General features: G+C 49.7%; 53 protein-coding genes and 3 riboswitches (1 of these 56 running past the window's edge). Of the genes, 13 read left to right on the top strand and 40 right to left on the bottom strand.

The window, feature by feature from the left end; all coding sequences use genetic code 11:
• The 6 genes from HI950_RS00265 to HI950_RS00240 all read right to left on the bottom strand — a co-directional run.
• Positions 1–718 carry the 5' portion of an MFS transporter gene (locus HI950_RS00265; RefSeq protein WP_223285056.1) on the bottom strand. Its footprint begins 479 nt before the window's first position, so 718 of the gene's 1,197 nt are visible here — the first part of the coding sequence; its start codon is at positions 716–718; its stop codon lies beyond the left edge, outside the window.
• 124 nt (positions 719–842) lie between these two features.
• On the bottom strand, positions 843–1,316 hold the full coding sequence (locus HI950_RS00260) for a GNAT family N-acetyltransferase (RefSeq protein WP_169082122.1): 474 nt from the start codon (positions 1,314–1,316) through the stop codon (positions 843–845).
• A gap of 39 nt (positions 1,317–1,355) precedes the next feature.
• Entirely contained in the window at positions 1,356–1,931 is a 576-nt protein-coding gene (locus HI950_RS00255; protein ID WP_169082123.1) for a DJ-1/PfpI family protein, read from the bottom strand.
• Positions 1,932–1,992: 61 nt separating this feature from the next.
• Positions 1,993–2,072: riboswitch (ZMP/ZTP riboswitch) on the bottom strand.
• 116 nt (positions 2,073–2,188) lie between these two features.
• Entirely contained in the window at positions 2,189–3,091 is a 903-nt protein-coding gene (locus HI950_RS00250; protein ID WP_169082124.1) for a phosphotransferase, read from the bottom strand.
• A gap of 98 nt (positions 3,092–3,189) precedes the next feature.
• On the bottom strand, positions 3,190–3,795 hold the full coding sequence (locus tag HI950_RS00245) for a DUF2087 domain-containing protein (protein WP_169082125.1): 606 nt from the start codon (positions 3,793–3,795) through the stop codon (positions 3,190–3,192).
• 120 nt (positions 3,796–3,915) lie between these two features.
• Positions 3,916–4,473 (bottom strand): SLOG family protein, encoded by a 558-nt coding sequence (locus tag HI950_RS00240; RefSeq protein ID WP_169082126.1) that lies wholly within the window; start codon positions 4,471–4,473, stop codon positions 3,916–3,918.
• Positions 4,474–4,562: 89 nt separating this feature from the next.
• Positions 4,563–4,665, top strand: a riboswitch (TPP riboswitch).
• Positions 4,666–4,753: 88 nt separating this feature from the next.
• Between HI950_RS00240 and HI950_RS00235 the strand changes: the two genes are divergently transcribed.
• From HI950_RS00235 to thiD, 4 genes are all read left to right on the top strand, one after another.
• Positions 4,754–5,524, top strand: a complete 771-nt coding sequence (locus tag HI950_RS00235) for an ABC transporter ATP-binding protein (protein WP_169082127.1) — start codon at positions 4,754–4,756, stop codon at positions 5,522–5,524.
• Positions 5,505–6,281, top strand: coding sequence for an ABC transporter permease (locus tag HI950_RS00230; RefSeq protein ID WP_223285055.1), 777 nt, complete (start codon positions 5,505–5,507; stop codon positions 6,279–6,281). Before HI950_RS00235 ends, HI950_RS00230 begins: the two co-directional genes overlap by 20 nt.
• Positions 6,278–7,318, top strand: a complete 1,041-nt coding sequence (locus HI950_RS00225) for an ABC transporter substrate-binding protein (RefSeq protein ID WP_411268048.1) — start codon at positions 6,278–6,280, stop codon at positions 7,316–7,318. The genes HI950_RS00230 and HI950_RS00225 overlap by 4 nt, the downstream gene beginning before the upstream one ends.
• Positions 7,319–7,393: 75 nt before the next feature.
• Positions 7,394–8,206 carry a bifunctional hydroxymethylpyrimidine kinase/phosphomethylpyrimidine kinase gene (gene thiD, locus HI950_RS00220; RefSeq protein WP_169082128.1) on the top strand — a complete coding sequence of 271 codons (813 nt, stop codon included), beginning with the start codon at positions 7,394–7,396 and terminating at the stop codon, positions 8,204–8,206.
• Positions 8,207–8,259: 53 nt separating this feature from the next.
• Here thiD and HI950_RS00215 read toward each other — a convergent pair whose 3' ends face one another.
• The 7 genes from HI950_RS00215 to HI950_RS00185 all read right to left on the bottom strand — a co-directional run bounded on the left by HI950_RS00215 (position 8,260) and on the right by HI950_RS00185 (position 14,446).
• Positions 8,260–9,744: a serine hydrolase domain-containing protein gene (locus tag HI950_RS00215; protein ID WP_169082129.1), complete on the bottom strand. Its 1,485-nt coding sequence runs from the start codon at positions 9,742–9,744 to the stop codon at positions 8,260–8,262.
• Positions 9,745–9,971: 227 nt separating this feature from the next.
• Positions 9,972–10,469: a preQ(1) synthase gene (queF, locus tag HI950_RS00210; protein ID WP_169082268.1), complete on the bottom strand. Its 498-nt coding sequence runs from the start codon at positions 10,467–10,469 to the stop codon at positions 9,972–9,974.
• A gap of 26 nt (positions 10,470–10,495) precedes the next feature.
• On the bottom strand, positions 10,496–11,227 hold the full coding sequence (gene queE / locus HI950_RS00205; RefSeq protein WP_169082130.1) for a 7-carboxy-7-deazaguanine synthase QueE: 732 nt from the start codon (positions 11,225–11,227) through the stop codon (positions 10,496–10,498).
• Complete coding sequence (gene queD / locus HI950_RS00200) at positions 11,214–11,666, bottom strand: 6-carboxytetrahydropterin synthase QueD (protein WP_169082269.1); 453 nt, start codon at positions 11,664–11,666, stop codon at positions 11,214–11,216. The genes queE and queD overlap by 14 nt, the downstream gene beginning before the upstream one ends.
• Entirely contained in the window at positions 11,666–12,331 is a 666-nt protein-coding gene (gene queC, locus HI950_RS00195; RefSeq protein ID WP_169082131.1) for a 7-cyano-7-deazaguanine synthase QueC, read from the bottom strand. Before queC ends, queD begins: the two co-directional genes overlap by 1 nt.
• 145 nt (positions 12,332–12,476) lie before the next feature.
• Positions 12,477–12,520: riboswitch (PreQ1 riboswitch) on the bottom strand.
• 139 nt (positions 12,521–12,659) lie between these two features.
• On the bottom strand, positions 12,660–13,181 hold the full coding sequence (locus HI950_RS00190) for a hypothetical protein (RefSeq protein WP_169082132.1): 522 nt from the start codon (positions 13,179–13,181) through the stop codon (positions 12,660–12,662).
• 158 nt (positions 13,182–13,339) lie between these two features.
• Positions 13,340–14,446: a rhamnogalacturonan acetylesterase gene (locus tag HI950_RS00185; protein WP_169082133.1), complete on the bottom strand. Its 1,107-nt coding sequence runs from the start codon at positions 14,444–14,446 to the stop codon at positions 13,340–13,342.
• A gap of 326 nt (positions 14,447–14,772) precedes the next feature.
• Here HI950_RS00185 and HI950_RS00180 point away from each other — a divergent pair, with 326 nt between their 5' ends.
• Positions 14,773–15,675, top strand: coding sequence for a J domain-containing protein (locus HI950_RS00180; protein ID WP_169082134.1), 903 nt, complete (start codon positions 14,773–14,775; stop codon positions 15,673–15,675).
• 517 nt (positions 15,676–16,192) lie between these two features.
• Here HI950_RS00180 and HI950_RS00175 read toward each other — a convergent pair.
• The 10 genes from HI950_RS00175 to HI950_RS00130 all read right to left on the bottom strand — a co-directional run bounded on the left by HI950_RS00175 (position 16,193) and on the right by HI950_RS00130 (position 27,901).
• On the bottom strand, positions 16,193–16,918 hold the full coding sequence (locus HI950_RS00175) for a FadR/GntR family transcriptional regulator (RefSeq protein ID WP_169082135.1): 726 nt from the start codon (positions 16,916–16,918) through the stop codon (positions 16,193–16,195).
• A gap of 77 nt (positions 16,919–16,995) precedes the next feature.
• Entirely contained in the window at positions 16,996–17,721 is a 726-nt protein-coding gene (locus tag HI950_RS00170) for a LutC/YkgG family protein (protein WP_169082136.1), read from the bottom strand.
• Positions 17,714–19,243, bottom strand: a complete 1,530-nt coding sequence (locus tag HI950_RS00165; protein WP_169082137.1) for a LutB/LldF family L-lactate oxidation iron-sulfur protein — start codon at positions 19,241–19,243, stop codon at positions 17,714–17,716. Before HI950_RS00165 ends, HI950_RS00170 begins: the two co-directional genes overlap by 8 nt.
• 2 nt (positions 19,244–19,245) lie before the next feature.
• Positions 19,246–19,968 carry a (Fe-S)-binding protein gene (locus HI950_RS00160; RefSeq protein ID WP_169082138.1) on the bottom strand — a complete coding sequence of 241 codons (723 nt, stop codon included), beginning with the start codon at positions 19,966–19,968 and terminating at the stop codon, positions 19,246–19,248.
• Between the two features lie 322 nt (positions 19,969–20,290).
• On the bottom strand, positions 20,291–21,049 hold the full coding sequence (locus HI950_RS00155; protein ID WP_169082139.1) for a DeoR/GlpR family DNA-binding transcription regulator: 759 nt from the start codon (positions 21,047–21,049) through the stop codon (positions 20,291–20,293).
• Positions 21,050–21,086: 37 nt separating this feature from the next.
• On the bottom strand, positions 21,087–22,556 hold the full coding sequence (locus HI950_RS00150; RefSeq protein ID WP_169082140.1) for a rhamnulokinase: 1,470 nt from the start codon (positions 22,554–22,556) through the stop codon (positions 21,087–21,089).
• A complete protein-coding gene (gene rhaI, locus HI950_RS00145; RefSeq protein WP_169082141.1) occupies positions 22,553–23,773 on the bottom strand; it encodes an L-rhamnose isomerase in 1,221 nt (406 codons plus the stop codon). The genes HI950_RS00150 and rhaI overlap by 4 nt, the downstream gene beginning before the upstream one ends.
• Positions 23,774–23,801: 28 nt before the next feature.
• Complete coding sequence (locus HI950_RS00140) at positions 23,802–24,173, bottom strand: sensory rhodopsin transducer (protein ID WP_169082142.1); 372 nt, start codon at positions 24,171–24,173, stop codon at positions 23,802–23,804.
• Between the two features lie 15 nt (positions 24,174–24,188).
• Positions 24,189–26,258, bottom strand: coding sequence for a bifunctional aldolase/short-chain dehydrogenase (locus HI950_RS00135; RefSeq protein ID WP_169082143.1), 2,070 nt, complete (start codon positions 26,256–26,258; stop codon positions 24,189–24,191).
• Positions 26,259–26,995: 737 nt separating this feature from the next.
• Positions 26,996–27,901 (bottom strand): ArsR/SmtB family transcription factor, encoded by a 906-nt coding sequence (locus HI950_RS00130; RefSeq protein WP_169082144.1) that lies wholly within the window; start codon positions 27,899–27,901, stop codon positions 26,996–26,998.
• A 187-nt stretch (positions 27,902–28,088) separates the two neighbouring features.
• Between HI950_RS00130 and HI950_RS00125 the strand changes: the two genes are divergently transcribed.
• Positions 28,089–29,255, top strand: a complete 1,167-nt coding sequence (locus HI950_RS00125; RefSeq protein WP_169082145.1) for an iron-containing alcohol dehydrogenase — start codon at positions 28,089–28,091, stop codon at positions 29,253–29,255.
• An 18-nt stretch (positions 29,256–29,273) separates the two neighbouring features.
• Positions 29,274–30,101: an aldo/keto reductase gene (locus HI950_RS00120; protein WP_169082146.1), complete on the top strand. Its 828-nt coding sequence runs from the start codon at positions 29,274–29,276 to the stop codon at positions 30,099–30,101.
• 75 nt (positions 30,102–30,176) lie between these two features.
• On the opposite strand, the gene HI950_RS00115 is transcribed toward HI950_RS00120, so the two are convergent.
• Positions 30,177–30,545 (bottom strand): VOC family protein, encoded by a 369-nt coding sequence (locus HI950_RS00115; protein ID WP_169082147.1) that lies wholly within the window; start codon positions 30,543–30,545, stop codon positions 30,177–30,179.
• Between the two features lie 107 nt (positions 30,546–30,652).
• Here HI950_RS00115 and HI950_RS00110 point away from each other — a divergent pair, with 107 nt between their 5' ends.
• A complete protein-coding gene (locus tag HI950_RS00110; protein ID WP_169082148.1) occupies positions 30,653–31,372 on the top strand; it encodes a TetR/AcrR family transcriptional regulator C-terminal domain-containing protein in 720 nt (239 codons plus the stop codon).
• A 67-nt stretch (positions 31,373–31,439) separates the two neighbouring features.
• On the opposite strand, the gene HI950_RS00105 is transcribed toward HI950_RS00110, so the two are convergent.
• The 10 genes from HI950_RS00105 to HI950_RS00060 all read right to left on the bottom strand — a co-directional run bounded on the left by HI950_RS00105 (position 31,440) and on the right by HI950_RS00060 (position 44,577).
• On the bottom strand, positions 31,440–32,600 hold the full coding sequence (locus tag HI950_RS00105; protein ID WP_169082149.1) for a sn-glycerol-1-phosphate dehydrogenase: 1,161 nt from the start codon (positions 32,598–32,600) through the stop codon (positions 31,440–31,442).
• Between the two features lie 96 nt (positions 32,601–32,696).
• A complete protein-coding gene (locus tag HI950_RS00100; protein WP_169082150.1) occupies positions 32,697–34,577 on the bottom strand; it encodes a substrate-binding domain-containing protein in 1,881 nt (626 codons plus the stop codon).
• On the bottom strand, positions 34,574–35,785 hold the full coding sequence (locus HI950_RS00095; RefSeq protein WP_169082151.1) for a response regulator transcription factor: 1,212 nt from the start codon (positions 35,783–35,785) through the stop codon (positions 34,574–34,576). The genes HI950_RS00100 and HI950_RS00095 overlap by 4 nt, the downstream gene beginning before the upstream one ends.
• Positions 35,786–35,810: 25 nt before the next feature.
• Complete coding sequence (locus HI950_RS00090; RefSeq protein ID WP_223285054.1) at positions 35,811–37,598, bottom strand: cache domain-containing sensor histidine kinase; 1,788 nt, start codon at positions 37,596–37,598, stop codon at positions 35,811–35,813.
• Between the two features lie 104 nt (positions 37,599–37,702).
• Positions 37,703–38,752, bottom strand: a complete 1,050-nt coding sequence (locus tag HI950_RS00085; protein WP_169082153.1) for an ABC transporter substrate-binding protein — start codon at positions 38,750–38,752, stop codon at positions 37,703–37,705.
• A 70-nt stretch (positions 38,753–38,822) separates the two neighbouring features.
• Positions 38,823–39,851 (bottom strand): galactofuranose ABC transporter, permease protein YjfF, encoded by a 1,029-nt coding sequence (yjfF, locus tag HI950_RS00080; RefSeq protein ID WP_169082154.1) that lies wholly within the window; start codon positions 39,849–39,851, stop codon positions 38,823–38,825.
• Positions 39,851–40,858 (bottom strand): ABC transporter permease, encoded by a 1,008-nt coding sequence (locus HI950_RS00075; RefSeq protein ID WP_169082155.1) that lies wholly within the window; start codon positions 40,856–40,858, stop codon positions 39,851–39,853. Before HI950_RS00075 ends, yjfF begins: the two co-directional genes overlap by 1 nt.
• On the bottom strand, positions 40,830–42,365 hold the full coding sequence (locus HI950_RS00070) for a sugar ABC transporter ATP-binding protein (RefSeq protein WP_169082156.1): 1,536 nt from the start codon (positions 42,363–42,365) through the stop codon (positions 40,830–40,832). The genes HI950_RS00075 and HI950_RS00070 overlap by 29 nt, the downstream gene beginning before the upstream one ends.
• Positions 42,366–42,605: 240 nt before the next feature.
• Complete coding sequence (locus HI950_RS00065; RefSeq protein ID WP_169082157.1) at positions 42,606–43,658, bottom strand: Gfo/Idh/MocA family protein; 1,053 nt, start codon at positions 43,656–43,658, stop codon at positions 42,606–42,608.
• Between the two features lie 31 nt (positions 43,659–43,689).
• Positions 43,690–44,577: a sugar phosphate isomerase/epimerase family protein gene (locus HI950_RS00060; RefSeq protein ID WP_169082158.1), complete on the bottom strand. Its 888-nt coding sequence runs from the start codon at positions 44,575–44,577 to the stop codon at positions 43,690–43,692.
• A 114-nt stretch (positions 44,578–44,691) separates the two neighbouring features.
• Here HI950_RS00060 and HI950_RS00055 point away from each other — a divergent pair, with 114 nt between their 5' ends.
• Together HI950_RS00055 and HI950_RS00050 are read left to right on the top strand one after the other, a co-directional pair.
• Complete coding sequence (locus tag HI950_RS00055) at positions 44,692–45,588, top strand: helix-turn-helix transcriptional regulator (RefSeq protein WP_411268059.1); 897 nt, start codon at positions 44,692–44,694, stop codon at positions 45,586–45,588.
• 179 nt (positions 45,589–45,767) lie between these two features.
• Positions 45,768–46,736 carry a DUF4358 domain-containing protein gene (locus HI950_RS00050; protein WP_169082160.1) on the top strand — a complete coding sequence of 323 codons (969 nt, stop codon included), beginning with the start codon at positions 45,768–45,770 and terminating at the stop codon, positions 46,734–46,736.
• 76 nt (positions 46,737–46,812) lie between these two features.
• On the opposite strand, the gene HI950_RS00045 is transcribed toward HI950_RS00050, so the two are convergent.
• Entirely contained in the window at positions 46,813–48,717 is a 1,905-nt protein-coding gene (locus tag HI950_RS00045; protein ID WP_169082161.1) for a beta-L-arabinofuranosidase domain-containing protein, read from the bottom strand.
• Between the two features lie 190 nt (positions 48,718–48,907).
• Here HI950_RS00045 and HI950_RS00040 point away from each other — a divergent pair, with 190 nt between their 5' ends.
• Complete coding sequence (locus tag HI950_RS00040) at positions 48,908–49,765, top strand: helix-turn-helix transcriptional regulator (RefSeq protein WP_169082162.1); 858 nt, start codon at positions 48,908–48,910, stop codon at positions 49,763–49,765.
• Positions 49,766–49,845: 80 nt separating this feature from the next.
• Positions 49,846–50,391: a GNAT family N-acetyltransferase gene (locus HI950_RS00035; RefSeq protein WP_169082270.1), complete on the top strand. Its 546-nt coding sequence runs from the start codon at positions 49,846–49,848 to the stop codon at positions 50,389–50,391.
• 55 nt (positions 50,392–50,446) lie between these two features.
• Here HI950_RS00035 and HI950_RS00030 read toward each other — a convergent pair whose 3' ends face one another.
• From HI950_RS00030 to HI950_RS00010, 5 genes are all read right to left on the bottom strand, one after another.
• Positions 50,447–51,322 carry a hypothetical protein gene (locus tag HI950_RS00030; protein ID WP_169082163.1) on the bottom strand — a complete coding sequence of 292 codons (876 nt, stop codon included), beginning with the start codon at positions 51,320–51,322 and terminating at the stop codon, positions 50,447–50,449.
• Positions 51,323–51,488: 166 nt separating this feature from the next.
• On the bottom strand, positions 51,489–51,923 hold the full coding sequence (gene fucU, locus HI950_RS00025) for an L-fucose mutarotase (protein ID WP_169082164.1): 435 nt from the start codon (positions 51,921–51,923) through the stop codon (positions 51,489–51,491).
• Positions 51,924–51,970: 47 nt separating this feature from the next.
• Entirely contained in the window at positions 51,971–53,476 is a 1,506-nt protein-coding gene (locus tag HI950_RS00020) for a rhamnulokinase (protein WP_169082165.1), read from the bottom strand.
• A 51-nt stretch (positions 53,477–53,527) separates the two neighbouring features.
• Positions 53,528–54,187 carry a class II aldolase/adducin family protein gene (locus tag HI950_RS00015; protein ID WP_169082166.1) on the bottom strand — a complete coding sequence of 220 codons (660 nt, stop codon included), beginning with the start codon at positions 54,185–54,187 and terminating at the stop codon, positions 53,528–53,530.
• 15 nt (positions 54,188–54,202) lie between these two features.
• The gene (locus tag HI950_RS00010; protein ID WP_169082167.1) at positions 54,203–55,993 is read right to left on the bottom strand and encodes an L-fucose isomerase; all 1,791 of its coding nucleotides are present in this window, start codon (positions 55,991–55,993) and stop codon (positions 54,203–54,205) included.
• Positions 55,994–56,120: 127 nt separating this feature from the next.
• Between HI950_RS00010 and HI950_RS00005 the strand changes: the two genes are divergently transcribed.
• Positions 56,121–57,143 carry a LacI family DNA-binding transcriptional regulator gene (locus HI950_RS00005; protein ID WP_169082168.1) on the top strand — a complete coding sequence of 341 codons (1,023 nt, stop codon included), beginning with the start codon at positions 56,121–56,123 and terminating at the stop codon, positions 57,141–57,143.
• Positions 57,144–57,671 lie beyond the last annotated feature (528 nt).

Raw genomic sequence — 57,671 nt, 5'->3', positions numbered from 1 at the left:
TACGCAAGCCGTACAGCGGGAAGCTGCTGTTCATGGAAGCTTCCATCAAGCCATACAGGAAGCCCGGTATAAGCACAAACCACGCCATGCGATAGGTTCTGACGAACCGATTTTCGGCCGCAGCGCCTCTTGCAGCTCGCTCTGGCATCTCATTTTTCATCCGCAGAACTAGCAGAAGAACCGTGGCAAAAAATAGGCAGGAAACAACAAACGGAACCGCTCTCCCAAGCGGAAGAAGATTAATGCCTAGCGGCCCTATGCTGAAGCCAAGACCGTATGCCATACCGTATAGAGAAATAAATCTCCCTCTCCGATCGGCAGGGCTTGAGCTCACGATCCATAGCTGGGTCGCATAATGCAGCGAGCTGTCGCCTACGCCGACAAGCAAACGCAGGACGAACCATATAGCTAGCGACTCTGTAAATGGGAAGAGCAGGCTTGCAAGCGTTACTAGCGCGATCCCTGCTACGATAACTTTTTTGTAACCAAACCGCATGACCGGCTTCTCCACAAAAAACATCGTACAAAAAATTCCGATATACATGGCAGCCGAGTTAATACCGTTCATATCCGTTGAGATGCCGGAATCCTCCAGCATGATAGACAGCAGCGGCAGCAGCAGCCCTTGACTCATGCCTGCGACTACGACGACCAGAAGCAAAGTAATTAAACGAAAACGAAAAGAAACGGATTCTTTAGAAATAACACTTGATGACAAACCTTTTGCACTCTCCTTGAATAATCATTGTCCTATTTTCCCCCTTACACATTGTATACTTGGCGGCAATGGCTGACAACCGCCTTTCATTGCCAGATTGCTCGCAAAGCCCCAGTACTGCCGTTTATAACGCTTTGACGAAAGTAACCCTATGGAAATCCGTTCTAAAGAAATCGTTCTCAAAATTCATCATTTCAAAGCCAATGCCGCGATAAAAAGAAAGCGTCTCTTCATTCCCAGCATGGCCCAATGTATAGAGAATCACTTGGTTCATGCCCAGCTCGCTTATTTTGCTGCAAATATGATCGATCAACACTCTTCCGATCCCTTGCCGCTGATTTTTTTGAGACACCGCCACTCCAACAATCTCATATAGCGCCAGCTCTTCGTTCAATAAATATCCAGCATGCCCCACTACATCACCCGAATTTGCTAAAGCGACGTAGTAGCCGCACTGCTTGTTATTTTGTACCGTCAAAAAAGCTTGCCAACGCTCGGGATACTTTTCAATAATAAAAGGGGGAAACTGCAGCGGATGCCCCGCCATCATATGTTCGACATGAAGTTGGTCGTGTTTCTCCAATAAACGGATATGCATTGAATAACCCCCAGCAACATTATTTTCGCAAAAATCGTATCAGCTTCTCGCAGCAGTATAGTAGGGATAATCCATCTTCTCTTGTATTTTTCTTGCTATCTCACTGCTCGTAAGCGTTTCTACGACATACAGGCCCAGATCAATGGAAGCCGATACTCCTCCGCCCGTAAACACATTCCCGTCCCTCACGTAACGCGCCTTCACTACTTCCGAGCAATAAGGTGCGAGCAATTCGTAAGCCGAAGGATTTGTTGTCGCTTTCCGCTCATGCAAATAACCCGCAGCACCCAAAATCAATGCTCCAGTACAAACAGACACCTTATACTCCACATTTTGCGCAGTATGAATCCATGCCATAAATTCCGTATCATATCGAAGCTGCCTTGTCGAAAAGCCGCCCGGGATAAATAGTAAATCATAGTCTGACAGGTCAGGAAGAACCCGGTCTATCTTCATAGTCAGTCCACGATCATCCGTAATCTGCTCTTTGTTCGAGCAGAAATCCCATGACATCTTTTCTTTCGCATTCAATATCCCCATCCACGTTACCGCTTCATAAAAACCGGCAAAATCCAGCGTAGTCATCTGATCAAACAAAATAAATGCGATCCTCATACCTGAACACCTGACCCTTCACCATCGTTAAAATAAAAAAAAGCACTTGATCGAAGATCAAATACTTTGCCCAGGCGTACGGCGATATGAATATGCGCTCCCTCGTGGTTGTCCACGTTTACGCCAGTTGCGCATACCAGATATTCACTTTATTGTATGAGGAATACGTGGATAAAGCAACGTTTTTTTGCTATTTTAATGGTTTTATCATAAGCGGCTGCCGGGACATTGGCACAAGCCATCGATTGTTATTCGTTTTAGGGCTTTAAGCTTCGTTTAATCTGGCTTAGGAAGGGTTCCGCAAGCTCCAGCTGCTTGAACGCAAATGCCAAATCCCCATCACCTGCCAGCGCCAAATCCAGGTTGGATACGGTTGCCACAAGAGTCCGTGCCGTTAGAGCGAACACAAACGCTGGTTGATCGGCAATGATTTCCGAACGGCTCATCAAATAAGCGTAGGTCGGCTCCTGAAATCCGCCAAATAAAACAAGGTTCCCGACATAAGAGGCCAGATCCCAATAAGCCGGCATGTAAGATACATCCTCAAAATCGTTCCATTTCCAGCCTTCTGGACTCGGAAGCAAGTTTCGGGCATGCGCATCTCCATGAACGGGAATCAAGCATTCTCGTTTAAGCATTCGCATTTGGTTGTCTGTCTCCCAAAAAATGTCCAACAATGATTGGATGCGAGGATCTGTCTGTTCAATCAGCCTCGCCGCCGCCTCATAGGCCCTTTCCCATATACCGAGAACTGGGATGGTACATGCCGTGAAGTCGCTCATCGCTAAAGTAAGGCCATTAACGAGTTCGACTGCCTCTCTTGGCTTGAGCGGCTCCATTGGTGCAGGAGGAGCATATTGCCAAAATGTCGCCCACTTGCGCCCGACACGATGAGGTCCTGCATTCAGGATTGGCAGCAGTACCGGTACGCCATGATTGTGCAAATGACCGGCCACCTGCAGCTCTCGCTCGAGAATTTCATGCGCAAGCTTTGCGTCTTTCTCAGAAAGAACAACGGCTACTCGAGCAGTAATCGCATGAGGAGCCAAATGAATGATCAAATTTCCGCCTTCACTTAAAATAACGGGATCAATATCCGTTAACCCAAGCCGCTCCGCAGTAAACAGCACCTGTGAAACAAGTTCTCCTCTATCTGACAATCGAACAGCTCCCTTAATGGATGGAATATGTTCATCTTATCCCGATTGCTCCGAACTTTACAGGCACAAAACAGGTATAACTAATTTTTCTGCCGGCTTTAAGCTAACGTCTCCCACTTTGCCCACATTTCTTGCGGGTTCAATTCGTAAATGTCGTTTTCTCTAAACATGAACTGATGCATAATAAATTCCCGCCGTATCGTTGCGAAATCGTCATGGAAGCCTTTAATAAACATGTTTATTTCCTTTTCCGTATACTTCTGCCCTCTCGTCAGTTGCGACACGATATGCTGAAGCGCGATCAGTTTTTTCTTATGCTGAGCGGGAATATGCTTCAGCTTTCCCTCCGCGGTAAAAAAATTTCGGATAACCGAATCCTTTAGACGCTTGCTGCTTTCCTCCATACTCTCCACTTCCTTCTCTGTTCCTGCATTCCGATAAATGAGCTGCTCCGCGGCACTGGCGCTGCTCTTAATAAAATAATGGTTCAGCGAAAAATAAATCGTATTCTTTTCTCTGCGCTCATTAATTAAGCTGGCCTCCCTCAGCTTAGTCGCATGATGTGTGACCGTTGCTGGCGTCACGCCTAGCTTCTCTGCAAGCTCCTGCCCGTTAAGCTCGCCTTCAGCCAGCATAATCAATAGCTTAATTCTCGTAGCATCTGCCAGCGCCTTATGATAAGCCACAACCTTATCCAACTGCATATGATTACGCTCCCCTCGATATCTAATTTAACTTTTATCTAATTAGACAATTATCTAATCAGATAATAACGGAGAACCTATGATTTGTCAAATCATAAGTGTCGCATTTTTTTGTAACCATCATGAATGCTCGGAATATAAATTGTCATCATCCGCGATGCTTTGGATGTCCTCCGAGCTGATGCTAATATATTCGTAGCCTTCTGCCTGCTTCTTCAGCGCCCTTTCTTTAAAAAACTTCGGACTGCCCTCGCCTGCATCCTCGTCGTAAACGAGCAAAATGCCGTCCGTTCTGCGAAACAGCAGCTCGTCCCGCGCCGTAAATTGCCAAATCCCGTTATAGGGCTGGTTGCTGACTGAGGCGTAATAATCGACCCCTTTTAGCACCTGCTGATAAAATTCCTTTTTATCATCCTTCCACTTTTCTTCCGGATTAGCGTAAGCCGAAATAATCGATAGCCGCAGTTGAGGATATATTTCCTTGAGCGCGATCACGACCTCGCAAGCCCAGAGATCAACGCCGTACTGGCCAGGCGTAATAACCCATTCAAGTCCGTCCTCTATGAGTGGAACCAGCTTGCTTGTCAACGCTTTTTTAATATAAACGATGCCTTCATGCTTCTGGCTAAAAATATTAAGCTCATGCGCACGATAGCCCGTAACGAGTAAATTTTTCATTTTTGTTCAACGCCTTTTCGAATAATTATGGTTTACATCTCTCCAGTGTATGCTATAGTAGAAAAAATACAAATTGAATATGGACCTATTTATTTCACTAGGGGAGTCTAACGGCTGAGATGGAGCGCATGCTCCGGACCCTTTGAACCTGATCTGGATCATTCCAGCGGAGGGAAGTGGAGCAGAAACAGCCTTCAATCACGCGCGCAAGCCTTGTTTGATCGTTAGACCCGCTCATTTCCCTACGGAAATGGGTGGGTCTTTATTTGTTTACGGGGGGATGCGTATTACCGCTTTACTATCGCTTCGCCATTTAAGCTACTCCTATCCTTCAACTAGCAGCAAGCCTATCTTTTCCAATCTGTCGCTGGAGGCTCATGCCGGCGAATTCGTATCGATTATCGGAGCGAGCGGCTCCGGCAAGAGTACGCTCTTTAAGCTGATGGCCGGGCTTCTTCAGCCTGACGAGGGAGAAATCAGGCTGCGCGGCGAGCTTGCAGCTAATCGACTAGGCAAGGTCGCCTACATGCCGCAAAAGGATCTGCTCCTCCCATGGAGAAGCGTGCTCGATAATTGCATGCTTCCGCTTGAGCTGGCGCGAGGAGATATGCCGCATGGCATCGCCCAAATACGGGAGCTGCTTCAACGCTTTGGACTCGCAGGCTATGAGCACGCTTATCCGGACGAGTTATCGGGAGGCATGCGGCAGCGCGTCGCTTTTTTAAGAACGCTCATGACCGGGCAAGAGCTTCTGCTGCTCGATGAGCCATTCGGCGCGCTTGATGCGATGACCAAGCGGGGCATGCACAAATGGCTGCTTGAGCTATGGGGCGATCTTTGCAAAACGGTCCTATTCATCACGCATGATCTGGAAGAGGCTATTTTACTAAGCGACCGCATTTATGTGATGTCAGAGAGCAGCTCGCAGGGCGTGCAGGAAATTATCGTTCAGCTGCCGCGTCCAAGGCACTATGAGCTGAATTACGAGGCTGAGTTTGTACAGCTGAGACAAGATTTGGAGCGACGACTGCATGCGCAAACCTCTTTTTAACAAATGGCTGCACGATTACGGACTTTTTATCCTGCTGCTTATGCTCCTCCTTATCGGTTGGCAATGGATCGTACACCTCGGGTTTGTTCCCGCCTTTATTCTGCCGGCTCCGACTGCCATTGGCGGTGCATTGATCGAGGACAGCCATCTCCTGCTAGGCCAGCATCTGCTTGCCACGCTGCGGGAGGCCTTGCTTGGCTTCCTCCTCTCCGTCGTCGGCGGGGCCGCCCTCGCTGCGGCCATGCACACATTCCGCGTGCTTGAGAAGGCGCTCTACCCGTTTATCGTCATAAGCCAGACCATCCCGCTCATCGCGTTGTCGCCGATCTTTATCCTGTGGTTTGGCTATTCGATCTGGAGTAAGGTCGCCGTCGTTTTTCTGACCGCCTTCTTCCCAATCGTCGTCAGCACCTACGACGGGCTTAGCAAGGGAGAACGCGAGTACCGGGAGCTGCTGCTGACGATGGGCGCGACGCGTTGGGACATTTTCCGCAAAATACAAATACCTGTCGCCCTGCCCTCCTTTTTCTCAGGACTTAAGCTGTCCGTCGTCTACTCGGTCGTTGGCGCAACGATTGGCGAATGGCTTGGCGGCAGCGAGGGCCTTGGCTACTACAGCAGGCGGATGTCCGGCAATTTGAACACCGATTCCATGTTCGCATCCGTTTTTCTGCTATCACTGATTGGCATCAGCTTATTTGCTGCTGTCATGCTGCTTGAAAAAATGATTCTAAAGAGAAGAGGAACTAAGAAATGATGAAGAAAGCTAAAACAAACTGGACGACAAAGGTCGTACTGGCAGCCTTGCTGCTTGTGACAAGCGGATGCGGCAGCGGCAGCGACGGCGCGGACCATAACGAGCCCGCAGCGACCGATGCTTCAGCCGCCGAGCAGAAGCTTGAGAAAATCTCCATCATGCTCGACTGGTATCCCAATGCTGTACATTCCTTCCTTTACGCCGCTCAGAAAAACGGCTATTTCGAGAAGCAGGGCTTAGAGGTTGATATTCAGATGCCCGCAGATACGAACGATGCCTTGAAGCTGGTAGCCGCCGGCAAAATCGATTTGGCGCTCAGCTACCAGCCACAGGTTCTAATGGCTCGCGGCGAGAACATTCCCGTAAAATCCATTGCCGCCATCGTCAGGCACCCGCTTAACCACTTGATGGTGCCTGAAGGCGGAACGATCAAGTCACCCAAGGACCTGGTCGGCAAGAAGGTTGGCTACTCCTCCATTCCGCTTTATGAAGCGATGATGCGTACGATGATTAAGGAAGACGGCGGAAACTCGCAGGCAGTTGAGATGATCGATGTGGGCTTCTCCTTTATTCCGGCTATCTCAACAAAAAAGGTAGATGCCATCATTGGCGGATTCATCAATCATGAGCAGCTGCTGCTTGCCAAAGAAGGCCATCCGATGACCGCGATCAACCCTGCCGATTATGGCGTTCCCGACTATTACGAGCTTGTGCTTGTAGCCAGCGACCAAGGTCTGAGCAAGAAACAAGCGATTTTGGCCAAATTTGTAGCAGCTATGACGGAAGGCCAGCAATTCGTTTCGGAAAATACCGAGCAAGCGCTGTCGATTCTGTTCGAGCATGAGGATCAAACCTCGCCGCTTGATAAGGAGATCGAGACGAAGAGCTTGGCTATCCTGCTGCCGCTTATGGATGCGGGAGAGCAAGCCTTTGGCTATCAGGATCCGGCTTCCTGGACGAGCGTAAGAGAGTGGCTGCTGGCCAATGAGCTGCTTCCTTCTACTATTAAGGCAGAGGATGCTTTCTCCAATTTGTAGGACAGCGTTCTTATGCTGGCCGCAAAGTCCAATAGCTGTTAGTATAGCGTAACGATACGATCGGGGGACAAATCGATGAATATTTATAAAGCGTTAACGATTGCAGGCTCGGATAGCGGCGGCGGCGCAGGCATTCAAGCTGATCTAAAAACCTTTCAAGAGCTTGGCGCCTACGGCATGTCGGTCATAACCGCGGTTACTGCCCAAAACACGCTCGGTGTCCAAGGCTTATATGCGATGGAGGCTGCAGCCGTCAGAAGACAGCTTGATTCGATTGGCGAGGATCTAACGCCTGCCGCGCTCAAGACGGGCATGCTGTTCAGCAGCGAAATCATTGAAATTGTAGCCGCCAAAATAAAGCAGTATCATTGGCAAAACTTGATCATTGATCCGGTTATGGTTGCCAAAGGCGGCTCTTCCCTGCTGCAGCAGGAAGCTATTCAAGCTCTCATCAAGCATTTGCTGCCGCTTGCGCTCGTGACGACACCGAACATTCCCGAGGCAGAGCTGCTTGCACGGATGGCTATCCGCACGCTCAGCGAACGGGAGGAAGCGGCGAAAATCTTGTTCCAGCAAGGCTCCCGTTATGTCGTCATCAAAGGCGGCCACGATTCGGGCAGCTCACAGCTCGTCGACCTCGTTTATGATGGTGAACGTTTCGACTATTTGGAGAGCCGACGAATCGATACTCGTCATACTCATGGTACAGGGTGTACATTCTCGGCAGCAATTACCGCCGGAATTGCGCAAGGAAAAACAGTGCCCGATGCGATTAGAATGGCCAAAGCCTTTATTCAAGCAGCTATTGAGGATCAGCTTGGGTTCGGCGGCGGCCACGGGCCAACGAATCATTTTGCCTATCAGCGCAGACTTCAGAGCTTAAGATAGAATCTGTACAAAGCAAACGCCGCTTCCGATAAGGAAGCGGCGTTTGCTTTGGCCTAGCTATATAGAGAGTGCGTCCGCAAGCTTAAGCTCCTGAAGAGCAGCACCAATCTTGCGGTTCCGCAAGCCAGCAGCACAATCGAAGCGACAAACATAAGATGTGTCATCCCTGGAACAAACGCAAACAGCAGCTTCCAAGACGAATTAGTAAGTGCTGGCAATAAGATCAAGGCAATAGGCAGAATCGAATGGAAGAGTCCAATTGAAATAAAATGCAGCGTGATGGACATGCGTTTTGGTTTATAAACGCGGCTCCATGCAAGCAATATATAAACCGATCGAATGATGAACAGCAATATAAGCACAGCTAAAATTCGTATCGTCCAGTTTATTGCTTTAATGGGAGGATCCTCATCAGAGGGAGCCTGCCCCTTCAAAATATGCTGCACTCCCTCCATTAGGATCGCGCTCGCAGGAATAAAGGTGTCATTTGAATTCAGGAGCAGCACGATACCGGTATTTCCGTCGATCCATAGATTGGATTGGAAGTTTTCAGCAGTGCCGTCATGCATAATCGTATTCCCCTGCTTTATCCAGCCCATGCCGTAAAACACATCTTCATCAACGAGCGCTCCCTGCTCTCCATGCATTAGCGCTGCGCTTTGATCCGTTACAAGCTTCTTCCCCGCATAAGCCCCTTTATTCATTTGAGCCATCAAATAATGAGCCATATCCTCCGCGCTCGATTTAATATAACCCGATGGCACATTAGCCGGCCTCTCCTTCGGGTTTGTCGCAACCATCCAGCCGAATAGCGGCTGATATCCATCTGACAGTCCCGCCTTCGCAGCGGCAGCCTTAGATACATATGTATGTTCCATCTCTAGCGGATCAAAAATATGATTTTTCATATAATCGCCGTAAGGCTCGCCGGACACCGCTTGAACCAACGCCCCCAGCACATCGTAATTCACATTCGAATATTGAAATGCGCTGCCGACCGGCTCGGTTAATTTGGTAGCCTTCTGCGTAGCCGGGTATTGCTCCAGCGTTATTTTTCGCGAAGGCAATAGCAAGCCCGCGGATTTCGGAATTCCGCTTGTCTGATTAAGCAAATGACGGACCGTAATAGCTGCTGAATCGTTTGGATCAGAGACGCTGAAATCCGGCAAATAGCGCTGAACAGGAGCGTCTAGCTCAACCTTCCCCTCATCGACAAGCTGCATGACCGCAAGTGCCGTCATCGACTTGCTCGTCGATCCGAGTATAAAAGGCGTTTGCGGCGTGATTGCTGTGTGCTTGGAATCCGCTGATCCGTAGCCCTTTATGTACAGCGGGGAGTCCTTCTCAACGACGCCAAGCGCTGCGCCTGGAATGTTGTATTTCTTCATCGCAGACTCGATATAGCGATCTAATTCCGCATACTCCGATTGTTCTTCTGTTGCAGCAGCATGGACTCTTTCGGGTACCATGCCGAAGCTCGTAAGTGCCGCAGCTATCGTGCAAAGCAGCACTGACATGCATATCACGTTTCTGATCATAGACGTTCCACTCATTTCCTCACAAATTCATTGGCCTTTCTATTCAACAGTATAGATCAATGAAAAATAAAAGAAATGGACTTTAGGTACGAGAACTGCCTAGACTTTAGACGGGCGAAATGGGGCAATGCACGCTCTGACAACACGCATAGCGGCGAAAAATCTGAAATAGGGACACCTGTCTCAGGTGTCCCTTTCCTATAAATGCCGCTCCAAGCATGCTTGATTTAGCGATTATCCACTTTCTCCGGATAAAGATCATGGTTCATGAGGCGATGCTCCGCGATTTGCTCATATTTGGTGCCGGGCTGGCCCCAGTTGCAATAAGGGTCGATGGAAATGCCGCCGCGCGGCGTAAATTTGCCCCAAACTTCGATATATCTAGGATTCATGAGCGCAATCAAATCATTCATAATGATGTTCATGCAATCCTCATGGAAATCGCCATGGTTGCGGAAGCTGAACAAATACAGCTTGAGCGACTTGCTCTCTACCATTTTGCTGCCGGGGATATAGGAAATATAAATGGTTGCAAAATCAGGCTGCCCCGTCATGGGACAAAGGCTTGTAAATTCCGGACAGTTGAACTTTACGAAATAATCGCGGTTCGGATGCTTATTATCGAATGCCTCTAAAATTTCCGGCGAATAGTTAAACAAATATTGCGTTCCTTGATTGCCTAGCAGCGTCACGCCGCTTAACTCTTCCTTGCTTCTTCCTTCCATGCTCATCTCCGCGCCCTTCCTTTCTATTAAACGCCTTTCTTATTGCCCCATACCCAGGTATGGAGCTGCGGCAGCACATGAACCCGCTTCAAATCCGCATTCGGCATCACTCTATCAATCAGCCATTCATAACGCTCCACCAAATAAGGAAGCATACGCTGCGGCTCCGTTTCCTGCAACTGACTATTGCCAGCTTGCAAATAAAAGGGAACCTTCGGATAACGCAAATGAACGTTGGTCGCATATTCAAGATCCACATCGTCGAAGACGACCGTCTTCAAGCAAAAGCTGACATCTCGCTCAATTAGCTTGGATACGATATCGTCGAGCACCTGCCAATCCGTCTTCATGCCGGAGCTTGGCGGCTTAGGCGACAAGGTCAGCTCGTCAATGGACCAAAACCAATCCTGCCAGCGGCTGCCCTGTGTCTCCAGCGCAACGCTAATTCCACGCGCATGCAGCTCCTCAATAAAACCGCCAAGCTGCGGCAGCAGCGCGGGATTGCCGCCGGAAATCGTCACATGCTCAAACGCGCTGCCGCCGATTTCCATTAATTCCTCTATAATTTCATTCGCTGTCAGCATGCGAATGTCTGCTTTCGCGCTTCCGTCCCAAGTAAACGCCGAATCGCACCAAGAGCAGCTGTAGTCGCAGCCTGCGGTACGAACGAACATCGTCTTCCGGCCTATAACCATGCCTTCGCCTTGTACGGTTGGACCGAATACTTCCAAGACTGGAATCCGTTTAGTTGCTTGCATCCGAATCCGCCTTTCTCTTAGGGCGGTAAATACAGTAGCTTGTCGGCGTTTCACGCAGATAAACCTGAACGCACTGCGCACGATTGACCGTACCATCCAGATAGCGCTGAACGATCTCGTAAATCGTACGAGCCACTACCTCTGTCGTGGGAAAACGCTCTGGCTGCGTGTCGCTGAAGCTTTCCTTATCGTCATTGAGCAGCGTATGGTCGAACCGATCATGAATGAGCTGCTTAATGATCGCGAAATTGACTAGAAAGCCTGCTGTGTCAAGCTCATCACCGGCTACCGTGACATTAGCATAATACGTATGCCCATGGAGCCGACGGCATTTGCCTGCTTCCTCGGCAGGTACAAAATGGGCTGCTGCGAACTGAAAATCCTTGTTCAGCTCATAGCAATAAGGGTGTTTGGCTGCTGGATATACCTGCTGCAGCATCATTGCTTCACTCCCTGATCCCGTTTGACCAAATATTCGTCAAGCCCATTTCTCCGAAGCACGCATGCCGGGCAATCGCCGCAGCCGTCAGCAATAATGCCGTTATAGCAGGTTAGCGTACGCTCCCTTACGAATTCGAACGCGCCGAGCGTCTCGGCAAGCTCCCATGTCTCTGCTTTGTTCAGCCACATGAGCGGCGTATCGATGACAAACGGATAATCCATTGACAAATTAAGCGTCACGTTTAGCGATTTTACGAATATGTCCCGGCAATCCGGATATCCGCTAAAATCCGTTTCGCACACGCCTGTTACGATATGCTTCGCGCCAAGCTGCTTCGCCAGCACCGCAGCGAAGGTGAGAAACAGGAGATTCCGTCCATCGACGAAGGTCGTAGGAAGCTCCCCTTCTTTTTGCTCAATGGCTATGTCATCTCTAGTGAGCGCGTTAGGCGCCAATTGATTAAGAAGCGACATGTCCAGAATATGATGCTTAATATTCAGCTCCTTGGCAATTTCCGCCGCGCATTCCAGCTCTAGCTTATGCCGCTGTCCATAATTGAACGTAACGGCTTCAACCTCCGAGAAGCGCTCCATTGCCCAAAACAGGCATGTCGTGCTGTCCTGGCCGCCGCTGAATACGACGACCGCCTTTTCCTTTTTCATGCTGCATCTCCCTCTCTGGTTTGAGAAGATAGAGCTCGCCTGACATCCTTCATAGGTAGCTAAAAAACCAAAGAAACGGCGCGAAGCGGCAAGAGCCGGTTCGCGCCGAACGCAAAAACGACGATGTCACCTGACGGGACAATCGTTTCGCATAGTTTTTTATAGAGGGAGTTCGCGAACCTCTCCCGGCCGCCGTTTGCGTCAATGGACGCGGCTCCGGAATTTCTTCTTTAGTTATATATCCTCAAGTACTATAGCACAGCTTCAGTCAAATGGAAACAGACAGTATTTTACTGAAGCTTCCATTCCTTGCTGCTGTGCCAGCCGATTAATGTGCAATTTCCAGCAGCTTTGCAAGCGTCTGAAGAACATGCTGGGTGAGCTCAGGAATGTCATCCATTTGCTCCTCGCTTATTTTACGGTTAAAGCCCAGCTCAATGACATTTGAATAGCTCGGCGATTCGGCTCCGAATAAGTAGCTTATCGTTTGCGTCGGAGCAATTTCCGGTTCCCAAATCCGCTGAATAGCTTGCTCAGCCTGCTTGCACTGCTCTTCGACTTGATGTACCTGCATATAGAAGCGCAGCCGCAGCGTACAAGCCGGCGTCTCTCCTTTTAACTCCAATAGCTCTGCCGCCAAATCCTTAAGCGTTGCGGTTAGCTGTATTTCCGCAGACACTTCCGAGCGGCCAGCCAGCGTGAATTGAAGCGCAAACTCCCGCGACATAACAGCTAGCTCCAATCGGTCTACCCGATTGATAATATCAACTTTCCGGTCGAGCGTGTCCAAGTCATAAATCTGGTTCTCGAAAGCTACCTTTAGGTTTTCAAATACAGTTGGATCAAACATGATGTATACCTCGCTTTTAGGGCAATATCTTCTAAGCTATTGTAGTCGAAAAGAACTAAGGAATCGAGCTTTCTTTTGCACCCAGCATAATTGCATAAAAAAGAGGCCAACCAAACGTGCTGGCTGACCTTCCCTAAGTAAAAGCTGTATTAGGCAAGCTATCCTTTTAAATATAAGAAAAGCGGCGATAATCCAAGCTCGCGCACGCCTTCAACAACCAATCCGGCAATTTGAATGCCGCCAAGCTCTTGGAAATGTGTATCATCCTGGGCGCCATCCGGAAAATGAATAAATTCGCCGGGGTATGCCCACATGAACAGCGCCTTCGAAGGCTCGTCGCCCAATTGCTCATACAAGGCTTTGCTTTTTGCAGCCAAATCAATGAGCGGGACGTCCAGCTCTGCCGCCAGCTGCTTCATGCCAAGCAAATAATCGCCATGCGTGTCGATAATCTGTCCCTGTTCATTGAATTTTCGGCGATGCATCGGCGTAATCAGTACGGGTCTCGCGCCGCGTGCTATTGCCCCCTCTACATAGACGGCGAGCATCTCCTTGAAGCTGCCGAAAGGCTCCGTTGCCCGTTCCGCATCCGGCTTTTCGTCATTATGGCCAAATTGAATCCACAGGTAGTCGTTTGGCTTAATTTGCTCCAAAATGGCATCGAGACGTCCTTCGTCAATGAAGCTTTTTGAGCTTCTTCCCGACATCGCATGATTGTCAATCGCCACATCCGTCTTAAAATATAACGGCAGCATTTGACCCCAGCCTGCATACGGAAACGTATCCTGGTCAGTCACGGTTGAGTCCCCCGCCAAATAAATGGTCGTCGCTTGCTTTGCCTCCTCTATCCGCAGCGCATTAATGCGCGGCGCGATGCCCGAGAAGGCAAGCCGCAGCCGTCCCTCGGTCACTTTGACCGTAAAGCTGTGCACCGCATACTGCCCTGCCAAGGTAACCGCCTGATGGAGCACCATGCGCCCTACTCCATATTTTAACGTGGTTGAGGTAGGTGCAATCGCATCTCCAATCGTCGCGGTCACCGTATAGCAGCCGTTAGGCAGATCAACGGTAAACACAGCATCCAGCGGTATGCAGAAGGCGCCTCGCAGACGATCCTGCTCGTCGCGATTGCGCGAGCTGACGCGCTCGCTGGATTCGAAGCCGTAACCAAGCACATCGCTATAAAGAGTATCTGGCAGCACTTGTATATAAGGGGCAGCAGGCGCACTGCCGATTCCAAAATCAAAGTTGAACGATATAGTCATGCGAGCACCATCCTATACGTAGTTTGTTCTACTATTAGTAGAATAACAAATCGCGGGAAGATAGGAAGCTAATAAATCGTCTATTTTGTTCAAAATTCAGACTCGCCGCGCTTGTACACTAAACCGTAACATGCCTCAGCTTCATCTGCTCGCCTGTCAGCACGCCGTCAATAAACGCCGCATGGTCATCGTTGGAAATGTTAGGCTCGCAGCAGGAAATGACAAATGACCGTATAAACGCGTCAAAGTTTGCGTTACCTGCGGAATTCCGTATACTAATAGATAGGAATCATTGCAGGAGCTACTTACTAATTGAGGTGACACAAGTGGAAGAGTTGAAACAAGCCTATGAAACGATGGGGCTGCCAGAGCTTGCGGCGAAAGAGGAAGTAGAGAAGCGCTATACGACGCTTATGCGTCAAGCGCGCTCCAGAACGCAGCAGCAAAAGGATGACGCAGGGGACTCAGACGATTCTTTTGCGAAGATTACACAGGCGTATCGGCTGATTTTAGAGTATGAGGATCGCAAGCTGACCGATGCCTTCAACGAACAGGAATACGGCAAGTACAAGAAGATGGCTGGACAAGCTCAGAAAATGGATCATTTCTGGCGCTATTACAAGTTTCATACGATTGGCGCAATTGCAGCAGTAGCACTTATCATTTATGGAGTGATCAGCTTTATGAACTACCGTGAGGAGCAGGAACGGCTCGCCAATCTGCCGCCTGTCGATTTGAACGTTTCCATCATGGGCAATTACATGCTGAAGGATGACGCACCTAAGAAAGAGCCGATCGAAAACGCGCTTTTGACAGCGTTTCCCGAATGGAAAAGATTCGTTTCTACGCTGACCTTCGTGCCTGCAGACGAGCAATCCCAAATGGCTTATATGCAAAAAGCAGTATTGATCTTGGCGACCGAGCATCCGGATGTTTACATTATGGATCGGAATATTTTTGAGTGGATTGGCAAGCAAGGCGTTCTAATGAACCTCGATAATGACGTTAACGGCGAGCTAAAGCCGCTTTTGAAGGATGGGCTGACGCTGAAGACGAAGACTGACGAGGATACCGAAGAGCATGTGTATGGCATCGACCTGAGCAACAGCGCACTTGTAGATCAGCTTCCGCTATACAAAGAGAACATGATCATCGGGATACGCCTAGACAGCAAAAACCCGGATAAAGCAAGAGCATTCATTAAGAAATATTTAGCAACTATAAAATAGCATCAATTGACAGAAGCCCGATTGCCGTTGCCATCCTGATGATGTCGGCGGCAGTAATCGGGCTTTTTTAGCGCCTTTTCCTAACGCGGCAATCACGGGGGGACGTTAAAAACTGGTTAGCACGAAAATGCTAACTCGTGACCTTGTTGCGTTTCAGTTTCTACAACAGAATAGTCACTCCGAGCATAATTACCACTCTACGTTGCAGTTTCTACGACAGAATCACTTTATCCCACCTCATTTGCCACTTTTCAGCCTATTTCTGATGCATTTCTGCATTGTAGCTTCTCATCTCGGATACCATGTCAGGTTTCTGTTGCAGTTTCTGCAACGGGCTGCCCCAGCCACGCAAGTTGGCTTAGCTATAATAGTCGTCTATTTAACGCCTTTCCTTTCCCTCCCTGCTGCTTTGACGAAAAAAAGATCAACCAGAAGCTTCTGGTTGACCCTTTCATCATTATCTATTCCCACATTACATCAATACCTGCTTTACAGCCGTACTCGCTCCATCGCCGATTTAGCCCTCACCCAAATGCTTCAGCACAATACTCTCAATATGCTGCAAATGCTGCTTCATTCGCTCAGCCGCACGCTCAGTATCCTGCTGCTCAATCGCTTCGAAGATCGCCGAATGCTCCTTATATAATCGCTCCGCTACTGCTGCGCTAGCATAAAGCTCAACACGCCTAATATCATGGATAGCTGTTTCAATGTAATTCATAATCGATTCGAACAACCGTACCATAATCGTGTTGTGTGTCGCCTTCGCTAGGGTTAGATGAAATTGGAGATCCAGCCGCTCACCTTCGGTTTCATCGCCAACTGTTCGCTTCATCTCTTCGATCAGATCGCCTAACTGCTTTAGATCCTCATCCGTCCGTTTCACAGCAGCTATCGCGGCACCTGATACCTCTAGCGCTTCGCGCGCCTCTAGCAGCTCGAGCACCGTTTTGCGGTTCATGCGGAGTGACGCAAGCTCTGGAAGCTCCATATCGATCGGCGCGTTGCGAATAACGCGGCAGCCGCCGCCCTGCCGAATGTCGATCAGCCCCATCGCTTTAAGCGCGCTAAGTGCCTCCCGAGTAGTCGAGCGCCCAACTCCGAATTGCTCGGACATTTGTTTTGTCGATGGCAGCTTATCTCCGACTTTTAGTTTGCCATCCAATATTAGCTGCTTGACTTGATCCGCAATGGCCTCGTAGTGGTTGCGCTTGGACAGCTTTTCTACTTCTAAGGACGGCATTGTCAGTCACCTCCTACGCGTATAGGGCACAAGTAGCCTTGCTGCCGCGCCCCTCTAAGCGTTCATTTTTATAGCTGCTATCCGACTAAAAGCGCATATACGATTCCTGGGCCATGAACCCCGATGGTCAGATCATTCTCAATGTCAGAGGAGCGGCTTGGGCCGGAAATAAAGTGAATGCCGGCTGGCAGCTGCTCGCGACCCGCTTCATCAAATGTAACCAACACTTCGCCAAGCCTCGTTTTCAACCGCTCAATCGGAATGATAATCATGAGGACGGTCGGAAGCAGGCTGACTGATCGCCCTTTGTTCGGAGCTGACAAAACAGTCACCGAACCTGTATAGGCAACGGCATGATCCGCGATTACGATTCCAAAATCAGCCTCAGCCGCGCGCGCGCGCCAGTATTGCTCCGCATCTGTATTCCATACGGAAACGTTTGATTCCGCAAGGGAGCTTTCAAGATCCAGCGCATCCAGCTCCGGCTGATTTTGACGGATAACGTATTTAGCGCTCATTTCCATAGCCTTTTGCACGATAAAAGCTTTTGCTTCCTCCATCGTTTGAAGACGAGCCACGTGACCGCCTACGGACAGAAAATTATCGGTAAATTGTTGAATTCGTTCCTCTTCCGTCCACTCGAACGCGTTCCAGAAGTCAGGCGCGCCACGGAACGGATGCTGCGGCTTCGTCTCCATTCTCGGATGTCTAAGCTTAGCGGCAATATCATTCATAAAATGCTCCTGCTTCAGGCGCGACTCTGCCTCAAGCTTATCCAACCACTGCTTATGCGTTTCAGCCATGACCGTGTCCTCCTTTGCCCTGCTTTTCTTCTAGCTCGCGCCTGCGTACAAGCTCTTCCATCCTATTTTGCATCGACGGCTCCATCTGCTTGAGGCCTTGCTTCAGCTCTTGATCAAGCGTATCCCAGCGATCGCGGAATGACTCCTTCGGCAAGCTAGGCGTAACGCGGTACGTGTTCCAGCCTTTGAGCGGTCCAAGCTTCGTCTTGATGACGCCGCTGCGCACAACAAGCTTTTGCCCTAGCTTGCCCAGCCGCAGCATGCCGCCAAGGCGTGAGGAATTTCCCATTACAGTGGCAAAGCCTTGCATGCCGATCGACTCCATTTTGCTGCCGTTTCCGCTCTCTACTTTGCGCCTGCGCAAATAGACGAGCATATCGTGCAGCGGTATTTTGACCGGACATGCCTCATAGCAAGCACCGCATAAGCTGGAGGCATTGGCGACATCGTCCCATTCCGCGATATTTTTGTTCAAGGATGGGGTTAGAACAGCTCCGATAGGACCGCTGTAGGTGCTGCCGTAGGCATGGCCGCCAATATGGCGATAGACGGGACAAGCGTTAAGGCATGCGCCGCAGCGAATACAATTCAGCAGCTCTTGGAACTCGGGATCGCCAAGCTGCAGCGAACGTCCGTTATCGATGATAATAATATGCATCTCGTCCGGGCCATCCGCATCCTCCGAGCGGCGCGGGCCTGTAATGCCGGACATGTACATCGTCAGCTTCTGTCCCGTTGCCGATCGCGGCAGCAGCGTTGCCATAACCTCAAGGTCAGACCATGAGGGAATAATACGTTCCATGCCCATAAGCGTAATCTGTGTCTTCGGAACCGTGCTAACCATGCGAGCATTGCCTTCATTTTCAAAAAGCACCATCGATCCCGTCTCCGCTATCGCGAAGTTGCAGCCCGTCATGCCGATTTCCGCCTCAAGAAACTTCTCGCGCAGCTTTTTGCGAACAAAGCCTGCAAGCGCCGTCGTATCCGGCGGCAGCGTGTAGCCTGCCTCTTTGGAGAGGAGATCGGCAATTTGGTAGCGATTTTTGTGAATCGCTGGAATAACGATATGCGACGGCATTTCACCAGCAAGCTGAATAATATATTCGCCCAAATCGGTTTCTACCGCTTCCACGCCGATTGATTCAAGCGCATGGTTGAGATGCAGCTCCTCCGACACCATCGACTTTGATTTTACGACTGACTTGGCATTCGCATGCTCGGCAATATCAAGCGTCAGCTTGACAGCTTCCTCCGTATTACTCGCAAAATGCACATGAACGCCGTTTGCACGGGCATTATTTACAAATAAATTTAAGTAGTAGTCCAGATGTGCGATCGTATGCAGCCGAATTTGCTTGCCGCGCTCCCGCCACTCCTCCCAGTTGCCGTGCTCTTCTGTCGCTTTCTTTTTTCCGTTGCGAAGGCGTTCCGTCGTAAACCGCACCGCTTTGCGCAGAAATTCGTCATTGAGCGCAAGATCCGCTCTAGCTTTTACAGTTGCCTCCGTTTTTGCTCCAGCCATGCTTATTTCACCCCTTCATATAGAAGCTCAGCCAAATGCATGACACGAACAGGCTCGTTGCGATAGCGCAGGTTGCCGGCAATGTTGAGCAGACAAGCCATATCGAGTCCAACCAGCACTTCCGCCTCCGTCTCCAGCACGTGATCAACCTTCTCTGTCACCATTGCCCCTGAAATATCGGCCATTTTGACCGCAAACGTTCCGCCAAAGCCGCAGCAATCCTCCGCGAATGGAAGCGGCACAAGCTCAAGTCCCTTTACGTTCTCGATAAGCGCGAGCGGCTCATCCTTAACGCCGAGAATCCGGCTGCCGTGGCAGGAAGGATGGTACGTCACCTTATGGGGGAATGCGGCGCCAACATCCGTAACACCCAGCACCTGCACCAGAAACTGCGTAAATTCATACGATTTGCTTTGCAGCTTATTCGCGCGCTTCAGCATAACCGGATCATCCTCAAACAGCTTCGGATAATGATGGATCATACCTGTGCAGGAGCCCGAGGGCGAAATAACGAAATCACTGTCTTCAAAAGCATCCAAAATCGTTTTCGCCGACTCCCTCGCTTCCTTCCAATAGCCGCTGTTGAAAGCCGGCTGTCCGCAGCAGGTCTGTACCGTAGGAAACTCCAATGAAACACCGTACTTCGCCAGCAAGCGCACCATCGCTTCACCGACTCGAGGATATAGCGCATCGCTTAAGCAAGTAATAAATAAAGAAACCTTCATACCCGCACCCCTTTCGTTACTTGTAATATTATTTTATCAGGTTGTCAGACAAGTTTGGTTAAAAAAGAGAATGGCTTTAAAATAAAGTTCTAATCGGTTTAATGAAGCTCGATTGGTTGAGCTATCGTAGGTTCGAAGTTTCTGTAAGCACCCATAGGTGCTTACAGGCACTCTAGCATGTTACTTTGAGCGCTGTAAGCACACGTTTGCGCTTACAGCTCCCTTTCGCGCATAAGCAGATTACTTGTTGGAGTACAGTAAGCACAACCACCCACTTACAAAAACGGCGCTGCGCTTCTGCTGAAGCCAGCGCCGAAATGCCCTATACCGTCGTGACGGAAATTTGCTTTTCCTTAAGCTGAGACAACAGCTCAGCAGGCAATCGCCTGTCGGTAATAATCGTATCGATATCGCTCAATTCAGCGACATGCGTAAATGCTTGGACGCCGAATTTGCTGGAATCGGCGAGCAGGATCACCTGGTCGGCCATGCCGACCATTTTGTGCTTGATGCGCGCCTGCAGCTCATTCGACTCGCTGACGCCGCGCTCCAAATGGACGCCCTTGCACGAGAAAAACGCTTTATCAACATGATACGCATCGAGGGAGCGCTCTGCCAATGGCCCGACATAGGATAAGGATCGCGAGGCCAAAATACCGCCTGTAGAGATCACCTCGATCTTCTCCTTGCTGCTCAGCTCCATCGCAACTTTAATGGAATTGGTAAGCACCGTCAGCGGAATATCCGGCATGCTTGCCGCCATATACCAAGCTGTGGAGCTGGCATCAAGCAGAATCCGATCCTTCGGCCGAATCAGCCTGATCGCTTCCTCTGCTATTCGCTTCTTCTCTTCCGCATGCGTGATCTCCCGCTCGAAATACGGAATTTCCGGCTGCTGATCCTTTACGCTAACCGCACCGCCATGGGAGCGGCGCAAACGTCCGGCTTGCTCCAAGCGGTCAAGGTCGCGCCGAATCGTTTCTTCGGTCACCTGACATAGCTCGCTCAGCTCCGTTACACGGATGCTGCCCCTCTCATTTACCAGCTGCACAATTTTGTCGTATCTTTCCTGGACCAGCATAACGTACCTCTTCCTGACTTATATTTGATTTCGCCGTTTAGGCGATACCCGTTTTTTCTTTAAATGCGACATACGCCTTCTCCCAAGCCTCATGCTGCTCCGGCTCGTACACTTCAACCGGGAAGGACTCTCGAATAACCTTGCGCGCTTCCCAAATATCAGCAAGCTTGCCGCTGGCAATCCATTGCACGATCATGTTGCCGATGGCACTGCCCTCCACTGGTCCCGCCCAAACGGGCTTGCCAATCGCATTTGCAGTCCATTTGCAAAGCAGCGTGTTCTGAATGCCGCCGCCAACCATGTGAAGACCGCTGAAGGTATGGCCAGACAGCTTCTCCGTTAGCTCAAGCACAAACCGGTATTTGAGCGCCAGACTCTCCAAAATACAGCGCACGATCGCTCCTGTATCCGCTGGCGGAGTCTGCCCTGTGCGCAGGCAATATTCCGCTACTCTTGCAGGCATATCTCCCGGATGAAGAAATAACGGGTCATCCGGATCGATGAATGCAGCAAACGGCTTCGCGTCATTAGCCAGCTTTACTAATTCGGGGAAGGTGTAAGAAATTCCTGCACGTTCCCATGAGCGTCTGCACTCCTGCAAAATCCACAGGCCCATAATGTTCTTCAGCAAGCGGTATGTCCCGTAAGCGCCGCCTTCATTCGTAAAATTCAGCTGCTGAGCTAGCTCATTGATAACGGGCTCTTGAACCTCAGTACCCATGAGCGACCATGTGCCGCAGCTCAAGTAAGCAAACGACCGATCAAGCGCAGGCACTGCCGCAACCGCTGATCCAGTATCATGCTCCGCAGCTGCATAGACGGGAACGGACTGGATGCCCAGCTCCTCGCAGACAGATTGCCGCAAGCTGCCAACTCGCGCGCCTGGCTTAACGACCGTGCCGAACAAGTCCGGCGATATGCCGATTGCGCGAATCAGCGATTCATCCCAGCTTCCCGATATTGGATTATATAGCTGAGTCGTCGTCGCATTCGAAAATTCATTGAACATTTCGCCAGTCAAGAAATAGCGGAGCAAATCCGGTATCATCAGAAAATGCTTCGCATCACGCAATAACGGTGAATCGGCTTTCTTCAAGGCTGCAAGCTGATAAATCGTATTAAAAGGCAAAAACTGAATGCCTGTCTTCTCAAAAATACGGGATGCCGTCAGCTCTAAAGCGACCTCTTCCATGACGCCATCCGTATGATGATCGCGATAATGATAAGGATTGCCAAGCAGCTCTCCGTTGCTTCCGATCAATCCAAAATCGACTGCCCAAGAATCGATCGCGATGCTATCCAGCTTAATGCCGCGATGCTTTGCCTTAAGCAGGCCTTGCTTGAGCTCATGCAGCAGCCGCAAAATATCCCACTGCAGCCGATCGCCGACCTGCACCGGATCATTCGGGAAACGATGCAGCTCCTCGACCTCGATCTTGCCGTTGTTCAGCCTTCCGAGCAGCGCTCTTCCGCTGCTCGCCCCGAGATCATAAGCGAGGATGGTCACCAGCTGGCACCGCCCTTGCCCCTCACCAATATGTCTTTGCCGTAGCTGCTGCTTAGGTAAGCTTTCATCGGATCAAGCGGCAACCCTTGCTCTTCGCGAATCGCGTGCAATAGTGGCGTTACGTCAAATTCGAAAGCGCGGCGAACGGCATCCTCTGCGCCTAAAACGTCATTGCGCTCAGCAGCCTCGTTGACTTCGTCATGATTAATAAGCAGCGCCTTCGCGAATTGCGTCTGCACATTCAGAACGGAGCGCAGCATCGCAGGAATTTTTTGCTCGATATTATGCGATTGGTCAATTAGATAAGCGATATTTTCTACATTGCTGCGGATAGCAGCATCTGCGTCATTTGCTCCGCTTAGAATTTGATAGAAAATCAAAAACAGCTCATAAGGATTCACAGAGCCGACAATGAGATCGTCATCGGCATATTTGCGGCTATTGAAATGGAAGCCTCCGAGACGTTTCTCGTCGATCAAATAAGCGACAATATGCTCAATATTTGCGCCTGGCAAGTGATGCCCTGTATCAACAAGCACTTCGGCTTGCGGCCCAAGCTTTTGCGCCAGATTATAGGCCATGCCCCAATCCGCTAGATCGGTGTGATAGAACGCGGGCTCGAAGCACTTGTACTCAATCAGCATCCGCATATGAGGCGACATCGCATTGTACATTTCGGTCAACGCTTCCTGCATCCAGCCTTTGCGCTTGCGAATATGGCCTTGACCTGGGTAGTTTGTGCCGTCAGCAAACCATAAGCTAAAATCACGCGAGCCTGTCTCCTTAGCGATATCTACGCATTCCAATAGGTGATCGGTTGCTTTTCGGCGTATAGCGGCATCCGAATTCGTAACGCTTCCGAGCATATAATCCTCATCCTGGAACAGGTTCGGATTGACCGCTCCAATCGCTAGCCCAAGGCCCTCTGCATGGCTTCTTAGCTTGCTGTAATCGTCAACTTTGTCCCAAGGGATGTGAATCGCAACGGATGGCGCAAGACCCGTCAGGTTATGCACCTGCGCAGCGTCCTCGAATTTCTCGAACGGATTGCGGGGAACGCCTTCCTTCTGGAACACCTTAAAACGCGTACCGGAATCGCCGTAGCCCCATGATGGTGTCTCGATTTTGAGCGCTTTCAATTTTGCTTTTACATCATCTATATGAATGCCTCTAGCTTGCTGCTGCTCCTCAAATAACCTATAAGCTTTATCGGACATTTTGAACACCCTTTCACATCTATTGTCATTATTTCATTGGAAAAGCCATCGTAGACATCAGCGTGTTCTCAGCTTGCGTAGAGTCCAAGCGGCTGTATTGTACGATGATCGGAATATCGCTCTGTACCTCGATGGCGTAAGGAACGCCGATTGGAATCGACGCCCCTTCCTTCATCAATGAGCTGGTGCGGATATGATTCGTGCGTCTGCCTTGTACAACAACCACAATATCTTCTATTGGCTCGCGATCCTCAAAATATATGGTTATACGAATCGTTGCTTCTTCCGAGGAACAGTTCAGGACGCATATCGATTCATGGCTGGTAAGTGCTCCCGTGCTATCTGGCGGAATATAGCCATCGGGAATGAACCAAGACTTTTCTCCTCGCGCTTGAAACATATCGCATCAAACCTCCTATCGAGTGAATGCAGCAGGCACGCCGCCGTCAATGGTTAGCATGCAGCCAGTCGTTTTATCCGCTTTGGATGATGCGAAGAACGCAATGCCCTCAGCAATGTCGCGCGGATAAATGTTGACGAGCAGCGTTGTGCGCTTACGGTAATATTCTTCCAGCTGATCCGGCTCAATGCCGTATGCCGCTGCACGCTCATTGCGCCAGCTGCCGTTCCAAATCGCCGATCCCTGCAAAATCGCATCCGGCAAAATCGTGTTCACTCGAATGCCGAACTCGCCGCCTTCAGCTGCGATACAACGTGCCAAATGGGCTTCCAGCGCTTTGGCAGAGCTATAAGCGGATGCATTTTTACCTGCGTACACCGAGTTTTTCGACCCAATGAACACCATGTTTCCGCCAATGCTTTGCTGCTTCATCAATTTGAACGCTTCACGCGCTACCAAGAAGTAGCCTGTACCGAGCACGTTCATGTTCAGGTTCCATTCCTTAAGTGAAGTCTCATCGAACGGGCTCGAAGTCGCAAGACCCGCGTTGTTGACGATAATGTCAACGCCGCCGTACGCAAGCGCCGTCTCCGCGTAAGCTGCTACAACCTGCTCCTCGCTCGTCACATCCATTTTAACTGCTGTCGCGCGGTTATCGCCGTATTTCTCGTTAATTTCAGCAGCTACCTTCTGTGCGCCTTCAAGATTAAGATCAGCGAGCACGACATGCGCGCCTTCCGATACTAGACGGCGTGCCGTTTCGCTGCCGATGCCGCCAGCGCCGCCCGTAATGAAGGCAACCTTGCGTGAAAATTCGGTTTCTGCGGGAGCAAGCGACAATTTGTAAAGCTCCAGCGGCCAGTATTCCACGTTATACGATTCGTTCTCGCTAAGCGATACAAAATCGCCGAGCGCCGTTGCGCCGCGCATAACCGCGATCGCGCGGTGATAAAGCGCGCCGCTAACCTGTGCCATCGCCCAGCTTTTGCCCGTATTGATCATGCCGATGCCTGGAATAAGAATGACGCGTGGCGCTGCTTCGAACATGACGTCGCCTTCGTTTTTGTTGCGTTCGAAGTAAGCTTTATATTGTTCTTTATATGCAGCGATTCCTTCAGACAATTTCGCTTTCAAGCCATCGATATCCTCTGCGTTAGGCGTCCAGTCAATGAATAATGGAACGACCTTGGTGTGTACCAGATGATCCGGGCAAGCAGCGCCAACCTGGGACAATTGCAGTGAATCCTGTCCACTTACGAAAGCAAGCACATCCGCCTCATCATCAAAGGTCAAAATCATTTTTTTCGCATCGCTAACCGCACCGCGGATGGTTGGCATTACTTGTGCAGCAACGCTTCTGCGCACATCCGCTTCCAGCACCTCGTATTTCACGCCACCGAACAGCGACGCCTCGTCAAAGCGGGATTCAATGAACGCTTCCGCCTCGGAAATGATTTTGATCGTTTGCGCGTAGCATTCCTCGCTCGTCTCGCCCCATGTTACTAGACCGTGCTTCTCCATAAGCACGAGCTCCGCATTCGGGTTAGCCAGAACGCCTTCAGCAATCATTTTCGAGAGGTTGAAGCCGGGACGAACATAAGGAACCCATACGAAGCGGTCGCCGAAAATTTCTTTCGCAAGCGCTTTGCCGTTATCCGCACAGCACAGGCTAATAATAGAATCCGGGTGTGTATGATCCACATGCTTAAAAGGAAGAAATGCATGCAGCAGCGTTTCGATAGACGCGCGCGGGTGCTTCGAATCGATCATGCAGTTGACAAGATAAGCAACCATCTCTTCATCAGGCATTTCAGAGCGTTCGAACAATGGACGAATATCATCCATACGCAGGCCGGTAAAGTTGCCCGCCTTCATCGAAGCCAAATCCGAGCCGCTTCCTTTGACGTACATCACTTCCACATCGCGGCCGCGGAAGTCCTTTACGGTCGTTTTGCTAGACGTGTTGCCGCCGCCGTAATTGCATACCCGGCGATCTGCGCCAATAATGTTGGAGCGATAAACGAGCTCAGCTAATCCGCCTTCCAGCTGCGATGCTTTTTCATTTTCCCATAAGCTTTGTACCATGAATATACCTCCGAATGATGTTTTGTATTTGTTTGAATCGATCTTATCATATTTGTTTGTTTTTGAATATATAAATTTCAAACATAAACGGAAATGAAAAAAGATATAAAATCAAAAAAGAGACCAGCTATATGAAACAGCAGACCTCTTCTACCTTGTGGGATCTTATTCCATTCCTTCAGCATGCTGATGGACGACAACCCCATAACCATCAAATGCTGATGCTGCCAATGTTCTTCCTCTTCTATTAAATAAAAAAGATAGTTTCTGTTGCACTTTGTATTTCTAGAACTACCCAACTATCGCTTGGGTATTTGCAGTTTTTACAATAGAATTCTCTCCATAGCCCCCTCTCCTTCGGCTACGTTGCAGTTTGTGCAACAGAATGATCCGATTATCTAGTATTCACCTCAAAAGAGACTCTTTCTAATGCATTTCTGCAATGTAGCTGCTCAATCCACGCTTCATGTCAGGTTTCTGTTGCATTAAGCGCAACGTAAGGCGGAGCTTCCTTCAATGCTAGACGTAAAACAACAAATATAACAAAAACAGCAACAGCGAAAGCAGCAGTAAAACAATCAAACGAACGCTCGCTCGAACGACTTAACAATTGATAGAACAAACAATGGTACGAACTATTGATCGAGGGATCGAGGGATGGAGGGATCGATCGAAAAACCTAAAGACAAAAAAAGCTCCGCAAGGTCACATTGACCCTGCGGAGCCCCAATCCTGCTCTAATGACAGCGGAGCGTCATTTCAATATCTTGATTGTAATTGCCGAAGCCTTTGCCGAACAGCGTGACGCCGCCGCAGTTTTTGGCCGTCGCGCTGCATGAAATGCGGAACAAAATTTCTTTGTCATATGCCAGCATCAGCTGATCGATGGTGACATTCGAAACTTGTATACCATCAATATAGGAGCCTTGAGCGTTAACCCTGATCGTCTTGATCAAGCCATGCTGAATATTTTTGTGCCACCATTCCGGCGTATACAAGCCTCGCGTGCTGCCAAAATCACCGGGATACGTCCATGTTCCGATGCCGACGCCATTTAACGAAAAGGCAATATCAGATGGCAGATGATTCACGCTGCATGGTGTTTCCGAGCAAATTTCCATCGATATTTCCAGCGATTCCGGCGTTTCATTATTGACCATATAATTCGGAATACGATATTCTACGTAGCCAGAGCCAAACCACAGCACCTTGGCCTGGACATGCTCCGGATCGGCAAAATACCGCGGATCATCGCACATTCCGATCATTTGGGTATCGTTTGCTAGTCCGCATGTGGGCTTGATCTGACAGGATGAATAATGGCCGACCGGAATCGATACAAGATACCGTTTCGATTCATCCGCTGCCGGCGCGCCTCTAAATAGAAGCATGGCTTGTGTAAGCTGCAAGTGGCAAATCTTTTGCATGCCTCGTTTTCCCGGTAAACTCTCGCAGCGTACAATGCCTGCCTCCTCCATCATATGAATATGCCGCGTTACTATAGGAGACTTTATATCTAGCGCTTCGGACAAGCTTTTTATATTCATCGGCTGCACGCTGAGCAATTCAATCATTTTAACCCGCGTATGAGATGAAAAGCATTCAAGAAACTTCATATTGCGACTGCTGACTTCGACTTCCATTTTGCTGCTTCCCCTTCGCTTCTATCAATTGCAACCCATTATATAACTAAAAAGTTATCCTTTCAATGCTTTAATGTAATAGAACTTGACATTTATTTTCGATATCACTAGAATAGACGGCGTATACATAACTTTGAAGATGTTTAGTTGCTTTTCTAGTTACCTAAATACCCTTAGGAGGTAAGTCATGAATTCATTTCAATTTGTAAATCCTACCCATATCGTCTTTGGCGAAGGCACCGCAAGTCAGGTTGGCCAATTAGCCTCCAAGTACGGTAAAACGATTCTTCTCGTTTATGGCTCAGGAAGCATAAAGAAAACAGGCTTGTACGACAACACGGTAAGCCTTCTTAACGAAGCTGGCATCAAGGTGCACGAGCTTCCTAATATTGAACCAAATCCTCGCCTATCCACAGTAAACAAAGGAATCGATATTTGCCGCAAAGAGGGCGTGGATTTCATTCTTGCCGTCGGCGGTGGAAGCGTTATCGATGCAGCCAAAGCGATTGCCGCAGGCGTTCCCTACGAGGGTGATGTATGGGATTTCTTCACCAACAAGGCCGTGATCGATAAAGCGCTGCCGCTTGGAACGATCCTTACGCTTGCTGCAACCGGCTCGGAAATGAACGGCTCCTCCGTCATAACGAACTGGGAAGAAAACCTGAAGCGCGCCTTTGGCAGCCCTTTTACGTATCCTAAATTTTCAATTCTTGATCCGACGCTTACCTATACGGTACCTCGCAATCATACCGTTAACGGCGCTGTCGACATTATGTCGCATGTGTTCGAGCAATATTTCAGCTTAACCGAAAACACGCCGCTCCAGGAGCGTTTCTGCGAATCGATTTTGCAAACGGTTATCGAAAATGTGGAGATCGCTATTGCTAATCCGGAGGACGCTGCCGCTCGCGCCAACCTGATGTGGTGCGGCACAATGGCATTAAACGGCGGGCTTATAAGCGTTGGCATGGCCAACGATTGGGCTTCGCATGGCATTGAGCATGAAGTAAGCGCGATCTATGATATCCCGCATGGCGCTGGCCTTGCCGTTATTTTCCCGAACTGGATGAAATATGTGCATGAAGCGCGCATCGATCGCTTCGTCCAATATGCGACTCGCGTATGGGGCGTAAATCCCGAAGGCAAATCCGATCAGGAGATTGCTCTTGAAGGCATTCAAGCGACACGTGATTTTTTCACTCGCATTGGCGCTGAGTCACGTCTTGCCGACTTTGAGATCGGAAGCGACAAGCTTGATCGGATGGCTGAGGAAGCCGTTCGTTACGGCGCTATCGGCTCGTTTAAGCGTCTGGAGAAACAGGATGTTAAAGCCATTTTAGAATTATCATTATAATTTGGAGGTCGTTTGCACATGACAAATGCACGAATCGAATCCACCACATTAAGCAATGGCGTTAAGATGCCATGGTTCGGCCTTGGCGTATGGAAGGTAAAGGATGACGGCGAAGCAGAAAGAACGGTTACCTCTGCTATCGAAGAAGGCTACAGACTGATTGATACGGCAGCAGCTTATAATAATGAAACAGGCGTAGGCGCCGGCATCCGCAACAGCGGCATCCCTCGCGACGAAATTTTCATTACGACTAAAATTTGGAATGCGCATCAAGGCTATGAATCCTCGCTTACGGCATTCGAGGACAGCAGACGCAAGCTCGGCGTAGAAGTCGTTGATTTGCTGCTTATCCATTGGCCTGTCAAAGATAAATATACCGAAACCTGGCGCGCGCTTGAGAAGCTATACCGCGACGGCTATGTACGCGCTATTGGCGTCAGCAACTTCCAAGTCCATCATTTGCAGGATGTTATCTCTTCCGGCGAAATTGTACCGATGGTCAATCAAGTTGAATATCACCCGCTTCTGACGCAGCAGCAGCTTCACGCTTTTGCGAAAAGCAACAACATTCAGCTGATGGCTTGGAGCCCGCTTATGCAAGGCAATCTAGATCAAAGCATCCTCTCGGACATTGGCGCCAAATACGGCAAATCGCCTGCTCAGATCGTGCTTCGCTGGGATCTTCAAAACGAGGTTGTTACGATTCCAAAATCGATTAATCCGGTTCGCCTGAAGGAAAATGCGGATATTTTCGACTTTGCTCTAACAGCAGAGGAAGTTGCTCAGATCAGCGCGCTTAACCGAGATCACCGTTTTGGCCCGGACCCAGATAACTTCAATTTCTAAGTCGATAAATAATAAAAGGCAGCGGACGTTTAGAACATGAAGCCCATGTTTTAGACAGCCTCTGCCGTTTTTTTATTATTGGATACAGCAAGTCACCTCGAACAGTATTCCGTCTAGCGCACGAAAATACAGCGTATAACCATCCCTGATTTTTCTTGGCTTATGCTCCATTTGAATATGAGCTGCTGTGAGACGGTCATACATTTGATCCACTTCAGCTTGAGTTTCCACATAGAATCCAACATGAAAATCTTTTGGATACGTTGGCCTCTCGCCCCCGAATGCCTTCGGGCTGCTAAGTACGAGAATGAAGCCATCTCCGTCATTCATCACGACAATCGCGTCCCCCTTCTGGTCCAACAGCTGGAAAGCGAATAAGTTCTGAAAGAAGTCCCGTGCTTCCCGCAAGTCGTCTACGCATAAATTCAAGTGGTTAAGTTTCATTTATCTTCTCTCCTTAAAATGATTTATCTAACATCGTTAGATTAATCTAACACCATTAGATTAATCCGATATGCTATAATTGTCAACTGAAAGGAGAAATGTTTGATATGGCCAGAAAACGAATTCAACATCCATTCGAAATCAATGGTTTTCAACATAGTGAGGCTGCGCACATCCCCTTGGATCGAGAACGGATTACGCAATCTGCTATTCGATTACTTAATGAGTTTGGCTTGAAAGAGCTGAGCATGCGGAAAGTAGCGGAAGATCTGATGGTCAAGCCCGCTTCCCTGTATTACCATGTGAAGAGCAAAGATGAGCTTCTTCAATGGATGGCCGATCACATTAGCTCCGAGTTGACACAGCATGATCCTTCTCTTCCATGGGCGGAGCAGGTGCTGCAGTGGGGAGAACAATATCGTAGAGTTCTGCATAACTATCGGGACGCTGTTGAAATATTCAATTCCACAATCGCTTCCGGCTACAATCGTTTGACACAGATTGAAAAGCTTTTTCAAATCCTAGCTGCAGCCGGGTTTCAGGATAGCCAAATCCCTTGGATGGCGTCGATGTTAAAAAACTATGTCCTTGGGTTTGTAACGGAGGAAGTTCAACTGCGCTCCATTGCTGGCCAGCATGATACGACGCAAGAACAGCTTAGCGAGCAGTATAACAAATTTTATAACAATCTTCCAAAGGACAAGTTTCCGAACATGATTCGTTTAGCGCCATATATGACAAACACGGATTGGCAATCGGAATTTCAGTTTGGCTTGGGCGTATTAATAGATGGGCTGCTTGCTAAGCTGCCATCCGTTCCATCATAACTTTGCCCTCAACGTAAAAACGGCTCCGCCCCATTGAATGGGACGGAGCCGTTTCTGTAAGCTGATATTATAGCGAGTTGTAAGCTCGCAGCAATGTGTAACGATTCGGCCTTACATGGTGAGCTTCCAGCAGGCTGCGCATAAGCAGCTCCTCATCGACGCCAAGCTCTTCCGTCGTAGACGGCCCGCCAACCTGTCTCAGCCATCCGCGAATCATTCTCTCATCAGGAAGGGCAGCAATCGCTTCTCGATTTCTCTCCGGATTAGCCGTGAAAGCTAGCCCCGACTCTCCCTCCGCAAGGCGGTGATAGAGCTTGGAGATTTCCGCGCAAGCTACGCCAACCTTCGCACCGTGCAGCAGCTGTCTTTTGCCGAGGCGAATATATTCCATTTCCCAGAAATGCGACAGATGATGCTCCGCGCCAGACGCCGAATGCGACTGACCGAACAGCAGCATCGCAAGTCCCGACTCTATCAACGCTTCAATTAGGATGCGAATGCCTTCCGGATCACGGCGTGCAATAAGGTCGATATGCTCCACGCACTTGGTCAGCGCGATACGTGTAATTTCGGCTACCTCTTCGGAATATGGCTCGCCGCCCTCCGACGCGCCAAAGCTCCAGTCAAGAAGGGATGTATATTTGCCAAGCATGTCGCCAAAGCCGGCGGCTACCATCGCGGCCGGCGCGTTCGCGAGTATGTCCAGATCTGCAAATATCGCATCGGGACCAATCGCGGCAATCGTCTTCTTCTCGCCGCGAATGATGATAGGAGCGCCCTTGGAATTAAAGCCATCCACGGATGGCGCTGTTGGTACGGACACGAATGGAATGCTCGCCGTGTAAGCTGCATACCTCGAAATATCATGAATGGTTCCCGAGCCAGCGGCAATGACGACCTGCGCTTTTTGCAGCTGAATATCAAGCAGCAGCTGCACGATCGAAGCTTCATCGGCAATAACATCGCCCTGACGGTCCGGCTTTATGCTTGTAATATGAACGGAAATGCCAAGTGCGGCTATAGCTTCCTCCAACGTTTTGCCTGCAATCTCATATGTGTTCGCGTCCACCGCAATGATGACCTGGCTATAATGCTGCTCCTTCAAATAGGGAGCTACCCCATGAATCGCTCCCGCGTCAACCAGAAGCGGGTTAATTTCAATCGAACGCAGCGTTTCTTCATCAAATCCAGCAGCTAATTTTTTAACGTTATCGATAAGGGATGACAATTGCTTCGCCTCATTTCGTTATGGATATGCTTTATTCTGCTCTTGCAGGACACAGCTTGTCAACCTTAACGATTGGCAGACACCTGCCTTGATTGGTTAATATTCTCTGCTTGCCAGCGCCATTTTGGCAGATTCCTGCGTAAATACCCCTTCGGATGTAATGATCTTCATCGGGAGCTCCTTGCCTTCGGATAAATCCTTAACCGCCTTCATGAGCTGGGGGCCGAGCAGCGCATTGCACTCTACCGCAAAATTAAGCTTGCCGATGCTGAGCGCTTTGAGCGCTGATTTGGTCGCGTCGACAGAAATAATAATAATGTCCTTGCCTGGACGCAAGCCGTAGTCCTCAATTGCCTCCACAGCGCCCAGTGCCATATCGTCGTTATGCGAATATACGACGTCGATCTTGTCGCCTTGCCGCCTCAGAGCAGCAGCCATCAGCTCCTTGCCTCGTTTTTTGGTGAAGTCCCCCTCCAACGATTCAACAATGGCAAAATGGTTATCCGTCCCAATCACTTCATTAAAGCCTTGCTTACGTCCCACGGCTGGCGCAGAGAACGGGGTCCCCTGCAGCTCGACAATCTGATAGCTTTCCCCTTGCTCTGCCTGCTGGATCAGCCACCTCGCTGCCCGCCTTCCCTCCTCGCGGAAATCCGAGCCGATATAGGCCGTCCAAAGCGTATCATCGCTGACGTTCACTTCCCGATCGGACAAGATAACAGGAATGCCTGCCCGCTTCGCCTCTTGCAGCACCTCGTCCCAGCCGGTCTCCGTCTTCGGCGAAAACGCGATGACATCAACCTTTTTCTTAATAAACTGGCGAATGAGATCGATCTGTTTATCTTGCGATTGGTCAGCATTCTCGTACAAAAGCTCAACTCCAGCCTCCTTTGCTGCGTCGATAACCGATTTCGTATGGGCGATCCGCCAGCCGCTTTCCATGCCTACCTGCGCAAACCCGACGACTAGCGAAGCCTCGGGCGATTCCTTAGAAGGTCCCGGAGACGGAGTCAATCTCGGCATGCCCGTATCGACCCATTGGTCCGTTATTTTCTGGCTTCGCAAGATCACTTTTTTTGGAATGCCCTTCTCCTTGTTCAAAATATCGATCGCATAGCGAATGGCTTCCTTGCCGCCGGGCGGACTTGTAAACGTCCCCGTCAGCTTATTCTCGGATACAAGCTGCAGGCTGCCATTTTCGGAATTCACCCCATCGATGCCGATAATGTTAATGTTCGGAAGCTCAAACCTCTGCACCGCCCGATAAGCGCCGAGAGCCATCGCTTCATTATGGGCGAATACCAAGTCCACGTCCCGGTGTTCCTTCAGCCAATCGATTAACAAATCCTCCGCACGGTCGCGCTGCCAATCCGCATTCATCGTCTGAACGATGCTCAGCTTGGAGCTTTGGATCGCTTCACGGAAGCCCTTGCTTCGCTCATCCACGGTTGGTGAGCCTGCCAAGCCTTGTATTTCAACGATATTCCCACCGGCAGCGCCAAGCGTATTCACGGCAAATTCGCCCGCTTTTCGGCCGATCATCTCATCATCCGTACCGACATAAAGCGTATAATCATAGCCCGTCACCCCTCTGCCCAGCACAATAACGGGAATATCGTTGTATACGGCGCTTACCGTTTGCGTGAGGGCGACTGGATCATCCAGTGAAATAATGAGCAGATCGATGCCGTACCCGACCAGCTTCTTCACATCCTGCGCTTGTTGGTCACTGTTCTGGGCAGCATCGGTGAAGATGACGCGCATATCCTCGTGCTTGCTTACCTCCTGCTGAATCTCCTCATTCATGGCAACGCGCCAAGGCTCGCTCAAATTGGGCTGCGATACGCCGATCAAATATTTGTAGCCGTTATCGTGGTCCCCACTATCTGAATTCGTCATGCAAGCCCGCGCTAGAACGACCGCCGCAATGAACATCATTAAAAAGAGCAGACGCTTCGCAACTTTACTGCCGATCATGAACGTAACCCTTTCTTATAAACCATTGGAGACGTTCCCGTCACCTTCTTAAAGGCGCTGCTAAAATAATGCTGGCTGCTGTAGCCTACCTTCTCCGCGATTTCATACACCTTGAACAACGGATCGCTCATCAGCTGAATCGCCTTCCGAATGCGAACCTCCGTCAAATAATCAATAAACGATAAACCAAGCTCGCGCTTTAGCTGCTTGCTAAGGTAAGTTGGGCTTACCTGCACGCCTTCGGCTACATCGCCAAGCGTCAGCGTCGGCATCCCATAGTTGCGGTCAATAAATTTTTTGGTCAAAATGACAATCGGGGACAGGCTTCCCTTGCTGCCAAGCTCCTTCAATATGGAGCGGTATAGCTTCGGAAAATCTTCTATAAAATCTGCCGCCTGCTGCTCGACGATAATCGTTTTCTCAAGCAGCGCTTCCATCTTATCTTGAATCTTCTGGCCAAGCCGCAGCCACTCGGCATACTGGTCTATCCGCCCGAGCACGATAATGTGACCCTTCTTATCGTTTAGAACGACGTTTCCCCCCTCAGCGCTTGCCGATAACAAATCCTCGGTAATATTTTTTAAAGCGAATTCCAGCAAATCCCGATCCCATACTCGCATCGCTTTGCCCGACTCCACGTTATGAATGACCTTAAACGCAATCATGCCGACAGAGCCCTTCCAGCCTAGCTTCAGAAAAGCAGTCTGGCTATGAATTTCGTCAGGCGCCAAAATACCTTCAAGCCATTTCAATAGAAACGTGTCTCGAATGGCACTGGCGTTCGTTTTGAGCTGCTGATCCATCCAAACGAGCTTTTGTTCCTGATTGCGTGCCTGCTCAAGCTCCGCGATTGCTTTCCGGACGACGCTCTCCAGCTTGCTCTTCACGACGGGCTTGAGCATATATTCAAATACATGCAGCTTCACGGCCTGTTGGGCGTAACGAAACTCGTCATGTCCCGAAATCACGATAACGATGCAGCGCTCCAGCGTTTGCCGCAGCCGCTCGATAAATTCCAGCCCGTCGACGAAGGGCATGCAAATATCGACAAACAAAATATCAGGCTTTCGCTCTTCAGCGAGCTCGAGCGCTTGCAGACCGTTCTCTGCTTCCCCGACCAGCTCAATGCCAAGCTCCTCCCATGGAAGCACCTTGGACAATCCTCTACGAATTTTCGGCTCATCGTCCGCAATAAGCAGTTTCCACATACGATACCCACCCTGCCAATTAGAGTTATGCTAGCATTAACGGAAGACGGACTACGATTTTGGAGCCTAGTCCTCTTTCGCTTTCAATCGTAAGGCCATAGCCGGTGCCGTGCGTCAGCTTAATTCTCTCGTTCACGTTATACAAGCCATACCCTCTATCCTCGCTGCTTTGCCGGATCGCATGGAACGATTCATTCATTTGGGCGAGCCGCTCGGCGTCGAAGCCGATGCCGTCATCCTCTACCACGAGCACCAGCCTGCTTTCCTCTGCCTTGCCGCTGATGCGGATCATCCCTTTGCCAAGCTTAGCTTTGATGCCATGATAAATCGCGTTCTCGACGAGCGGCTGCAAAATAATTTTGAGCACGCTTTGCGTCGCAAGCTCCGGCGGAATATCGATCTCATAGGACAGCTTATCCTCGTATCTCGCCATTTGAATGATGAGATAGCTCTCCACATGCTGAATCTCATCGCTGAGCGGGATGACCTCTCTTCCTTTGCTGAGGCTGATGCGAAAAAGATGCGTCAGCGCGACTACGATGTCGACGATATCGTCCGCATCCCGGTCCTGCGCCATCCACTGAATCGTATCGAGCGTATTGTACAGAAAATGAGGCTTAATTTGAGCCTGCAAAATTTTCAGCTCCGCCTCCCGCTTCTCCTTCTGCTCCAAATAGACGAGGTGGATCAGGTTGTCGATTTCCTGCACCATATTGTTAAAGCTGCTGCCCAGCTGTCCAATTTCGTCCTTCGTCTTGCTCGGGAAGCGCAAGTGAAGCTCGCCCTCCTCGACCTTCTTCATCAGGCTTCGCAGCTTGCCAACGGGACGCACGATCGAATTGGTAAAATACCAGGATGCCATAAAAGCTAGCAGCAGCGTGACCAGCGCAATAATAACGGTATAAAACTGAATGTCTGCAACGACCTGAAGCGATTCCTTGAGCGGGAATACCCCGATGATCCGCCAATCGAATTCCGGAAACGTATTGTACACCATCTGGTATTGCTGCTCATTAATATGACGGAATACTTTGCCCGAGCGACCCTCCAGCCAGCTCCCCGATATGCGGTACACGATCGGATTGACCGGGGAATAGACGACGCCGCCGTTCTCGTCCATGATGAATATAAATCCGCTCTTGCCAAGCGGCGCCGATTCGATAATATCCTGAATGATGTCCAGCTTCATATCGATCAAAATGGCGCCAATCACTTCGCCTGTAGCAGGGTCCTTCACTGCCCGCACGAACGACAGCACCTGATCAGCGCTCAAATTTTGCTCGCCTCTTATATTTCTTCCGATCGGATGGCTGAACAAATGGATATGATCCGGCTGCAGGACAGCCTTCTTGTACCATTGCTCCTCCGTCATGGGATCTCTTGCAATCTGCTCCAGCCCGGCGCTAGCGAATTGATTGTTACCGCTTACAATCATGGCGCCCGCAATCTCAACATGCTTCTCGAGATAGACCCCCTGCAGTTTTTTCACTTTAGATTCCAGCAGCGGAAAATGCTTGGAATCGGTGTTGGACCATTTCATAAACTGAATGACCGACGAATCCTGCGACAAGTAATAAATAATGTTATCCATTTCTTGTATGTATACTTCGATGTGGTTTTTGACCTGATCCATCATCTGGACCGTATGTGCGTTCGTTTCCTCTTCGATTGCATTTTTGTACAAAGTGCTGCCCAGAAAGCTAAGCGCCAGAATAGAAAATAAAGTAATAATGACAAAATAAAACAACAGCTTGAAACGGATACTTCTATTCGCAAACAGCCCGCTTAGCATAGACATCCAATCCGTTCTCATAAAATAGTGTTGCAACTCCATTTTAATGCGAAAAACGAAATTACAAAAGAGAATTTTCTCTTTTGTAATTTCGTATTTTCCTTACTTTTCCATTAACTTATGAATTAATATTTGCGATTAGGCAATGCATCGATTGCTTTTTGCCCGAAATATACATCCTCATCGGATTTAATCCATTTTTCCAGCGTAGCGCCAGCCTTGTAATCTAGAATCGCTTGCTTGAGCTGCGGCCCAAGAAGCGGATTACATTCAACCGTAACATTCATTTTGCCTTCAGCTATCGCTTCGAATGCCGCTTTAATGCCGTCTACGCCGATAATTTTGATATCCGTACCCGGTTTAAGGCCCGCTTCTTCAATCGCTTGAATCGCGCCTAGCGCCATGTCATCATTATGTGCGTATACGACTTGAATGTTTTTATCCTTTTTCAGGTAAGCTTCCATAACTTCTTTCCCTTTGGCGCGAGTGAAATCACCGGTTTGGGAGTAAACGATTTTGTAGCCGGCTTCACTGGCAATCGCATCTTCAAATCCTTTTTTACGGTCATTCGCCGCGCTTGCACCTACTGTGCCTTCGAGCTGAACGATGTTGACTTGCGCGCCGGCTCCGAACTCTTCGATCATCCATTTCGCTGCGTTTTGGCCTTCAAGAATAAAGTCCGAGCCGATAAACGATACATAGAGGTCTTCGTTGCCTTTGGAAATGCCGCGGTCAAGGAGGAATACGGGAATGTTTGCATCCTTCGCTTCTTTAAGCACCGTCTCCCAGCCCGATTCAACGACAGGAGCAAGCCCGATCGCATCCACTTTCTGAGCGATGAAGGTACGAATCGCTTTAATTTGGTTTTCTTGCTTCTGCTGCGCATCGGAGAATTTCAGCTCGAAATTCGGATCCTCGCCAAACGTCGCTTTAACCGAGTCCGTTTCGGCATCGCGCCAGCCGCTCTCCGCGCCGATTTGCGCGAAGCCTACAACAAGCTTCTTGTTCTCTGCTGGCGCTTCTGTTGCAGCCTCCTCTGTCTTCGGCTCGTTTGTTGCATTGCCGCTTGCTGGTTTGTTGCCCCCATTGTTGCTGTTGTTCCCGCAGCCTGCGATTAAACCCACTAACATGATCGTTGCAAGCATCGTAATAAAAAAAGGTCTCTTTCTGTTCATTCTTACTTCCTCCCTTTCAAGCTTCTATTGGCTACACTTTCAATATACAAATTTTGCATTTGGTCTGTATTTACAAATTAACGACTTTATTTTCAAATTTCGGTTTATTTTTGGAAGCTGGCAACGCGCTTTTTTCTTTTCTCATCACAATAATTCGTTGAAATGCCATGAAAAGAAATAATAAGAATCCAATCGTAATTTTTGTCCACCACGAGCTTAATGACCCCTGGAACATGATGATCGTTTGAATAATGCCGGTGCAGAGCACGCCAAGTGTCGGCCCGATCAAATAACCGAAGCCGCCCGTTAACAAAATGCCGCCGATGACGCAAGCCGCAATCGCATCCATCTCCATGCCCATCAAATGCAGGGAATAGCCCGACAGCATATACAGCGTAAACACAATGCCGCCGATCGCGGAAAATAACCCGCTTAAGGTGTATACCAGAATCGTCGTTTTCGCTACCGGCAAGCCCATTAATACCGACGACTTCTCGCTTCCGCCAATGGCATAAACCGCTCTGCCAAACGAGGAGTAGCGGCCAATGAATAGAGCAGCAACGACAACGGCAGCCGCAATGAGTACGCTGATCGTTATGAAGCTATCGCCCCATACGTGAATTTTGTGCTGGGACAGCCAGACGTACGAAGGATTGTTAATGACGATGCTCTCCGTGCTGATCAGAAAGCTGATTCCTCTTGCGAGGAACATGCCTGCGAGCGTTACGATCCACGGATGGAGCTGAAAGCGTTGAATCAAATAACCTTGACCGGCGCCGAACAGCGTGCCGATCACGAGCGCAGCAATCGTTACAACAAAAGCGTTAGCCCCCTGCTGGAACAACTCCGCTGACACCATGCTGATAAGTGCGACGACCGAGGCTACCGATAGGTCAATGCCTCCTTTTATAATGACGAAGGCCATTCCTGTCGCCACAATGATGAGATAGGCGTTGTCTATGAATAGATTCAAAAAAACCTGCATCGAGAAAAACCCGGTATACAGCGCAGCGCCCGATCCGTATAAAATAAATAAAAGCAGCAGCGTAGCGAGCACAATAATGTTGTTATGGCTAATTTTCATAGACACCTGCTTCATTATGCTGCCACCTTCTTTTTCACCAATTTAAACGATTGCCGGAACACGTCGGATTGAATCAAGCAAACGACAATAACGACTACGGCCTTCACAAGTAAAATGCTCGAGGGCTCCACGCCCAGCGAATAAATCGTCGTCGTCAGGCTTTGAATGAACAACGCGCCGAAGATCGTTCCGCCGAGGTAAAAGCGTCCGCCGCGCATCGATGTCCCGCCAATAACGACAGCAAGAATCGCATCAAGCTCCATCCACAATCCCGCGTTATTCGCATCCGCGCTCGCTACGTTTGAGCTGATAATAATGCCGGCAATGCCGGCGCAAATGCCCGTAATCGTATAGGCGGTCATGAAAATCACTTTCGGCCGGATGCCCGCATAGCTGCTCGCCGTCTTATTGCCGCCTGCCGCCTCAAGAAAGAGGCCAAAGGCGGTACGCGTTTTGAATAGATACACGATTATAAAAACGCCCATTGCGATGAACAGCGGGAAAGGAAGGCCAAGCAAATGCCCTTTGCCGATAAACTGGTACGCTTTGTCGCTTGTCGTAAGCACCTGTCCGCCCGTAATGAGCTGGGCGATGCCGCGGCCAATCGTGAGCAGGATCAAGGTCGCTACCATCGGCTGAATGCCGATGATGGCGACGAGCATCCCATTCCATAAGCCGCACATCAAGCCAGCCCCGATACCCGCCAAAATAACGAGCCAGAGCGGATACCCATCCAGCATAAATACCGCGATGGCTCCCGAGATTGCCAGAACGGAACCAACCGAAATATCGATGCCCTCCTTGGCAATAACTAACGTCATGCCAATGGCGATAATAATGAGCGGCGAGCCGTTTTTCAAAATATCGATCAAATTGCCGAATAAATGGCCATCCTTCCACTCCATCCGGAAAAAGTCAGGGATGACCATTAAGTTGAATAAAAATAAAACGACGATCGCGAGAATCGGCCAAATCATTTTTTGCCTGCCTAAGCTACGCGCCAATCCCATCAGACCCGCCATACATTTCCGCTCCCTTCGCGATCATTTCCATAATGACGTTCTCCCGCATGCTCGCTCCGGCAACCTCGCCAATTTGAATGCGATCTCTAAGCACTATAATCCGGTTGCAGCATTGCACCATTTCTTCAAGCTCCGCGGAAATCATTATTATGGATATGCCGGCAGCCGCCAACTCCAAAATGAGCTTGCGTATTTCCATTTTGGACCCGACATCGATGCCGCGCGTCGGCTCGTCCAGAATGAGCAGCTTCGGCTGCGTGGCGAGCCATCTAGCCAAAATCACCTTCTGCTGATTGCCGCCGCTTAAGTTTTCAATCTTTTGCTCCGCGCTTGGCGTCTTAATTTTTAACAGCTCGATGTACTTGTTCGCGATTTCCTTCTGCTTGCGCAGCGGAATGAACGAGAACATGCCTTTGCGAGCTTGCAGCGCAAGCACGATATTTTCACGGATGGTAAGCTCGCCGATAATGCCTGCTACCTTGCGATCCTCTGGTGTGAAGCCCAGCCCCTTCTGAATCGCTTTCTGCGGATACATGGAGGAGATTTGCTCGCCGCCAATCGTCAGCGTGCCTTCATCGGCCTTGTCTATGCCAAAGATCAGCTTAGCGATCTCTGTCCGGCCCGAGCCGAGCAGTCCTGCAAGACCAATCACCTCGCCTTTCCCGACCTGGAGATCGATGGGATTGATGCTGCCTTTCTTCCCAAGCGTGCTCGCCTTCAGGAAGCTTTCACCGGAAATGCGTTCCACCGCTTTGCTGCCGGCCGCTTCCTCCGTGCTCCATTCGCGGCCGATCATATGCGATACTAGCTCGGTTTTGGACAAATCCTTCGTTATATATTCACCGACAAGCGAGCCGTTTCGCAGCACGGTAATCCGGTCTGTCACCTCGTATACCTGATCGAGAAAATGGGTAACGAACACGATGCCCATCCCTTCCTGCTTCAGCTTGCGCATCACCTTGAACAGCTGCTTCACTTCATTCGCGTCCAGGCTTGAGGTTGGCTCATCCAATATAAGAATGCCGCTCGAAATATCAACCGCTCTTGCGATAGCGACCATTTGCTGAATGGCAACCGAATAATGCGACAGCGGCTGCTTCACATCGATATGGAGATCAAGCCGCTCAAGCAGCCGCTCGCTATCCCGGTACATTTTGTCCCAATCGATGAATCCGCGTTTCCTTGGATGCCTGCCGACATAAATATTTTCAGCTACGGTTAGATTGGCGCATAAATTAACCTCTTGATATACGGTACTGATGCCAAGCTGCTGCGCATCAAGCGGAGATTTTGGCTCAATCGGCCGCCCCGCCAGCTTCACCTCGCCCGAATCCCACTTATAGACGCCTGTCGCAACTTTAATCAGAGTCGATTTGCCTGCGCCGTTCTCTCCCATCAAAGCGTGAATTTCTCCCTTTCTGAGGGCAAAATCAACATTCGACAGCGCCTTGACGCCAGGAAACGTTTTGCTTATCCCTTTCATATGAAGCACGTAATCAGTGCTCATTGACCTTCACCTCTTTCCATTTTCACCTCCAATTGTAGGAAATAGGGCAGCCTTGCGTATTTAGAAATATAGGTCTTTTTTTTAACAATTCGGACATTTAGATTAGTTGAGGCAGTGCGGAATGAGCTTAAAGGAGAACGGTGAAAGTGTCTGAAAAGCAAAAAAAGGGCGCCTCGGCAGCTGAAACAGCTCCAAGACGCCCTCTACTTTTGTCGTTTAAAAACTTGACTCAGCTCGATTTCAATTAACCGAAGCCGCTCCCATAAAATCAGCGATGAGCACTTTTTGGCCGATTTTAGCGCTCTCAACAGCGGCAAGCACCATCGCCATACTGTAGATGTTGTCGCTGCAATCCGTTTCCGGCTTGCGATCTTCCGAAAGCGCGGCAAACATATCATCCAAGCAGCCTTTATGGAACGTATTCGCCATTTCCGGAAGCTGCGTCTCTACTCGCTCATATTCGCGAATAAATTTGCCGCTCTGGTCGCCGGCAGCTACGATCTCCGCATACGGATGGCCTGCACCGTCCCAAATCGCGGTGCCATGCTCGCCGGTCACCCGCCAAGACGCTTCCCATGAAGTAGGCACGCCCTCTGCGCACCACGAGCCGCGATAGTTAAAGACAGAGCCGTCGGACATTTCATAGATACAGATTGCCATCGCGTTTCCTGCATACCATGAGCCCGGTGGATTAAACTCTTGGCAATAGACGGAAACAGGATTCGCGCCGGAAATATATCTCGCTTGGTCAAACGTATGAATCGCCATATCGAGCAGCAGCGGACTCTCCATCGCATCGCGGAAGCCGCCAAAATGCGCGCCAATAAAAAAGTCAGCGCCAACGAATCCAATCTTTCCGATCGCGCCTCCCTCGATCAGCCCTTGAAAGGCGCGAATACGCGGATCAAACCGGCGATTTTGCATAACGGCATGCGTCCTGCCGGTAGCATGAGCCATGCGAACGATTTCATTGCAATCGCTCATCGTTTCAGCAAGCGGCTTCTCGCCAAACACATCGCAGCCCAGCTCTAAAGCAGCCGTACTAATCGCATAATGGCTCGCCGGAATCGTAACATCGAATACCAACGTAGCGCCTGTCTCCTTAATCGCTTGCTTAATGTCGGTAAAGGTTGGGCAAGCAAGCCCTTTGCGCTCCGCCATTGCCCCAGCAAACTCTTCTTTGATATCAACGAGCCCAACTATTTCCGTATCTTCCCGTTCCTTCGCATAGTCCACCCACGTGTTCGCCATCCCGCCGCAGCCGGCAATGACGACTCGATGCTTCGTTGTCATCGGATTTCCTCCTCGTTTTCGCTTCGCTAAATTAGACTGGATTGGGAACAAAATCGCCGCCGCGGCAGCGCTTCAAATAATTCAAAGCATGAACCTGCCCTGTCATTTCCAGCTCATCCTTATAAACAGGATCATGCCAGCCCTCAATATCGATCGTGCCTTTGTAGCCATTCTGTCTCAAAATCGTAATAATGTCCGACCAGTTGCTATCGCCGAAGCCCGGCGTCCGGTGCCATACAAACTGCTGCTTGCTGTGCACGCCATGCTCCTTTACGATATCCCACGCAATCGTTGCGTCCTTGCCATGCACGTGGAACACCTTGCCTGCCCATTTGCGCAGCTGCGGAATCGGATCGATCAAGCTTACCATTTGGTGGCATGGCTCCCATTCCAGTCCGATATTATCCTCGGGCACCGCATTAAACATCAGCTCCCAGGCGGTCGGGTTATGCGCAATATTCCAATCGCCGGTTGCCCATGTGCCACCCATATCACAATTTTCAAAAGCGATCCGTACGCCCTTAGCCGCTGCCCGCTTCGTCAGCTCGCCGAACACTTCCTTAAATTTCGGTATGGATTCATCGATTGAGCGGTCCGTCAGCCGTCCAGTGAAGCCGGATACGATATCTGCACCGAATAGATGGGCATGATCGATAAGGCGTTCCCAGCTGGCCAGCGTGTCGGCATTATTGCCTTCTCCTGTCAACGGGTTTCCGAAAACGCTTACAGCTGGAACAACAAAATCATGCTCATCGGCAAGCGCTCTTACTCGTTTAGCCATTTCAACCAAATCCGTACTGCCGGTCGTTTGCCAAAAGGTTAAGTTAAACGATTCAAATCCATGCTTCACAATTTGCGGAATGACATGATCCGCGTTTCCCCCGCCTACAAGCGTTCCAATTCGTAATTTGTTGTCCATTGTTGTATATCACTCCAATATTGACTTATAGTATTCGTAACAACTCCATTATAGCTAGGAGTTATGCAGATCACTCTATACAATCTTGAGCAAAAATAGTCTAATCTTGTGGTGGTGAGCAGATTGACCTATCCAAAAGAGCTTTGGGAAAACACCCGTCTCGAGCATAAAACATATCCGATACAGCTATTCCAAAATCGCTGCCATAACGTCTCGCCAAATGACTGTATCCTTTATTTGCATTGGCATGAGCATTTCGAGATCATCGTCATGCGGGAAGGGAGCGCGCTGTTCCATATCGACAGCCGCCCTTACATTGTGTATGTGGGAGACGTCATCATCATACCTGGCGGAGGGCTGCATGTGGGCTATGCCCTTCACAGCGAAAATGTTCATTACGATTGCATCGTCTTGAACGCATCCCTCTTCAATGATTGGGTTCATGATCCTGTGCATGCCCAGTTTGTCGCTCCTTACCTGGAGGGCCGGCTGCATTTTCCCGTAAAACCATCGGAGCAGGATGAGCAATGCTTAAGGCATAACACGCTGCTGGATGAAGTGATCACTGAGCTTGCCACGAAGCCCCCGGCTTACCAGCTTATCGTCAAGTCGAAGCTGCATACGCTGTTTACGCTGCTCTCCCGCACCTTCATGGAACGGCAGCTTGCAGGCAAGCCTGCTGAACCGTACTTTGTCAATCGCGATCGCTTTAAGACGCTCATCCAGCGCATTGAATCCGATTTTGGCGAAAAAATGTCCATCGAACAAGCGGCGAAGCAAGTGAGTCTTAACCCCTACCATTTTTGCAAACTATTCAAAAAGCTGACCGGGCGCACCTTTGTGGAATACGTCAACGTCTGTCGCATGAACGAGGCGGAGCGGCTGCTTCGCGAGAGCAATGATACCATAACTGAAATTGCCGCCATCGTCGGATGCGAGAATCCGAACTATTTTACGAAGCTGTACAAGCAGTACAAAGGGATGACGCCTTCGCAGACGAGGAAGAGCTAAAGCGAAGATCATCTATTCCTTTTTAATCCAAACATGCAAGAGATATAATGGTTAAAGTTTGGTTAAAGTAGATACTTTATTAATATTTTTAATCGCTATATAATGAGAATTATGGATATAGCAACCTTCTATAGTAAACTAGCGTCTAATATACAACGATGACAAAAGGAGCTATCTGGATGTTTCCGATTAAAAATAAATATTTTATCGTGGCGATATTTGCGATCATGATTACCGTCATGGCAGCTGGCTGCAGCAATGGTGCCAGCGAAGAGAAAAACAGCGCCAACCCAACCCATACGACGGGTGCTGCCGATGCGCTTGAGGCTACAGACGCGGCAGATGAGCCAACTGCTACAACAGAGCCTGCTGCAACGATTGTGCCTACTGAAAACGCGGCAACGGAAGAACCAGCTGCAACAGCAGCGCCGACAGAGGACCTTACAACAGAGAAGCCTGCTAGCACATTAGCACCGACGAAGGATGCTTCAACCGAGAAGCCTGCGGCAACAAAAAAACCGATCGAAAACTCGGAAGCGAAAGAAACAGAAGTGGCTAAGCCGACCAAGAAGCCTGCTTCAACACCAAAGCCGGAACCGGCAGCGAAGCCAACTAAAAAGCCGGGTGCAGTTATTCCAACGCAAGAACCAAGCGTGAAGCCTTCGGCAACGCCAACGCCTTCCACCATTACAATGGCAACGCCATCACCTACGCCTAAGCCAACAACGAAGCCAGATCCGGAAAATCCATTCGGTGAGGTTACTGTTGCCGACATTGCAGCCAAAATTACAGCGGATGCCGGACTCGGACCGCTAACGGCTGTTGAGGACGATCAGGTGAAGGACGTCTATGGCATAGACATGGAAGCCCTGCTGGTTGACGGCATTTTCTATCAGCCTAAGATGATGATTCAAGCTGGTGAATTCTCCGTCGTCCATCTCAAATCGGAAAAAGACTATGCGGATATCGAGGCGGCATTTGAGAAGCGGGCCGAAGCGGTGCAAAAAGCGTTCGAAACATACTTGCCTGACCAGTACGAGCAAGCGCTAAACTATCAAATTATAAGCAACGGAAATTTTGTTCTCTTCTCCATTTCGCCGGACCAGGAAAAGACAGCGGAAATTTTCAACGGCTTCTTCAAGAAATAATCGTCAGCTATCCTAAATAAAAGCTGGAGCAGCTCTTTTTTGGTGAAAGCACCAAAGAGCTGCTCCAGCTTATTTGTTATTCCCTATTAAATTGCTGTGCTCGACCAACCGGCTTTCGCTGCCCCAGCAGCGGGAACTCGCCGATTCTCAGCTTCGCGCTGCCGTAGGGAACAAGCTCAAGCTCAGTCACCGGCTGTCCTTCCGTGTTCGGATTCAGCGGCGGCGTGCCTGCATTGTTTCCTTCCATTTTCCAGTCGCGCACGAGCTTGCCGCTTGCCTTCAAGCGAATAGGCGAGGCAGAAGCGTCGAACGGTTGGTAGGGAACAGCCTTTCCGCTTTCCATAACCTCAAAAGCAGTATCCGCAAGCAGCCCGAACTTCCATGGCGAGGACGGGTAAAGCTCCCAATCGTGGAACATTTCACGCTCTTGCAGCAGCTGCCAGTTTTCTGCAATCGGCATTGCATATACGAGCGGCCCTCGCTCCACGCTTACCGCGTATAAGTTGCGGGATAAGGTGATTACCTCCATCGGCAGCTTAAGTAATAGCTTATCCCCGTCATGCCATTCACGATTTACGCGCGCATAGCCGTTTGCGGCATCCAATGCTATCGCTTCTCCATTTATGGTTAAGCTTGCTGCCTTGCACCATCCCGGAATGCGCAGCGATAGCGCAAATGCAGCGGGATGCTCAAGCGTAAGCTCGATGGCCACTTCATCGCGGAACGGATATTCTCCGCCTACGCGTACCTCAGCTGCAACGCCGCCCGCAACGATAGCTTTCACACAACATGGAGCGTACGATACGGCTGCCAATCCTCCGCTAGACTCCGCCATCCACAAATGAGAAGCAAGCTTTGGCCACCCTTGATGCATGTTTGACGTGCAGCAGCCAAAATGAGGCTCCAAGCCAAACACATTCGCATCCGGGCCATTGGTCCAGCTTCTTGGCGCAACATTGCACATGATTTGATTCACTTGCTGGTCATATTGATGCGAGGTCCAATCCTTTGAAATCGCAGCCGGAAGAGCGTTGAATGCTACCTTCTCCAAAATGTCTCCAAAGCGTCCTTCACCAAAAATACGAGTAAGCTGCTCCATCGAGTACATATACTCCACTACCGCGCATAGCTCGACGCCTTGACTCGGATGTGTGCCCGATAGCCACTCATCCCCTGAGAACATGCCATGCGCCTGTCCGTGATAGGTCATCAAGCTGTCTATCCCGCGATGAACCGCCTCCCGTTGTATGTCTTCTCCATACAGCTCATACAAAATGCCAGGCATCTTGATTCCCATCGCCACATTCACGACATGCGTCCGCAAATCCCATTCATCCACCTTGCGCCAAAACGGAAAATCATAAAAGATGTCAGTCCAATCCAGCGTTTGACTCGCAACGATATCCGCAAGCTTCAACAGCTCATCGTCTTTCGTTTTCTTATAAAGCCATAGGATACAAAGCAGCAGCTCCGAGCCCCGGGACTCCGCCCAGCTCCTCAGCGGCTGCTCCTCGATTGTCGCCCTTACAAAACCTAGAAATTTGCTCAGAAACGGTACGATCCGCTCATCTCCCGTTGCTTCTTCAAACTGCATCATGACCTTCAGCATAATCATGAAATGCCACCAGTCCTGCTGCTTGTCTACCTCTTGATTCACCGTTTCGATTACTTTTGGTCCAAAAAATCCGTTCTCCTGCTGGCTTGCAAGCGACCACTCCACCCACCTATTCGCTTTGGCAATAAGCCGCTCGTCTCCAAGAATATACGCTAGCGGCAGCAGACCATCCAAATAATAAGGGCCGCGCTCCCAGCTCTCGCCATTCCCGCCAATCCAGCCGCTACTTGGTCCAACATCAGGCCAATGCTCCTCCAAATGACCCGTTAATCCGTCTGCTTGTATCCGAAGTTGATTATATAACCAGCCTTCGGCCTTAATGCTGCCCAGCGGCAGCGCCGCAAATGCTTCATTTCGATTACTCATGCCTCGCACACACTCCTTCATACCGTAATAACCACTAACCGAATATAGCATGCAAGCAGCTTCATTTGGATAGACGATCTCAACCCCTTTTTATCCAATCACAACATCGTCATGAAAGCGATATCTTTACTCTGGCTGCAATAATCATTTATGATTAGTCGACACTGATTCATTAAGGAGTGAGTCCCGAATGTTCCAATTCATATGTCCGCCGCTGCCTCATTTCATGCAAGTCGGCGAAGATACATATCCGGTCTTCGGCAAACATGCCGACCGCTCAAATATTGGCGTATTCGATCTAATCGTCGTAACGCGCGGTTGTTTATATATGGAGGAGGAACAGCGGGAAATCGACATCTCAGCCGGCCATTATGCGATCTTGCGCCCCGACCGAGCGCACCGGACGACGAAGCCCTGCAGCGAGGAGACCCACTTCTATTGGCTTCATTTTCATACCGTCGGTCCGTGGAGCGAAACGAATGAAGAAGAGACCTTTACACTCTCCAAGCACGAGCTTCCCTTTGCACAGATCGAATACTTTCCTTTTCATCTCCCTAAGCAGGGGAAGCTGCCGACGCCGCAAGCCGTTGAAGAGAAAATGCGTGAGCTGCTTCAATTGCAGGAGCAGCCCTCCTTGCATTCCCGCTGGACGCAGCAGCAGCTATTTCATACGCTGCTCCAACTGCTTCAGGAAGAGAGCGGGGCAGCAGCGGATAATCCCTATTTGCAAATCGCAGAGGCGGCTGCCCTGTTCTTTCGTCGCCATTATCAAAACCCGCTCAGCTACAAGCTGATGGCGGAGGAGCTGCATTTTCACCCCAACTATATTGCCATTTGCATGAAAAAGACATTCGGCTGCACGCCGCTTGAATATTTGACCCGTTACCGGATCGAAAAGGCTAAGCGGCTGCTCATTCATACTAATGAGCCGATCGGAAGAATTGCCGAGGATACGGGCTTTGGCTCCTTCCCCTATTTCATTCGCTGCTTCAGCAAGCATACAGGCACGAAGCCGAAAGCGTTCCGCAACCAGTACCGATCCAACTAAATCAACTTAAAGCTCTTGTAACTTCCAAAATTTCCTTTATACTTAATTAAAATTTACGTTTGGAGGGATGTTTTGTGGCTATGTTTACGGAAAGACTCCTGATAAGGCAATTGGAAGCTAGCGATGCTGAAGCTTTGGAATTATTAATCGATGACTATGACGTTGCCAGCACCACGTTAAACATCCCTTATCCCTATCCAAAAGGCTCTGCCGCTGCTTTTATCCAACATCGCCATGAGGTTGCCCAGGGCGGGGACGGCTATGCTTTTGCCATTATCAACAAAGAAGACCTTACTTTTATGGGATCTATCGGAATGAATATTAATCAAAAGCATGACCGGGCCGAGTTAGGCTATTGGCTGGGAAAACGCTACTGGAACCAAGGTTATGTTACCGAAGGAGTCAAGCGCATTATAAAGTACGGCTTCGAGGAGCTGAAGCTTAATAAAATCCATGCCGCAGCCATGACCAGGAACCCCGCCTCGTCGAGCGTGATAACAAAATCCGGGATGCAATATGAAGGCACCTTCCGCCAGCATTTTCGCAAATGGGATCAGTACGAGGACATCGCTTATTACGGGATTTTGCGCGAGGATTATTTGAAAATAGGCTCTGTTGAAAAATAGAATAATACAAAAAAAGGACTTCGAATTTTGAAGTCCTTTTGTTTTCTCTCCAATACTAGTGTCTAAAATTGTAGCCTACGATCGCTTCGGTTTGTGCATCGATATAAATGCCGATCGGTCCAAGGAAAGGATCTTGATCCGTTTTGAAAATAACGCGGACGATTTGATTTTCATTCTTTGTTTTCCCATCCCTATTGGAAGGTATACTTTCCCACTTAGATGGTGTAACTTCAGCCGAATACCAATCATTAATAACCGTCACTTTCTCTTCTTTCAATAAGGAATGCCAAGCAATTTCACGCATTTTCACAGCGTCATAAGTTGCATTTTCCGGGGCTGGAGTCGTTAGTTCAAATTCCATTTCTTCACTATATCCTGATAAGCCGCTGCCATTTTTTTGCGTGCCAACAAAATCAGCGTTCAGCTTAACCGCTCTGTGGGGAGAGATAGAAATGACTTTAGCATCAAATACCACTTCAGCAGGTGGTTCATTTATAAGAGGTCTTATAGACACGCTTTCCGCTTTGCCGTAATTATATACGGTAACTGAGCAGCTCGCTATTACATCATTCTCTTTCCCGTTGAATGTACACTTATTATTTTTTATGGAATAATCGATCTTCTCTACTGAGGATGTATGATATAGAAGTAGAAAGAGGCTTTTCTCCGAAGCAAACGGGAACAACCATATGAGCAAGATGCAGCCGATAATCATTTGATTACGGAATTCTTTACCTTTAGAACGATATGCTCTGCGCGTTAAAATAACAGCGACGAAAAACAGAGTAATGCCAATGATCCCTGGGAGATAAAAACCGGTATGATCAATGTTTGTCCATGAAGATAATCCAAATGTGTTTAACATGCGATCACCTAATGATGTCCCCGTATGGTCTTTAAGGATAATGAGTAATGCAACAAAAATGAGCACGGGATACAATCTCTTTTTTTTCAGAGCAGATACCTCCTATTAGTCAACGATAACAAGTATATGTCTCTTATAACGCAAACGAACACCAATATGTTACATATGTGGAAAAAGACTGCCTCGGCTTTATCCGCTAGGCAGTCTTTTTCCTAATCAGTATTCGTATAGTCTAGCTATCAGTAATAACGCCCTTCTTCAAAATAAGATTGGCGTAAAGCGCGCTCTCGCCTGTAGCAATGACTGCGTAAGCCTTCTTTGCCCGCTCATAGAATGCGAAGCGCTCCACCTGCTCGAAGGGCTCCGAGAGACCCGTGCGCTGTTCGATGATTGAACGGTATTGCTCCCAAATCGGCGTTTCCACCGTATCTCCGGCAACAACCTGCATAAGCGCAGCTGGCTTCTCGACGTATTGGTCGAGCGGGAACAAGCGCAGTATTGCTTCTAGCAGTTCAGGCACATGATGCCCATCGGCGCGGATAAGGCGCTGTGCATGGCTTGCCCCCGGAAAGTTGCCGTCTGCCAGTACGATTTCGTCGCTGTGGCCCATTTCACTGAGCACCTTAAGCAGTTCAGGGGAAATCAATTTCGATATGCCGATCAGCATGCGTGCCTCGTCCTTTCTTTTCTACATTCAATCGTAATAAATAATCGCTATTTCATTACCTCGGTTAACCGCTCAAACGACACAAATGCCATATTCCATTCCATCGTTTGCTCAGGGGCATATTCATCGATAGGGAATGACGCTGCGACAAGCCGGCGTGCATCCTGCAAATTGGCACACTCACCCAGCGCTACGAGCTGCATGAGCATGTTGCCAATCGCACTCGCTTCCACTGGCCCCGTCCATACAGGACGGCCAATCGCGTTTGCCGTTAGCCTGCACAGCAGCTCATTTTGAATGCCGCCGCCAACCATATGCAGGCCGTTGAATGACTGTTCCGTTAAAGCTTCCATCTGTGTTAACGCCTGACGGTATCTGAGCGCAAGGCTTTCTAATATACATCTTGCGATTTCGCCTACCGTCTGTGGAACCGGCTGCGACGTTTGGCGGCAATAGGTTTGAATGCGGCCAATCATGCCAGACGGCGCATAGAAGGACGGATCGTCGGGATGAATGAAGCTGCGGAACGGCTCGGCGCGTTCCGCTTGCACAACGATTTCAGCAAACGACCAATCGTTGCCTTGCTCCTCCCATTCCCGCTTGCATTCCTGCAATATCCACAAGCCCATAATGTTTTTGAGCAGCTGGTACGTTCCCCCGACCCCGCCTTCGTTAGAGAAATCGAGCGCCAGTGCCTCCGGCGTAACGAGCGGTCCTGGAAGCTCCGTTCCAAGCAGCGACCAAGTGCCGCAGACGAGATAAGCAAATGCGGCTTCGCCTGCTGCCGGAACAGCTGCAACCGCTGATTCCGTATCATGCGTGCCAACCGCTACCGCCATAATGGGCGGTACATCAAGCTCTGCACACACGTCTGGCGTTAGCATCCCCACCTTCGTACCAGGATGAATCGGCTCTATAAATAAATGGCTCGGAATGCCGAGCTGCTCCATAAGCTCCCTGTTCCACTGCTGCTCCTTTGGCTGATAGAGCTGCGTGGTAGTCGCCATTGTAAACTCGCACACCTTCTCGCCAGTCAGAAAATAAGCAAGCAAATCCGGTGTGAGCAGCAGCGTGGTTCCCGCTGCAAGCTTAGGAGACGCCGCTTTTTTCATCGCATACAGCTGATTGATCGTATTGAAGGGCATAAACTGCAAGCCGCCTTGCTCATACAAGCGGTCTTTGCCAATAAGCTCGTTCAGCTCTTCAATGATCCCCTCCGTTTGCGGATCGCGGTAATGATAAGGGTTGCCCAGAAGCTCCCCATTGGCATCCAATAACCCAAAATCGACGCCCCATGTGTCAATGCCAAACGTTTGTGGAGCGAAGCCTTCTTGGAAGGCTTTGCGAATAGCAATCTTCAGCTCCTGCAAGAGGCGCAATATATCCCAGTGCAAATGCCCGCCAACGGCGATCGGCTGATTCGGAAAACGATGAATTTCCGTTACCTTCAGCTTCTTTTGCCCGCTTGCCTCATCAGGCAGCAGCTCGCCGATTAATGCCCTGCCGCTGCTTGCGCCTAAATCGAAGGCGAGCACGGTCGCAAGCTTCGTCATGCCCTAAAGCCTCCTTTACGTAAAAGCTAGCGCCATGATGGCGCCAGCCGCTTACTTCATCTTTTGCAGCAATTCGATCCGGTACGCTTCGCTTTCAAGCGATGCGATTTCTTCGAACTCTTCCTTCGTAAGCACCTTTGGCTCGCGAATCGCTTTGGCGATCAAATATATTTTAGTGCTTTCCTCGACAACCTCAGTCCGGTAATACGCTTCGCGCAAATTGCGGCCCGATGTCACAAGGCCGTGATTGCCGAGCAACACGGAGCTTGCTTCATTCACTTTCGCTACATAAGCGTCTGCGAGCTTATCCGTCGTAGGAAGAACATACGGTACGTAAACGGTTTTGCCTACGAGCGCCGCTTGGTCCGGGAACATAATCGGCAGCTCCTGCTCAACTAATGTGAAGGCGATGCAATAAGGCGGATGCGTGTGCACGATTGCCCCGATATCCGGGTTGGCGCGATACGCATAAAGATGCATCAGCACCTCTGAGGACGGACGAAGGCCGATATCCGTCATTTCACCCGTCTCGATATCCACCTCGACCCATTGATGCGGCTCTACTTCATCAAGGGCGAAGCCGCTTGGAGAAAGGTACATTTTACCCTCGAATTTAGCGCTGATGTTGCCGCCTGGCCCTACGACCAGCTTGTTCGTTACCGTCTTGCGCGCATATTTGCATAGCTCATTGCGAATGTCTGTGCTGCTCATTGTAAAACCTCCAATTTATTTATAAATAGGCCCGAAATTTTGGCAAGCACGGTAATCCGCACTCTCCGCATTGGCAGTTCCGAACAAGCCCCATGCTCTAGGACGGAAAATGCGTTCTTCTGGAACATTGTGCATATTAACCGGAATCCGAAGCATGGAAGCGAGCGTAATTAAATCCGCTCCGATATGCCCGTAGCTGATCGAGCCGTGATTTGCTCCCCAGTTGTCCATAACCTCATATACCGAATGGAAAGCGCCCTCTCCCGTAATGATTGGAGCAAACCAAGTCGTAGGCCACGTTGGATCTGTACGATTGTCCAGCGTGTTATGCACATCCTCCGGCAAATCAACCGAATAGCCTTCCGCAATTTGAAGCACCGGACCGATGCCTTTTACCAAGTTGATCCGAGACATCGTCATCGGCATGCCGCCGCGTGTTAAATAATCGGAGGAGTAGCCGCCGCCGCGGAAATATTCAACGGAAGCCGGACGCCATGATGTAGCATTTAGACATTTTTGCGCCTCGTCCTCAGAGATTTCCCAGAATGGCTTCATAGCCGGCTGGCCGTCCCTTGTCTGCTCGCCAGTACCATCCATCGTTGCCGAACCTGAGTTAATCAAGTGAAGGAGGCCGTTCGCTGCTGCTCCCTCGAGCTTATGTCCGGTTACGCGTTCAACTGACTCAGGGCTCCAGTACGTACGAACGTCCGCGAAAATTTGAGCGGTATTCGTAAGCAGGTTGCCAAACAGCATCGCCACGCCGTTCAAGCTGTCATTCTCCGTTGCCACCATATAAGGAGCACGGATTCCGTTCCAGTCGTAGGAGGAATTGAGCAGCGTTTCCATGAAATCGCCGTTTGGAAAATGGTCCGTCCACTGCCGCTGGCCTTGAAAGCCTGCAACGATCGCATTGTGGCCGCCTGCCTCCTCGCCGAAGCCAAGCTCCGCGAGCCTTGGATTGCCGACCATGAGGTCACGGGCAATTTGCGTCATTTTAACAACCGTTTCCCAGTCTGCGTCCTTCTGCTCTCTCGAGGTTTGAAGATGGGATGGATTGTTGTCCTTGCCTTCAATACAGTTTTCCTTCACCCACGTAAGCGCTTTCTCAAACTCCGCAGTATCATAAATGTTTTCTTCCATGCGGCGTACAAATTCAGTCATGTCAATATATTCGGTACGCATGCCGAGATACTCTTGGAAAAACGCGTCGTTTACGATTGAACCTGCGATGCCCATCGAAACCGAGCCCATCGATAAGTACGATTTGCCGCGCATGTACGCTACAGCAAGAGCCGCTTTGGCAAAACCGAGCAGCTTGTCTTTCACATCAAACGGAATGGAAGTGTCGCCTGCATCCTGCACATGCTCGCCATAAATGCCGAACGCCGGAAGCCCTTTTTGCGCATAGCCGGACAATACCGCCGCTAAGTATACTGCGCCTGGGCGCTCTGTCCCATTGAAGCCCCATACCGCTTTCGGAATGGAAGGATCCATATCCATCGTTTCGGTACCGTAGCACCAGCAAGGCGTAACCGTTATCGATACCCCTACTCCTGATTTGGCAAATTTATCGGCGCATGCCGCCGCTTCAGACACTCCGCCAATACAGCTGTCCGCAATGACACATTCAACAGGCTCGCCGTTCGGGTAGCGCAAATGCTCCGATAACAGCTTCGCAGTCGCGATTGCCATGTTCATTGTTTGCTCCTCTAATGATTCGCGAACCCCTTTCCGTCTGCCGTCAATGGTAGGGCGAATGCCGATTTTTGGAAATCCGCTTTGGAAACGCAAGTTTGTGTCCGTCATGAATAAAACCTCCATTAGGTTATAATAATGTTACCGATAACCCCAAAATAACAATAAAAAAGGTTGCTGTCAATGACTACTTTTCTGTATGATAGAAACTATGATTTAGCGATAAGGGGACAAAGAAATGGTAACGATTTATGATGTAGCGGCCAAGGCTAGCGTATCCGCTATGACCGTCTCCAGAGTTATCAATAACACTGGCAAAATAAGCGAGAAAACAAGAGCAAAGGTAAAACGCGTCATGGAGGAGCTTGGCTATGTGCCCAATCAAACGGCGCGCAGCCTCGTGCTCCAGCAGACAAAGCTGCTTTTTCTGCTCATAACCGATATTATGAACCCGTTCTATACGACGCTCGCCCGCGGTGCCGAGGATGCAGCCAAGCGCTCCGGCTACCGCCTGCTGTTCGGCAACAGCGATGAAAGCTTAGAGAAGGAATCCGATTATGTGACGACGATTTTGACAACGCGCGTCGACGGCGTTCTGGTTGCGCCTGCCGGCGATCCTTCGCTGCCTCATTTGGTGTCGCTGCGCAAGCATAACGTACCGTTCGTGCTGCTTGACCGCGAGGTGCCCGGCGTCGATTGCGACATTGTGCTTGGGGACAGCAAGGATGGAGCGAGACGCCTCGTGGAGCATCTTGCCTCGCAAGGCCATCGCACGATTGCTATGGTGAACGGCTCCCCCTCCATCTCCAGCGCGCGCCTGCGGCTGCAGGGCTATCAGGATGGGCTGAAGCTCAATGATTTGGCGTATGATGAGCGTTATGTATTTGAGACGAGCTTCGGGCCGTTAAATGATTTGACCGAAATGGGCGAGTGGCTGGATCAGCTGGCGCCTGCTCCTACCGCTATCGTGGCGGGCAACAACGTGCTTGCCGTCGAAATATTAAGGCTGCTGCGCGACCGGGGATTGCGTGTGCCCGAGGATATGTCGATCGTTTGCTTCGATGATCTTGGACCTTATTCGGAGGTTGAGCCCTTCTTGACCGTTGCCGCCCAGCAGGCTTACCAATTCGGCTACATGGGCATGCAAATGCTCGTGGAGCGCATTCAAGAGCGCGAAACGGTGCTTCCGTGGAAAAAGATCGTACTGCCGGCGGACCTGTTGATCCGCAGGTCGGTGAAGGAAATCGTGCAGCTTAAGTGATGCTGCCGCTTGCATAATGAAACGAGCCGTTAGAATCGCTTCTGAGGCTCGTTTTTTTCTTTGCGGAAATCGTATATCGTTATCTTGTCCTACCTTGAAGACGAACAGGATTAACATAAAATTATTCGTTGGAATGATCTACTCCGTCAACCTCCCCCCTACCCCCTTGCAGTCGAACAAAAGTAACATTAACTTGTCCCTATTCATTTTAGATAAGGAAGCAATTAAACCACTAAACTGTTAAGACTGTATAGACTCCCAAACCAATTGGTCATTCCCCTCGCAGTTGAATATGAATTAACAGGAAATTGTCCCTCTAATTTTTTGATACGTCGACGAATAATTCAATTAACTGGAAATCTCCTGTTAAAACCAGGAATTTCGCTCTCATTCAATAGAAAGCAGAAAATTAGCGGGAGAAACGGCTAGGCCCCCTAATTCCGGAGTCTGGGCCCCCATAAATCAGGTTTTCATAGAATAGCTTGATTTTCCGTCTGATTACAACGCTCTATGGAAATCTGAACGGTC

It is taken from the genome of Paenibacillus sp. PL91 (assembly GCF_012935325.2).
In the GTDB taxonomy this organism is placed as follows: domain Bacteria; phylum Bacillota; class Bacilli; order Paenibacillales; family Paenibacillaceae; genus Pristimantibacillus.
This window is presented reverse-complemented; position numbering and strand designations above follow the sequence as displayed.

What these genes read in the sequence shown, in the direction of transcription:
- HI950_RS00260 (WP_169082122.1), bottom strand. Translation starts at nt 1,316, where the DNA reads ATGCATATCCGTTTATTGGAGAAACACGACCAACTTCATGTCGAACAT.
- HI950_RS00255 (WP_169082123.1), bottom strand. Translation starts at nt 1,931, where the DNA reads ATGAGGATCGCATTTATTTTGTTTGATCAGATGACTACGCTGGATTTT.
- HI950_RS00245 (WP_169082125.1), bottom strand. Translation starts at nt 3,795, where the DNA reads ATGCAGTTGGATAAGGTTGTGGCTTATCATAAGGCGCTGGCAGATGCT.
- HI950_RS00240 (WP_169082126.1), bottom strand. Translation starts at nt 4,473, where the DNA reads ATGAAAAATTTACTCGTTACGGGCTATCGTGCGCATGAGCTTAATATT.
- HI950_RS00235 (WP_169082127.1), top strand. Translation starts at nt 4,754, where the DNA reads ATGCGTATTACCGCTTTACTATCGCTTCGCCATTTAAGCTACTCCTAT.
- HI950_RS00230 (WP_223285055.1), top strand. Translation starts at nt 5,505, where the DNA reads ATGCGCAAACCTCTTTTTAACAAATGGCTGCACGATTACGGACTTTTT.
- HI950_RS00225 (WP_411268048.1), top strand. Translation starts at nt 6,278, where the DNA reads ATGATGAAGAAAGCTAAAACAAACTGGACGACAAAGGTCGTACTGGCA.
- thiD (WP_169082128.1), top strand. Translation starts at nt 7,394, where the DNA reads ATGAATATTTATAAAGCGTTAACGATTGCAGGCTCGGATAGCGGCGGC.
- HI950_RS00215 (WP_169082129.1), bottom strand. Translation starts at nt 9,744, where the DNA reads ATGATCAGAAACGTGATATGCATGTCAGTGCTGCTTTGCACGATAGCT.
- queF (WP_169082268.1), bottom strand. Translation starts at nt 10,469, where the DNA reads ATGGAAGGAAGAAGCAAGGAAGAGTTAAGCGGCGTGACGCTGCTAGGC.
- queE (WP_169082130.1), bottom strand. Translation starts at nt 11,227, where the DNA reads ATGCAAGCAACTAAACGGATTCCAGTCTTGGAAGTATTCGGTCCAACC.
- queD (WP_169082269.1), bottom strand. Translation starts at nt 11,666, where the DNA reads ATGCTGCAGCAGGTATATCCAGCAGCCAAACACCCTTATTGCTATGAG.
- queC (WP_169082131.1), bottom strand. Translation starts at nt 12,331, where the DNA reads ATGAAAAAGGAAAAGGCGGTCGTCGTATTCAGCGGCGGCCAGGACAGC.
- HI950_RS00190 (WP_169082132.1), bottom strand. Translation starts at nt 13,181, where the DNA reads ATGTTTGATCCAACTGTATTTGAAAACCTAAAGGTAGCTTTCGAGAAC.
- HI950_RS00185 (WP_169082133.1), bottom strand. Translation starts at nt 14,446, where the DNA reads ATGACTATATCGTTCAACTTTGATTTTGGAATCGGCAGTGCGCCTGCT.
- HI950_RS00175 (WP_169082135.1), bottom strand. Translation starts at nt 16,918, where the DNA reads ATGCCGTCCTTAGAAGTAGAAAAGCTGTCCAAGCGCAACCACTACGAG.
- HI950_RS00170 (WP_169082136.1), bottom strand. Translation starts at nt 17,721, where the DNA reads ATGGCTGAAACGCATAAGCAGTGGTTGGATAAGCTTGAGGCAGAGTCG.
- HI950_RS00165 (WP_169082137.1), bottom strand. Translation starts at nt 19,243, where the DNA reads ATGGCTGGAGCAAAAACGGAGGCAACTGTAAAAGCTAGAGCGGATCTT.
- HI950_RS00160 (WP_169082138.1), bottom strand. Translation starts at nt 19,968, where the DNA reads ATGAAGGTTTCTTTATTTATTACTTGCTTAAGCGATGCGCTATATCCT.
- HI950_RS00155 (WP_169082139.1), bottom strand. Translation starts at nt 21,049, where the DNA reads ATGCTGGTCCAGGAAAGATACGACAAAATTGTGCAGCTGGTAAATGAG.
- rhaI (WP_169082141.1), bottom strand. Translation starts at nt 23,773, where the DNA reads ATGTCCGATAAAGCTTATAGGTTATTTGAGGAGCAGCAGCAAGCTAGA.
- HI950_RS00140 (WP_169082142.1), bottom strand. Translation starts at nt 24,173, where the DNA reads ATGTTTCAAGCGCGAGGAGAAAAGTCTTGGTTCATTCCCGATGGCTAT.
- HI950_RS00135 (WP_169082143.1), bottom strand. Translation starts at nt 26,258, where the DNA reads ATGGTACAAAGCTTATGGGAAAATGAAAAAGCATCGCAGCTGGAAGGC.
- HI950_RS00130 (WP_169082144.1), bottom strand. Translation starts at nt 27,901, where the DNA reads ATGGAAGTCGAAGTCAGCAGTCGCAATATGAAGTTTCTTGAATGCTTT.
- HI950_RS00125 (WP_169082145.1), top strand. Translation starts at nt 28,089, where the DNA reads ATGAATTCATTTCAATTTGTAAATCCTACCCATATCGTCTTTGGCGAA.
- HI950_RS00120 (WP_169082146.1), top strand. Translation starts at nt 29,274, where the DNA reads ATGACAAATGCACGAATCGAATCCACCACATTAAGCAATGGCGTTAAG.
- HI950_RS00115 (WP_169082147.1), bottom strand. Translation starts at nt 30,545, where the DNA reads ATGAAACTTAACCACTTGAATTTATGCGTAGACGACTTGCGGGAAGCA.
- HI950_RS00110 (WP_169082148.1), top strand. Translation starts at nt 30,653, where the DNA reads ATGGCCAGAAAACGAATTCAACATCCATTCGAAATCAATGGTTTTCAA.
- HI950_RS00100 (WP_169082150.1), bottom strand. Translation starts at nt 34,577, where the DNA reads ATGATCGGCAGTAAAGTTGCGAAGCGTCTGCTCTTTTTAATGATGTTC.
- HI950_RS00095 (WP_169082151.1), bottom strand. Translation starts at nt 35,785, where the DNA reads ATGTGGAAACTGCTTATTGCGGACGATGAGCCGAAAATTCGTAGAGGA.
- HI950_RS00090 (WP_223285054.1), bottom strand. Translation starts at nt 37,598, where the DNA reads ATGAGAACGGATTGGATGTCTATGCTAAGCGGGCTGTTTGCGAATAGA.
- HI950_RS00085 (WP_169082153.1), bottom strand. Translation starts at nt 38,752, where the DNA reads ATGAACAGAAAGAGACCTTTTTTTATTACGATGCTTGCAACGATCATG.
- yjfF (WP_169082154.1), bottom strand. Translation starts at nt 39,851, where the DNA reads ATGAAGCAGGTGTCTATGAAAATTAGCCATAACAACATTATTGTGCTC.
- HI950_RS00075 (WP_169082155.1), bottom strand. Translation starts at nt 40,858, where the DNA reads ATGGCGGGTCTGATGGGATTGGCGCGTAGCTTAGGCAGGCAAAAAATG.
- HI950_RS00070 (WP_169082156.1), bottom strand. Translation starts at nt 42,365, where the DNA reads ATGAGCACTGATTACGTGCTTCATATGAAAGGGATAAGCAAAACGTTT.
- HI950_RS00065 (WP_169082157.1), bottom strand. Translation starts at nt 43,658, where the DNA reads ATGACAACGAAGCATCGAGTCGTCATTGCCGGCTGCGGCGGGATGGCG.
- HI950_RS00060 (WP_169082158.1), bottom strand. Translation starts at nt 44,577, where the DNA reads ATGGACAACAAATTACGAATTGGAACGCTTGTAGGCGGGGGAAACGCG.
- HI950_RS00050 (WP_169082160.1), top strand. Translation starts at nt 45,768, where the DNA reads ATGTTTCCGATTAAAAATAAATATTTTATCGTGGCGATATTTGCGATC.
- HI950_RS00045 (WP_169082161.1), bottom strand. Translation starts at nt 48,717, where the DNA reads ATGAGTAATCGAAATGAAGCATTTGCGGCGCTGCCGCTGGGCAGCATT.
- HI950_RS00040 (WP_169082162.1), top strand. Translation starts at nt 48,908, where the DNA reads ATGTTCCAATTCATATGTCCGCCGCTGCCTCATTTCATGCAAGTCGGC.
- HI950_RS00035 (WP_169082270.1), top strand. Translation starts at nt 49,846, where the DNA reads ATGTTTACGGAAAGACTCCTGATAAGGCAATTGGAAGCTAGCGATGCT.
- fucU (WP_169082164.1), bottom strand. Translation starts at nt 51,923, where the DNA reads ATGCTGATCGGCATATCGAAATTGATTTCCCCTGAACTGCTTAAGGTG.
- HI950_RS00020 (WP_169082165.1), bottom strand. Translation starts at nt 53,476, where the DNA reads ATGACGAAGCTTGCGACCGTGCTCGCCTTCGATTTAGGCGCAAGCAGC.
- HI950_RS00015 (WP_169082166.1), bottom strand. Translation starts at nt 54,187, where the DNA reads ATGAGCAGCACAGACATTCGCAATGAGCTATGCAAATATGCGCGCAAG.
- HI950_RS00010 (WP_169082167.1), bottom strand. Translation starts at nt 55,993, where the DNA reads ATGACGGACACAAACTTGCGTTTCCAAAGCGGATTTCCAAAAATCGGC.
- HI950_RS00005 (WP_169082168.1), top strand. Translation starts at nt 56,121, where the DNA reads ATGGTAACGATTTATGATGTAGCGGCCAAGGCTAGCGTATCCGCTATG.